Raw genomic sequence first — 54,846 nt, 5'->3', positions numbered from 1 at the left:
GAACATGGGCGTCGTGCCGCCCCAGCCCGGCTTCAACCGGGCGCTCGTCGACCTCGCGCACGCGAACGGCTCGCTCGTCATCTCCGACGAGGTGCTCACGGGCTTCCGCGTCTCGGAGGCCGGCTGGTGGGGCGTGGAGCGCGGCACCGAGGGCGAGTACACGCCCGACCTGCTCACCTTCGGCAAGGTGATCGGCGGCGGCATGCCCGTGGCCGCGCTCGGCGGTCGCGCCGAGATCATGCAGCGGCTCGCGCCCGTCGGTCCGGTGTACCAGGCCGGCACGCTCTCGGGGAACCCCGTCGCCGTCGCCGCCGGCGTCGCGACCCTGCGAGCAGCGGATGCCGCGGTCTACGCGCACCTCGACGAGATCGCCGCGACCGTCAGCTCCGCCGTCTCCGACGCGCTCGCCGCCGAGGGCGTCCCGCACGCCGTGCAGCGGGCGGGGAACCTCTTCAGCTTCGTCTTCGGCGCGGACGTGGCATCCGGCGTCAGCGACTACGCGGGTGTGCAGCGACAGGAGGGCTGGCGCTACGCGCCGTTCTTCCACGCGATGCTCGACGCGGGCGTCTCGCTGCCGCCGTCGGTGTACGAGGCGTGGTTCGTCACGGCCGCGCACGACGACGCGGCGATCGGTCGCATCGTGGATGCGCTGCCCGCGGCCGCGCGCGCCGCGGCATCCGCTCGACCCGGGTAACCGGCTTTCGGGGTCCTGGCCCGCGCGTGCCCGACCTTCACCGTTTCTCAGGAGTTCTCGGCGCTGCGACCGCGTCACCGCGCGATTCCTCCTGAGAAGCGCCGGGTTCACGCTCGCTGTTCCTGAGAAACGGTGAAGGTGTGCGGGTGCGTGCCGCGAATCGGGGTACGAAACCGTTACGCCTTTGTGGGGTGGCGACACGGCGCGCGTCGGCCGCCTCGGGCAGGATGGAAGCATGGCCCAGCTTCGCGTGCACAGCGACCGGATCGAGGTCCACCTCACTCCGGCCGAGAAGACGCTCGCGCTGCGCTCGGACGACCTGGTGGTGCAGCGCGACGACATCCGCTCGGCGACCATCACCGACGATCCCTGGGTGTGGATCCGCGGCATCCGTCGACGGGGGACCGAGATCCCGCTCGTCGTGGCGGTGGGCGTGTGGAAGTACCACGGCGGCACGGACTTCGTGATCATCAAGGGCAAGCGACAGGCGGTCGTGCTCGAGCTCGCCGCGGGCGAGTTCACCCGCATCATCCTGAGCACGAACCAGTCGGCGAACCTGATCGACAAGCTGAAGCTCTCCGAGCCCCCGACCGAGGCCGACTCGCCGCGCGACTGAGCCGCGATGCGCTCGCCTGCGCTGCGGCGCCGGCGCCGGCGCCGGTGTCAGGCGAAGACGAACAGCACGAAGCCGATGAGCGGCAGCGTGCCCTGGATGAGCGCCGGCCGGATGTAGCCCCGCCCCGTCGTCGTGAGCACGGCAGCGGCGAGCACCATGCAGGCCATCGTGAAGAGCACGAGCGTCTTGCCGGGTGCGATCGCCCCCGCCCAGTAGAGCACGAGGCCGAGCGTCGCGCCGATGCCGAGGAACAGGTTGTAGAAGCCCTGGTTGTAGGCCATCGGCTTGGTCGTGTCGGCGGCCGCCTGGTCGGCGACGCCGAAGCGCTTCCACGTCGAGGGGCGCGTCCACCACACGCTCTCCATGAGGAAGATGTAGCCGTGCAGCAGCGCGGCGAGGGCGACGAAGATGCTCGCGATGACGGCCATGGCGCGATCGTAGCGGGGTCCCGGCGCTGGTGCCGGTTTCGAGACGGCGCTGCGCGCCTCCTCAACCCGCGGGAGACGGCGCTGTGCGCCTCCTCAACCCGCGGGCGACGGGATCGGTTCGCGCTCGACCGTGACCGGCAGCCCGAGGAACCGCTCGACCTCGGCGACGGATGCCGCGAGCGCGCGCTCCTCGGCGCGCGAGAATTCGCGCCATGGCACGATCCGCACGCGGGCGCGCTTCGCCTCGACGACCGGGGCCCAGCGCCCGGCCATGGTGCCGTCGATCACGAGGGCGTGCAGCGGGAACTCGGGGTGCACGGGATCCGAGCGGCCGGACGGCAGCAGGTACGAGCGCGGCGGCGCGTAGCCCATGATGTACTCGTCGTACGCCTGCAGCAGGTCGACGACGGGCCCGCGCCCCGCGGCATCCGACACCGGTTCGACCGGTTCCAGTGAGGCCACGGATGCCGCGTCGACCACGTACACCGAACCGTCGACGTCGAGCTCCTCGACGCGTCCGCCGCCCCGGCCCTGCGGATCGGCCGCGTCGGCGAACGCTCGACGCGCGTCGCCGAGCGTGAAGCCCGACCACGCGGCGAAGTCGCGCTCGGTCACCGGGCCGCGCGACGCGATGAACCGCGCGGCGAGCTCGGCCAGCGCCTCCTCGCGCGGCCGCGGCGCCGACGCCGGCACCCGCTCGTCGAACGCGGCGTACGTGCGCTGCTTGCCGACGTTCGCACCGCTGATCGCGACGCGCTCCAGCTCGGCGAGCATGAGCAGGTACGTGAACGCGAGCCCGGTGAGGGGCATGCCGCCCGCCTCGAGGGCCGTGCTCAGCTCGGCACGGGTGCGATGCCCGCCGTCGAGCGAGGCGGCCACGATCGCGAGGCCGCGAGCGCCCGTCTCGCCCTCGAGTCCGGTGCGGCGGATGTAGGTGCGGCTGGCGCCGTAGACCCGCTCGGCCGAGACCTGCATGATCCAGCGCGCATCGTCGGGGTGCAGGAAGTGCCACGTGGGCCGGAGCACGTGCGTGCGGAGGATCTCGCCGTCGTCGAGCGACGCGGCGAGGGTCGCGGCATCCGGACGCCGTTCGTCGGGAACCCGAGCCGCGAGCCCCCACTGCGCGGGCAGGAACTCCTGCGCCTGCACGGCCGCGAACCGGCGCACGACCTCGGGGCCCGAGGCGTCGAACGGCGCCCGGAGTCCCTGGACGCGGAGCCGGAGCGTCCGCAGCTCGGCGAGGTCCACCGTCAGGTCACGTCCCGCCGCCACGTGGTCGCGCCGCCGATGATCGTCGCGACGGCGCCGATCGCGAGGAGCACGAGGCCGCCCTGCCACCAGTCGAGCGTCTCCGACGACCCGACCGACGCGATCGTGTAGAACGATGCGCCGACGAGCGCGTCGCTCGCCGCACCCGGCAGGTACTGCCCGATCTGCGCGGTCACGTCGTTGAGGGATGCCCCGAGCCGCAGGATCGGCTCGACGAACTGCGTGAACGCCAGCACGATCACGATCGCGGCGACCTGGTTGGGCACGAGCGCTCCGAGCCCGACGCCGATCGTGGCCCAGAGCGCCATCGCGAGCACGCCGCGGCCGATGAGCGCCCAGGTGTCGGAATCGTCGAGGCCCGTCTCGAGGCCGAACGCCGAGAGGGCCGCGGCCCCGCCGGCGACCGAGGTGGCGAACGCGATGACGCCGAAGCCGGCGCCCAGCACGAGCTCCGACACGTACTTCGAGCCGAGCACGACCGAGCGGTGCGGCACCGCGAGGAACGTCGGCGTCAGCGTCTTGTGGCGGAACTCGCCCGTGACGGCGAGCGCACCGAGGAGCACCGGGAAGACGTAGCCGATCGACGAGGCGAAGCTGTAGAGCAGCGGGCCGAGCTGGATGCCGGGCGGCAGCTGCGTGTTGCCCACGTTCTCCGCGGCATCGGGATTCTCGACGGCCCACCCGAGGAAGGCGCCGAAGCCGCCCGCGAGGAACAGGACGTACGCGACGAGCAGGATCGCGAGCAGCCACCACATGCGCGTGGTGAAGACCTTCTGGAACTCGGCGGCGATCGAACGGAACACGGTCATCGCTCCTCTCCGCCGACGCGCACGGGTTCGATGCCGGGCGTGCCCTCGCTGCCGCCGTCGCCGACGAGCGAGAGGAACGAGTCCTCCAGCCCCGCCGCCACCTGGTGCAGGGCGCTGAGCTCGACGCCGCCGACGAACGCGGCGTGCCCGACCCGGCCCGGATCCGGTTCCTCCACGAGGAAGCCCGCGCCCTCCTCCGCGTACTCGAGGCCGGCCTGGTCGAGCGCAGCGGCGAGCCGGAGCGGGTCGGGAGATTCCACGACGGTGCGCGGTGCGGCGCCGATCTGGAGCGTGGAAAGCGGCCCGCTGCGCACGAGTCGGCCGCGCGAGATGATCACGACGTCGTCGACGCTCTGCTGCACCTCGCTGAGCAGGTGCGAGCTCACGAGCACCGTGCGCCCCTCCTTCGCGAGGCTCTGCAGGAAGCCGCGGATCCACTTGATGCCCTCGGGGTCGAGCCCGTTGATCGGCTCGTCGAGCACGAGCACGCCCGGGTCGCCGAGCAGCGTGTAGGCGAGGGAGAGCCGCTGGCGCATGCCGAGCGAGAACCCGCCGACGCGTCGACCCGCGAACTCCGAGAGCCCGACCATCGTGAGCACGGCCGGCACGCGCGACTTCGGGATGCCGGCGGCGGTCGCGTAGACCGCGAGGTGCTGCTTCGCAGTGCGTCCAGGGTGGAAGTTCGCGTCGAGCGCGGCGCCCACCGTCTCGAGCGGGCGGGCCAGGTCGCGGTAGCGGGTACCGCCGAACGTCGCCGTGCCGGAGCTCGCACGCACCAGGCCGAGCAGCACCCGGAGGGTGGTGGTCTTGCCGGCCCCGTTGGGTCCGAGGAACCCGGTGACCCGGCCCGGTCGAACCGTGAAGCTGAGATCGTCGACCGCGGTCACCGGTCCGAATCGTTTGCTGAGCCCCGTGACCTCGATGGGGATACCCGCCGCCATGATCGCCACCCTAGCGAGGGTCGCGGGCGCGGGGCATCCGTCGCGCGGGGGAGACCCGAAGGTCACCTCCCCCGAGCGGGCGAGCGTGGCGCGAGCGAACGGTCGAACCGGGCCCGAACAGCGGGCGGATGCCGCCGGCCTCAGCCTCGCGGACGGGGTGCGAGCGGCAGGGTGCCGCCGTCGTAGAGGTAGCTCGCGAGGTCCTGCAGCTCGGCGAGCACGACACGCTGCGGGAGGGGTCCGTACGACACGCGTGCGACGCCGAGCTCCTGCAGGCGCGCGGGCGCGGGGATGTCGGGCAGCCCGATGAGGCTCACCCGCTGCTCGCCGAGTCCGGCGACCAACTCGACGACGACGTCCTCGCCGAAGTTGCCGGGCACGAACACCGTGGTCGCGCCCGCGTCGAGGTAGGCGCGCCCGCGCTCGATCGCGTCGGCGATCCACACGTCGCGTCCGCGATCCCGTCCGTGCACGAACGCGTCGGTGCGTGCGTTCAGCGCGAACGGCACGCCTTCCGCCTCCGCGGCGGCGATTGCGGCCTCGACCGCGGCGACCGACTCGGCGATCGGCTTGAGCTCGTCCTCGAGGTTGGCGCCGACGATGCCCTCCCCGACGGCGCGGCGGATGGTCTCGCCGGCGTCGCCGTAGCCCGCCTCGAGGTCGGCGGTCACGGGCACGTCGACCGCACGCGCGATGCGCCCGGCCATGTCGAGCATGAGGTCGACCGGGATCTGCTCGCCGTCGGGGTAGCCGAACGCGGCCGCGATCGAGTGGCTCGCGGTCGCGATCGCGCGCGTGCCCGGCAGCGCGGCGACGGCCCTGGCGGTCGCCACGTCCCAGACGTTGACGACCTGCAGCAGCTCGGGGTCGGCGTGCAGTCGGCGGAGTTCTCGGGCGGTGTCGGCGAGGGTCATCCGCACAGCCTAGGCGGCCCCTCCGACGGCGTCGGCGCCGTCAGCGCAACGCGCCGGCGAGCCCCTCGAGCAGCCGGTCGACGTCGGACTCGTCGGTGTAGGGGGCCAGGCCCATGCGCAGCCCGCCCTCGTCGCCGAGTCCGAGGTGCCGCGACACCTCGAGCGCGTAGAAGTTGCCGGAGGGTGCGAGCACCTTCCCCGCCGCGAGCGAGCTGGTGACCTCGGATGCCGCGCGGCCCTCGAACGTGACGAGCAGGGTGGGCGTCCGCCGTCCCGCGCGCGAGCGGATGTCGACGCCGGGCAGCTCGCGCAGGCCTGCCTCGAGCCGGGCCCGCAGGACCTCCTCGTGCTCGTGCAGCGACGCGTACGACGCCGCCAGGCGCTCGCGCCGCGACTCCGCCGCCTCGGCGGCCTCGGGGTCGAGGCCCGCGAGCACGTCGACCGCGGCGGTGACGCCCGCGAGCAGCTCGTACGGCAGCGTGCCGAACTCGAACCGCTCGGGCACGACGTTCGTGGCGGGCAGCAGCTTGTCGGGCATGATGCCCTCGAGCAGCTCGGGGCGCGCCGCGAGCACGCCGCAGTGCGGCCCGAGGAACTTGTACGGCGAGCACACGAAGAAGTCCGCGCCGAGCTCCTCCACGTCGGGCAGCTCGTGCGCGGTCAGGTGCACGCCGTCGACGAACACGAGCGCGCCCGCCTGATGTGCCGCCGCGGCGATCGCGGGGATGTCGGGCATCGTCCCGATCAGGTTCGAGGCGCCCGTGACGGCGACCGCGCGCGTCCGATCCGAGAGCAGGGAGGCGACGGCATCCGTCGGCAGCTCACCAGTGGCCGGGTCGAACTCCGCCCAGCGCACCGTGGCGCCGCGGTGCTCGGCGGCCTGCACCCAGGGGCGAACGTTCGCGTCGTGGTCGAGCCGGGTGACGATCACCTCGTCGCCCTCGCGCCAGTCGCGCGACAGGTTCCGCGAGAAGTCGTAGATCAGCTGGGTCGCGCTGCGACCGTGCACGATGCCGCGCGGGTGGGCGTCGAGCAGGTCGGCCATCGCGAGCCGGAAGCCGTGCACGGCGGCCTCGGCGCGCTCCTCGGACTCGCCCACGGTGCCGCGGTTCGAGAGCGGCCCGGTGAGCACGGATGCCACGGCGTCGCCCACTGGCCGCGGCGTCTGCGTGCCGCCCGGCCCGTCGAAGTGGGCCCAGCCGCTCTCGAGCGACGGGAACATGGATCGGATGCGCGCGACGTCGTAGGCCATGAGCGAGAGCCTACGACGACGCCCGGCTCATGCTCCGACTGGGGCTACGATGCAGGCATGGGCGGGGCGGGCGCCGAGCGGAACGGCGCGACGGTCGAACCGGCGCGGCGGCGTCGGTTCTCGTTCAACGCGATGCTCGACGGCTTCTTCTTCGTGTTCGCGGGGCTCGCGTCGCTCTGGCTCGCCTACCTGCTGCTCAGCGAGTCGTTCGCGTTCGGCTGGTGGGGCATCGTCGTCTTCCTCGCGTTCTGGCTCGTGCTCGCCTACCTCGTGCTGCCGCGCATCCACCGGATCCTCACGACCATCTACGTGCCCGACTACTTCATGGGCCGCACGCGCACGAGCGATGGACTGCTCGGCGATCCCGTGAACCTCGCCCTCCTCGGCGACGACGCGCAGCTGCTCGCGACGATGGACGCGGCGAAGTGGACGCGTGCCGACGACGTGACCCTGAGGTCGAGCTGGCGCATCGTCATGTCCACGATCACGCGGCGCAGCTACGACGAGGCGCCCGTCAGCCCGCTCTTCCTCTTCGGGCGCACGCAGGACTACGCGTTCCAGCAGGAGGTCGAGGGCAATCCCGCCAAGCGCCACCACGTGCGCTTCTGGCGGTGTCCCGACGGGTGGCTCCTGCCGGGCGGCGCACGGGTCGACTGGCTCGCCGCCGGCACGTTCGACCGGGCCGTCGGCCTCTCGCTGTTCACGTTGCAGATCACGCACAAGATCGACGCCGACACCGACGTCGAACGCGATCACATCATCGCCACGCTCGGTGCGGCGGATCCGGCGGTCGCGGTCACCGTGCTGAAGGACTTCTCGTCGGGCTACCACTCGCGCAACGGCGGCGGCGACACGATCCGCACCGACGGCGACCTGCCCGTCATCGACCTCCGCGAGGTCGGGGTGACGGATGCCGCGGGCGCGGGCGAGCCCGCCGAGGCATCCGTCACCGGGGGAGCGCCGACTGCGGCATCCGTCATCGGAGGCGCCCCGTGAGCCGCGACACGACCAAGCGGCCGGCCTTCGAGCCGGCGTCGGAGCTCGCGCAGGCCGGGCCTCGCGACCCGCGGATGCGTCGACCGGTCCCCACGACCATGGGCGCCGCGCTCGTGCTGCTGCGCGTGCTCGCGGGCATCGCCTGGCTGATCGCGCTCGCCGCGCAGTGGAACGACCTCATCGCCGAGCAGTTCGTCGAGGTGCCGATCGACCCCGACGACCCGGCCGTGAGCGCCGCGCTGTGGTTCGTCCTCGCGTTCGGCGGCGTGCTGCTGCTGTTCGACCTCGTCATGGCGGTGCTCATCTCCCTCGGCTTCAACTGGCCCCGGATCGTCGTGATGGTGTTCTCGACGCTGAGCATCAGCGGCACGTTCGCCGCGTGGTGGGCCGGCGACCAGAACATCGCGCTCGACCAGACGCTGTTCACCCTCGCGCTCGACATCCTCATCATGCTGGCGCTCTCGAGCCGAGCCGCACGCGACTACGCCCGGCGCAACGACCGGCGGCTGGCTCGGGCGAGGGCGTCGGCCTGACCATTTCCCGGGTTCGGTGCCCGATCGCGCGCGTTCTCGGCTGCGCGGGCGCGATTGATCGGATGTCTGGCAGACTCGACCTGGCGAAGGCCGGTGCTGCCCGACGTGGCCCGACGTGGCCCGATCCGACCCGACGAACGGAGACGACGATGACGACGCCCTCGACCACCGCGTGGCCGGTGGGAGCCGAGCTCCTGCCCGTCGACGGCGCCGCCGGCACGCTCGTGGGGCGTGCGTGGGTGCCGGATGCCGCGGGCCCGAGCGTCGTGGCCGTGCGCGAGTCGGGCGTGGTCGACGTGTCGGCGACGTTCCCGACCATGCGGAGTCTCACCGAGCACCCGGATCCGGCGGCCGCGGTGCGCGCGGCCGGCGGCCCGGTGCTCGGCTCGCTCGACGAGCTCGCGGCGAACACGCCGCCCGAGCTGCGGCGGCCCGACCGGCCCTGGCTCCTGTCGCCCATCGACCTGCACGTCGTGAAGGCGGCGGGCGTGACGTTCCCGGTCTCGATGCTCGAGCGCGTGATCGAGGAGCGCGCCCGCGGCGACCAGGATGCGGCGGCCGCGATCCGCGAGGAGATCGGTGCGACGATCGGCGGGTCGCTCGACGCGCTGCGACCCGGGTCGCCCGAGGCGGCCCAGCTGAAGGCGTTCCTCGTCGATCGCGGCTGGTGGAGCCAGTACCTCGAGGTCGGGATCGGCCCCGACGCGGAGGTGTTCACGAAGGCGCCCGTGCTCTCCACGGTGGGCGCGCTCGTCGACGTCGGCGTGCACTCGGTGTCGGAGTGGAACAATCCCGAGCCCGAGGTCGTGCTCGTCGTGGCATCCGACGGCCGCATCGTCGGCGCGACGCTCGGCAACGACGTGAACCTGCGCGACATCGAGGGGCGCAGCGCGCTGCTGCTCGGCCAGGCGAAGGACAACAACGCGTCCGCCGCCGTCGGGCCGTTCGTCCGGCTCTTCGACGAGTCCTACGACCTCGATGCGCTCCGCGGGTCCGTCGTGCGACTGGAGATCGAGGGGCATGACGGCTTCCGCCTCGAGGGGGTCAGCGAGCTCGCCCGGATCAGCCGCGATCCCTCCGACCTGGCGCGACACGTGATCGGTGCGCACCACCAGTACCCCGACGGGTTCGTGCTCTACCTCGGCACGATGTTCGCGCCCGTCGACGACCGCGACGCGCCCGGCCGCGGCTTCACCCACCACGACGGCGACCTCGTGCGCATCTCCGAGCCGAGGCTCGGCACGCTCGTCAACCGCGTCCGGTCGAGCGAGGCCGCAGCGCCGTGGACGTTCGGCATCGACGCGCTCTACCGGAACCTCGCCGCCAGGGGGCTGCTGACCTGAGCGGGCGGATGCCGCGAGCGCAATGCCGCGCTCATGCGAGCCCCACCGCGCGGCCGCCGATGTCCAGCCCGAGCCATCCGGCCAGCGAGTCGAGCTCCTCGAACACCGCCTCGACGAGGTCACGAGTGAACGGCTCGTCCTCGTGGATCGCGTCGACCCGCAGCATCCCGGCGGCCCGGTCGGCGGTCGCGTCGACCTTGCCGATGAGCCGGTCGCCGTGCAGGATCGGCATCGCCCAATACCCCCACCTGCGCTGGTCGCGCGGCTTGTACATCTCGAGCACGTACTCGTAGCCGAACAGCTCCTCGAGCCGCTTGCGGTCGAACACGAGCCGATCGAGCGGCGAGAGCAGCGCGGTGCGTCCGGCGAGCGGCTCGTCGAGGTGCTCGAGCGCGCCGGGGTCGACCCGCCAGGTGCCGCGGAGGCCCTCGACGCGCGCCGGCTCGCCGATGCCGCGCGTGTCGATGGGCTCGGCCGGAGACCCGCCCGCCTTGCGCTCGCGCAGGATGCCGAGGGACGCGAGCCGTCGCTCGTTCCGCTGCACGTACGCGTCGGATGCCTCGAGCTCGGGCACCTCGGGGTAGACGCGCTCGGCGAGATCCCACAACCGCTGCCCGTCGCGACGGGCCGACATCGCGATGTCCCCGCGCATCATGAGGCACTCGAGCATGATCGTGACGTTGCGGTCGTTCGTCCACCCCGTCGACGACCAGGGCACGGCCGCGGTGTCGGGGATCTCGGTCGCGGGCAGCGGGCCCGATCCGCTCAGCCGCACGACGATGTCGCGACGGAACGCGTCGTTCGCCTCGATCCAGTTGCGCGTGCGTTCGTGCTTCGGCCAGCGGCGCATCATCGGGCGGAAGAGGCGCAGGTCGTCCATCGGCCGGACCATGAGGTCGAGCTCGAACAGCGTGCGGTCGACCTCCAGTCGGGCGGTCACCTCGGCGGGGTCGTAGGCCTCGCCGAGCCGGCTCCAGAGCACGACGTCGGCGCTGGGTGCGACGGCCGACACGGGGTCGACCTTCACGAACGTGAGTCGATCGATGGCGTCGAGCACGCCCCCCGGGCGTTTCGCCTCGAGCGCCTGCGCGCGCACGGCGATGCGTCGCGCCTGCTCGACGGTCAGCTCGACGACCATGCGGGCGATGTTACCGACGACGACCGTCGCTCGTTCGCGGCCGGTCGCGCCGATCGCGCCGAACCGCGCCCCGCGAGGCGTGCCCCGTTCGCGTGCTGACGGGCGAACGGCGTCGGGAGTAGCATCCGGCGCATGGGCACGTCTCGTGCCGATCGGATCCGGCGCACCGCGGCAGCCGCGGTGCTGGTGGCGGGGGCGTTCGCGTTCACGGGCTGCATCACGTCGTCGGCCGAACCCGTCGCCCAGTCCTCGCCCCCGGCATCCGACGCCGAATCGGAGTTCGAGCGCGACGTCAGGACGACGTTCGACAGCTACGACTGGCAGCAGACGGCGGTCGCGATCATCCACGAGGACGGCGACGTCGAGCGCGTCTACGTCGGATCCGACGAGGAGACCGCGTTCGAGATCGGCTCCATCACGAAGACGATGACCGGTCACCTGTTGGCCGAGGCGATCGAGCGTGGTGAGGTGGCGCTCGACGACCCGCTCGGTCGGCACCTTCCGCTGGGCGAAGCCCCGACCGCCGCGGTCACGCTCCGGTCGCTGGCGACCCACTCGAGCGGGCTGCCCAGGGACCCGTCCGATCCCGCGACGACCGCCGCACTCGCGGAGGAGGAGATCAGCGGTGCGGATCCGTACGACTACACCCTCGACGAGTTGCTTGAGCTCGCGCGGACCGAGACCCTCACGCCGTCGGACGGGCCGGTCTACAGCAACTTCGCGGCAGCCCTGCTGGGGCAGGCGCTGGCCGCAGCGGCCGGCACCGACTACGGGACGCTGCTGCAGGACCGGCTGCTCGGGGCGATCGGGATGGACGACGCCGTACTCGTCGAGGAGCCGAGCGACGTGCCGGCGTCCCTCGCCGGCGGTCATCGTCCCGACGGGCAGCCGGTGGAGGCGTGGGCGAGCGGAGCCTACAGCCCGGCCGGCGGTGTCGACGCCACCCTCGACGACCTGGTCGCCTATGCGCAGGCCATGCTCGACGGGCCTCTGAGCGACAGTGCCGCGCTCGAGCCGATCGCGCCGGGCTGGAACAAGAACTGGGAGTTCGGCTACTTCTGGTGGGTGGAGGACGGACCGGCCCGGGTCCTCACCCTCCACGACGGCAGGTCGGGCGGATTCTCGAGCGCCCTGCTGATCGACCGCGATGCCGGCACCGCGTCGGTCGTGCTCTCGAACATGATCACGGATCCGGTCGAACCCGCCCTTCGCTATCTCGTCCGATTCGCCGGCGACTGAGCGGGATCAGGCGGTGGCGCCGACGATCGAGCCCGCGTGCTCGTCGCAGGCGACCGCGTCGCACGACGTGCACACGACGAACTGGCGGCGGCACGCGGCATCCGGGCAGTTGGCCGTGCGGTTCGTCGGCTCGTCGCAGCCCGCGCAGCGGCCGATCACCGCGGCGTCGTCGCTGAAGTCGACCGAGCCGCGGCCGTCGAACACGTAGAGCGAGCCCTCCCAGAGGCCGCGGTCGCCGAAGCGCTCGCCGTACGTCACGATGCCGCCCTCGAGCTGGTACACCTCGCCGAAGCCGCGGTTCGCCATGAGGCTCGAGAGCACTTCGCAGCGGACGCCGCCGGTGCAGTAGGTGACGACCGGCCGCCCCTTGAGGTGGTCGTACGCGCCGGCGTCGAGCAGGCCGACGAAGTCTCGCGTCGTGTCGGAGGGCGGCACGATCGCGTCGCGGAAGCGGCCGATCTGCGCCTCGAGTGCGTTGCGCCCGTCGAAGAACACGACCTCGTCACCGCGCGCCGCGACGAGCTCGTGCAGCTCGTCTGGCGACAGGCGTGCGCCGCCGCCGACCACGCCGTCGTCGTCGACCTGCAGTTCGCCGGGCGCGCCGAACGAGACGATCTCGTCGCGCACCTTCACGCTGAGCTTGGGGAAGTCGAGGCTCGCGCCCGACTCGTCGAAGCCCGTGCCCTCGCTCCACTTGAAGTCGACGTGCTTGAACGCGGGGTAGTCACGGGTCTTCCGGATGTATCGCTTGAGCGCGCCGAGTTCGCCGCCGAGCGTGCCGTTGAGGCCGTCCTTCGAGACGAGGATGCGCCCGCGCAGTCCGAGCGACTCGGCCAGGTCGCGCTGCCACAGCCGTACAGCCTCGGGGTCGGCGAGCGGCGTGAAGGCGTAGTACAGCAGGATCTTCGCGACGGGCATCCCGCGATCATACGAGCGGATGCCGCGAGTCGGCCGAGTGCGAGCGGGTGCGCGCGGGTGCGTGGGTGCGATCCCGCGGCGAATCCGCCGACCCGCGGCGCCCGCCTCCCGGTCCCGGAGCCTGCGACGTAGGCTGGCGACGACGGCACCCGCCCATCCGATGAGGAGGATCGCGATGCTCGACGTCCACCCCTACGAGGCACTCCAGCGACTGCGACCGGTCGAGTCCTTCACCGTGACGAGCACCGACGTCGCGGAGGGCGAACCCCTCGCCCGCCCGCAGTGGAGCACCGCCGCCGGCGGCGTCGACCGCGCGCCGCAGCTCTCGTGGTCGGGCTTCCCCGAGCGCACCCGCAGCTTCGCGATCACGTGCCTCGACCCCGATGCACCGAGCGGCTCGGGATGGTGGCACTGGGCGGTCGCGAACATCCCCGTGTCGGTCACCAGCCTCGAGTCGGGTGCCGGGTCCGCCGGCGGGCCGGCCCTCCCCGACGGCGTCATCGTGCTGCGGAACGAGGACGGCACGCGCGGCTTCATCGGGGCGGCCCCGCCGCGCGGCACGGGCGTCCACCGCTACCACTTCGTCGTGCACGCCCTCGACGTGCCGAGCCTCGACCTCGATCCGGATGCCACGTCGGCGGTGCTCGGCGCACGGTGCTTCTTCCATGCGCTGGCCCGCGGCATCCTCACGCCCACCGCCACGCGCGACTGACCCGCTAGCGTGGCAGCATCATGCGCCCGATGCCGCTCGAACCGAACACCCGCCGGGTGGCGATCGGATCGCGCCTGCGCGCGGCGCGGAAGGCGCAGCAGCTGACGATCGACGAGGTCGCCCGCATCACCGGGCTCACCAAGGGGTTCCTCTCGCGGGTCGAGCGCGACATGACCTCGCCGAGCGTCTCGTCGCTCATCACGCTGTGCGACGTGCTCTCGATCTCGGTCGGGTCGCTCTTCGAGGCGCCCGACGTGCAGTTCGTGCCGGCCGGCACGGGTCCACGTATCAACCTCGGCGGCGTCGACACGGAGGAGCGCCTGCTCTCGCCGCGCTCCGAGTCGCGCGTGCAGGTCATCCGCTCGGTGATCGAGCCCGGCGGGCACGGCGGCGAGGAGCTCTACGCGGTCGCCGCCGACGTCGACGTGCTGCACGTGCTCTCGGGCCGCATCGAGGTGCGCTTCTCGGACCAGGACTGGGAGCTGGGACCCGGCGACAGCCTCACGTTCAACGGGCACGAGCCGCACAGCTGGCGCGTCGCCGGCGGCGGCGGCGCCGAGGTCATCGGGGTGCTCGTGCCCGCGCTCTGGAGCTCATGACGGTCGTCGCTCCTCGACCACCGGTCTCGTTCAGCGCGTCGCGCGACGCTTGCGCCGCTGCGCGGCGCGATCGGGCAGCCGTCCGAAGATGAAGTAGGAGAGCGGCCCCACGAAGTTGATCGTGATGGCGAGCGCCCACAGGGGCTTCGGCCCGCGCACGTACTTCGCGGGCCGCCGCGCGAGGTCCGTCCACGCGATCGCCGCGAGCGTGAGCTGGATCAGCCCCGAGATGATGGAGCCGGTCCGCTCCTGCGGCGTGAGGTCCTTCCAGGTCCGCTTCGGCGGGCGTCCGAGCTTCTTCACGCCGGGTACCACGTCCTGCGGTTCGGTGTCGGTCATGACCGCTCCCTCCGGTGGTGGGTCATTGCTTGTTCCCGCTGAGGGCGAGCACGCCGCCGAGCCCGATCATCATGACGCCGCCGGTCGCGGCGAGGTGGGCGGCGCGCTTCGGCGACCGCGCGAACCAGTCGCGTGCGGCGCTCGCGGCGATCGCCCAGATCGAGTCGCAGAGCAGGGCGAGCACGACGAACACGACGCCGAGCTCGAACAACTGCAGCGGGATCGACCCTGCGGAGAAGTCCACGAACTGCGGCAGGACCGCGACGAAGAACGCGATGGTCTTCGGGTTGGTGATGCCCACGACGAATCCCTCGCCGAGCTGGCGCCAGTGCGAGCGGGTCGGGACCTCGCCGTTGACGGCGGCCGCGGCATCCGCTCGGTGCCGGATGGCCTGGATGCCGAGGTAGACGAGGTAGAGCGCGCCGGCGAACTTGATGACCGTGAAGATCACGACCGACTGCGCGACGATGGCGCCCACGCCGAGGGCCACGGCCGCCACGAGGGGCAGCATGCCGAGGGCGTTGCCGAGCACGCTGAGCAGGCCGCCGAGGCGCCCGAGCGCGAGGGAGCGCCCGATCACGAACAGCACGCTCGGACCGGGGATGACGATGAGCACGATCGACGCGAGGACGAACGCACCCAGGTTCTCGAGGGGGACCACCGAAGCATGGTATCTCCGCGCCCTTGCATTCACATAACAGGTTATATAACGTGTTATGCAGTAACCGGCCGAGCAGGGAGACGAGATGGTCGACGACGTCGTGGAGCAGCTGGGCCACCTCGCGCTGGGAACCCGCCTCAAGCGCATCGGCGAGCGGCTGCAGGGCGAGACCACGCGGTTCATCGCCGCCGACGGCCTCGCGGTGCCCGCGAGCGCGTTCCCGCTCCTCGCCGCGCTCGATCGTCCCGGCGGCCTCACCGTGGGGGAGCTCGCCGACGCCATCGGCGTGAGCCAGCCCGCCGTCACCCGCACGGTGACGCGGCTCGCGCACGACGGGCTCGTGACCGTGGCGAGCGAGGCTTCCGACCGCCGGCGCCGGTCGGTGCAGCTCACCGAGGCCGGTGAGGACGTGGTGTCCCGGGCCCGCACGGCCGTGTGGCCGCACGTCGAGGCAGCGGTCGCCGAGGCCTGCGCCGGGCTCGAGGGTCCGCTGCTCGCGCAGCTCGCCGAGCTCGAGGCCCGGCTCGATGCCGAGCCCGTCGACCGCCGCGCGGCACGGCTCGCGGAGGAGGCGGCACGGTGACGCGGCATCCGCTCGATCGGCCGATCTGGAGCGCGCTCACGACGCGACAGCGCGGCTTCTCCATCGGCGACGGCCTCGCCCGCCGCTTCGTCGCCGAGGTCGGTCCGTTCGCCGCGATCGGCGACGACGACGCGCCGCACCTCGACGCGCTGTCGGCGCTGATCGACGCGCATGGGCCGGTCGTGCTCCTCCAACGCGGCGAGATCTCGCGTCCGCCCGGGACGCGCACCACGCTCGACGCCGCCGGCGTGCAGCTCGTGCTCGACCGCCTGGCGCCCGTCGCGGCATCCGTCGACCTCGTGCCGCTGGGCGCGGCCGACGCGCCCGAGATGCTCGCGCTCGCGACGCTCACCGAGCCCGGGCCGTTCGGCCCGCGCACGCACGAGCTCGGCGGCTTCCTCGGCGTGAAGCTCGACGGGCGACTCGTCGCCATGGCCGGCGAGCGCATGAAGCCCGAGGGCTTCACCGAGGTGAGCGGCGTCTGCACGCACCCCGACCATCGCGGGCACGGCTACGCGGCCATGCTCTCGACGGCGGTCGCCGAGCGCGTCCTCGCCCGCGGCGAGACGCCGTTCCTGCACGCGTATGCGTCGAACACCGCCGCCATCGGGCTGTACGAGCGGCTCGGCTTCCGCCTGCGCACCGACGTCGGCGTCGTCCGGTTGGTCCCCGGCGGGGACGCCCGGGCCTGATCGCGTCGGCCGCCCGCTACTCCTCCTCGGGCGGCGGGGCGATCGCCGCGCCGAGCCGGATGCGCGTGCCGAACGGGTCGGTCACGAGCGAGGTGCGCTCGCCCCACGGCTGGTCGACGGGCTCCTCGACGACGGATGCCCCGGCCGCGGCGAGCTCGCGCGTCATCCGGTCGACATCGTCGACGTAGAACCAGAGCAGCACGTTGCCCGGCGGGGGCGGCTGCTCGGCGAGGCCGATCCCCAGCGACGAGGACCCCACCGCCAGCGAGACGTAGACCGGTGTGCCGTCGTCGCCCGGGAACTCGTAGGTCACCACGCCGCCGAACGTGTCGCGGTAGAACGCGAGGGCCGCCGGAAGGTCGGACACCTCGAGGATCGGGAACGCCGATTCGATCATGACTCCTCCTCCAGAACTGGAGGCTACGCGACCGGCGGGGATGCGGCTACGGTGGCACCGTGAGCGACCAGATCTCGGTGACGGTGGCCGACGGGGTCGGGCACGTCACCCTCGACCGCCCCCAGGCGCTCAACGCCCTGAGCTACGAGATGATCCGCGAGCTCACCGACGTGTTCGAGTCGTGGATCGACGACTCCGAGGTCGGGATCGTGGTGCTCGACGGCGCGGGGGAGCGGGGCTTCTCGGCCGGCGGCGACATCCGCGAGCTCTACGGCTTCGCCGTCGACGGCAACGCGGGCGAGGCGCGCGACTTCTTCCGCTCGGAGTACCGCCTCGATGCGCTCATCGCGCGGTACCCGAAACCCGTCGTCGCGATCATGGACGGCATCACCATGGGCGGCGGCATCGGCCTCGCCGGGCACGCCGCGATCCGCATCGTGACCGAGCGCTCCCGCGTGGCGATGCCCGAGACCCGCATCGGCTTCACGCCCGATGTCGGCGGCTCGTGGCTCCTGGCCAGGGCGCCCGGCGAGCTCGGGGTGCACCTCGCGCTCAACTCGCGCACCATGGACGCCGCCGACGCGCTGCACGCCGGCTTCGCCGACGCGTTCGTGCCGTCGGAGCGGCTGCCGCACCTGCTGCAGGCGCTCGCCGAGCGTGCCGACCCCGGCAGCCCCGCCGAGATCGTGATGCTCTTCGACGAGACGCCCGGCCCGTCGGCGCTCGCGCTCGCGCGCGACTGGGTCGACGCCTGCTACTCCGCGCCCACCGTGCGCGAGATCATCACGCGGCTGCGCGCGTTCGCCGAGGGGACGCCGGATGCTGCGTCGAGCTCGTTCCCGGCGCATCCGCTCGACCCCGCGGCATCCGCCTACGCCGGCGCGGCCGCCGACGAGCTCGAGACCCTGTCGCCGACGGCGCTGACCGTCACGCTCGAGTCGGTGCGCCGCGCCCGCACGCTGCCGCGCCTCGAGGACGCGCTCGAGCAGGAGTTCCGCCTCGTCTCGTGGTTCATCGAGCAGCACGACCTGCGCGAGGGCATCCGCGCGCAGGTGATCGACAAGGACCGCTCGCCCAAGTGGAGCCCGTCCTCGCTCGAGGGCGTCGACCCGCACCTCGCGGCCGACGTCATCACGGCGCAGGTGCACGAGCCCGTCTGGCCCGATCGCGCCGTCGGGTGACCGAGGGCGCACGATGCGCAAGCCCCCGTGGCTCCGGGGCATCCGCACCCGCCATTCGATACGGTTGTGGGCGTGAAGAACCATCACCTGCGCACCCACCGGAGTGACGAGCACCTCGCCCGCGAGGGCCAGCTCGCCTGGCAGCTCGCCGGGGTCGCCACCGATCCCGTCGAACTCGACGACGAGGTCGTCGACATGGTCGTCAACCGGGTGATCGACAACGCGGCCGTCGCGGCCGCCTCGCTCGCCCGCAAGCCCGTGGTCTCGGCCCGCAGCCAGGCGCTCGCGCACCCGGTCTCGATCGGCGGCGACGGCGCCACGGTCTTCGGTGCGGATGCCGCGCGCCGCACGTCGCCCGAGTGGGCCGCCTGGGCGAACGGCGTCGCCGTGCGCGAGCTCGACTTCCACGACACGTTCCTCGCCGCGGACTACTCGCACCCGGGCGACAACATCCCGCCGATCCTGGCCGTCGCGCAGCACCTCGCCGCCGGGCGCGGCCTCACCGGCCGCGACGTCGTGCGCGCCATCGCCACGGGCTACGAGGTGCAGATCGACCTCGTGAAGGCGATCTCGCTGCACAAGCACAAGATCGACCACGTGGCACACCTCGGCCCGTCGGCCGCGGCCGGCATCGGCACGCTCCTCGGCCTCGACCAGGAGACGATCTTCCAGGCCATCGGCCAGGCGCTGCACACCACGACCGCGACGCGGCAGTCGCGCAAGGGCGAGATCTCGACGTGGAAGGCGCACGCCCCGGCGTTCGCGGGCAAGATGGCCGTCGAGGCGGTCGACCGCGCGATGCGCGGCGAGACGAGCCCCGTGCCGATCTACGAGGGCGAGGACGGCGTGATCGCCTGGCTCCTCGGCGGGCCCGAGGCGACCTACGAGGTGCCGCTGCCCGAGTCCGGCGAAGCCAAACGCGCCATCCTCGACTCGTACACGAAGGAGCACTCGGCCGAGTACCAGGCCCAGGCGTGGATCGACCTCGCGCGCAAGCTGCACGAGGAGTACCCGCTCATCCTCGACGACCCCGATCGCATCGAGTCGATCACGCTGCACACGTCGCACCACACGCACCACGTGATCGGCTCGGGCGCGAACGACCCGCAGAAGTACGACCCCGACGCGTCGCGCGAGACGCTCGACCACTCGATCCCGTACATCTTCGCGGTCGCCCTGCAGGACGGCACCTGGCACCACCACGACTCGTACACGCCCGAGCGGGCGCACCGGGCCGACACCGTCGACCTGTGGAAGAAGGTGTCGACCGTCGAGGACCCCGAGTGGACGCGTCGCTACCACTCGAACGACATCGAGGAGAAGGCGTTCGGCGGCAAGGTCGTCATCAAGCTCGCCGACGGCGGCGAGATCGTCGACGAGATCGCCGTCGCCGACGCGCATCCGCTCGGAGCCCGTCCGTTCGCGCGCGAGCAGTACGTGCAGAAGTTCCGCTCGCTCGCGGAGTGGGTGCTCGAGGAGGCCGAGATCGAGCGCTTCCTCGACCTGGCGCAGCGCCTGCCCGAGCTGGGCCCCGACGAGGTCGGCGGCCTCACCTTCACCGCGGCGCCCGGCGCCCTCGTCGGCGTCGACATCCCGACCGGCCTGTTCTAGCCATGACCGAGGGCCGCGTCGCGCTGATCACCGGGGCATCCTCTGGCATCGGCGAGGCGACGGCGCTCGAGCTCGCCGCGCGCGGCTTCACCGTCTACGGGGTCGCGCGGCGGATCGACCGCATGGCCGGCCTGACCGCGCACGGCGTGCACGTGTTCGAGATGGACGTCACGGATGACGCGTCGATGACGTCGGGCGTCGAGCGGATCCTGCGCGAGGAGGGCCGCATCGACGTGCTCGTCAACAACGCAGGGTACGGATCGTACGGCGCACTGGAGGACGTGCCGATCGAGGAGGCGCGCCGCCAGTTCGAGGTGAACGTGTTCGGGCTCGCGCGGCTCACCCAGCTCGTCCTGCCGCACCTGCGCGCGCAGCGGAGCGGCAGGATCATCAACGTCTCGTCGATCGGCGGCAAGTTCTACGAGCCGCTCGGCGCCTGGTACCACGCCACGAAGTTCGCGGTCGAGGGGCTGAGCGACTCGCTCCGGCTCGAGCTGCGCCCGTTCGGCGTGCATGTCGTGATCATCGAGCCCGGCACGATCCGCACCGAGTGGGGCGGGATCGCAGCCGACAGCGCGACCGCCAGGTCGGGCGGCACCGCCTACGCGCGCCAGGCGAAGCGGCTCGCGCAGGTGTACGAGCTCGCCGACCGCCCGGGCGTCGGCGCCTCGCCGCGGGTCGTCGCCCTGGCGATCGCGCGGGCCGCGACCGACCGCCGACCGCGGATCCGCTACGCGGTGCCGTTCGGCGCGAAGGCGCTCCTCGCGCTGCGCCGGCTCATGACCGACCGGGCGTTCGACTGGGCGATCATGCGGGCCTACGGTCCACGCTGAGTCGCAGCATCCGGATGTCGCGGACGCCGTCCTCGACCTGCACGGTGCCGTCGGCGACGAACCCGTGCTTGCGGTAGAACGCCTGCGCGCGCGGGTTCGGGTCGGCCACCCAGAGCGCGACGTCCTCGTCGGGACGGACGACGGCGTCGAGCAGCGCGAGTCCCGCACCCGACCCGTGCTCCGCCGCCACGACGTAGAGCACGTAGAGGTGGTGATCCCACTCGAGCGCGGGGTCGTCGACGGGGCCCGACATGGCGACGCCGATCACCTCGCGGCCGCGCTCGGCCACCGCGATGCGGTTCCGGCGGTAGCGCTCGTCGGTGAGCGCCGCGGTCCAGAACCGCTCGCGCGCGGACTCGAAGCCGGGGTCGTCGAGCACGTGGTCGGGGACGACTCCACGGTAGGTCTCGCGCCAGGAGCGCACGATCACCCGCGCCATCTCCGTCGCGTCCTCGGGGCGCGCGCGGCGTACCGTCACCGGAGGCCTCATGTGCGAACCCTACCGAGCCGGCCGGTCGTCGCTCGCACGCGATTAGGGTGGATCGGAGGAGGCCCAACCATGCTCTACGCCCAGAAGTCCCCTTCCGAGAAGCGCCGCCTCTTCCGAGAGCGGCTGGATACGGGGCGGATCATGCGCTTCCCCGGCGCGTTCAACCCGCTGTCGGCTCGGCTCATCGAGCAGAAGGGCTTCGAGGGCGTCTACATCTCGGGCGCCGTGCTCTCGGCCGACCTCGGCCTGCCCGACATCGGCCTCACGACCCTCACCGAGGTCGCCGGCCGCGCCAAGCAGATCACGCGCATGACCGAGCTGCCGGCCATCGTCGACGCCGACACGGGCTTCGGCGAGCCGATGAACGTCGCCCGCACCGTGCAGGAGATGGAGGATGCCGGGCTCGTCGGCCTGCACATCGAGGACCAGGTCAACCCGAAGCGCTGCGGGCACCTCGACGGCAAGCAGGTCGTCGACGAGCACACCGCGCTGCAGCGCGTGCGCGCCGCGGTCGACGCTCGCCGGGATCCGAACTTCCTCATCATGGCGCGCACCGACGTGCGCGCCGTCGACGGGCTGCAGGCCGCGGTCGACCGGGCGAAGCGGCTCGCCGACGCGGGCGCCGATGCGATCTTCCCCGAGGCGATGGCCTCGCTCGAGGAGTTCGCCGCGATCCGCGCGGCCGTCGACGTGCCGCTGCTCGCCAACATGACCGAGTTCGGCAAGAGCGACCTCTTCACGGTGCAGCAGCTCGCCGACATCGGCATGAACATCGTGATCTGGCCGGTGTCGTTGCTCCGGCTCGCGATGGGCGCCGCCGTGCGTGCCCTCGACGAGCTCCAGGCGACGGGTTCGCTCGACGCGAAGCTCGAGGAGATGCAGCACCGGGCCGACCTCTACGAGCTCATCGACTACGAGGGCTACAACCGGTTCGACACCTCGATCTTCAACTTCGACGTCGCCCGCTGACCCCGACATGACCGGCGCCGCTCCGCTCCCGCAGACCGCCGGTTCGCTCGCGTCGGCGTACGCGACGGGTTCGACGAGTCCGGTCGAGGTCGCCGAGGAGGTGCTCGCCCGCGTCGCCGCCCGCGAGCACGAGGTGAAGGCGTTCGCCGACTTCGACGCGGCATCCGTGCGCGCCGGTGCACGCGCCAGCGCCGCCCGGTGGCGTCGGGGCGAGACGCTCGGCCCGCTCGACGGCGTGCCGGTCACGGTGAAGGAGAACATGCACCGGGTCGGCGTCCCGGCGCGCGGCGGCACCGCGGGCTCGAGCCCGGTGGTGCCCGAGGAGGACTCGCCGATCGTCGCGCGCCTGCTCGAGGGCGGCGCCGTGATCGTCGGGTCGACGACGATGCCCGACTGGGGCATGCTGTCGTCGGGCGTCTCGAGCCTGCACGGCATCACGAGGAGCCCGCTCGACCTCGCCCTCACCGTCGGCGGATCGTCGAGCGGCGCCGGTGCGGCCGCGGCGGCCGGGTTCGGCGTGGTGAACATGGGCACCGACATCGGCGGGTCCGTGCGGTTCCCGGCGGCCTGGCTCGGGCTCGCGGCGCTGAAGCCGAGCGCCGGACGCATCCCGATCGACACGCCGTACCTCGGCCGCGCGGCCGGGCCGATCGCGCGCACGGTCGCCGACCTCGCCGCCGGGATGGCGGTGGTCTCGCGACCCGACATGCGCGACTACACCTCGCTTCCGCCCGCCGACATCGACTGGGACGACCTCGCGATCGACCCGGCCGGCCTGCGGATCGCCCTGCACCTCGACGCCGGGGCCGGAATGCCCGTCGACCCCGCGATCCGCTCCGCCGTGGTCGCGGCCGCCGACCGGTTCGCCGACGCGGGCGCCGAGATCGTCGAGCTGCCCGGCTTCATCGACGACGGCGTGCTCGACGACGTCGACACGTTCTGGCGGGTGCGGTTCTGGCGCACCTACGACGAGCTCGGCGCCGCGCGGCGGGCACTCGTGCTTCCGTACATCGTGGAGTGGGTGGCGAAGGGCGCCGATGTGAGCGGCACCCGCGCGCTCCAGGCGTACGAGGCGATCGGCGAGCTGCGGCGCCGCACGGTGCTCGCGACGGCGCCGTTCGACGCGGTGCTCTCGCCGGTCGCGCCGATGCTCGCCTTCCCCGCCGATTGGCCGATGCCGTGGGGCCACGACGACCGCGGCATGGCGCACATCGCGTTCACCATGCCGTACAACATGTCGGGCCAGCCGGCCTCGAGCATCAACGCGGGGTTCGCCGCGGACGGCCGGGCGATCGCGCTGCAGGTCGCGGGTCCACGGTTCGCCGACCGGCGGGTGCTCGCCCTCTCGTCGTGGTGGGAGCAGGCGCGACCCGAGTCGGCCGTGCCGTCGTTTCCGTGAACCGAGCCGGCGTCGAGGCGCACGTCCGTCGTTGACGCTGCCCGCGCCCGCGCCGATCATGAACCCATGAGCGACGCGAACGTGACGACGTACCTGCTCGACCGCCTCGCCGCCGCCGGGGTCGATCGCATCTTCGGCGTCCCGGGAGACTTCACGCTCGCGATGCTCGACGACATCGACGCGCACGCGACGGTTGCCTGGGTCGGCTGCGCGAACGAGCTCGGCGCCGGATACGCCGCCGACGGCTACGCGCGCATCCGCGGCCTCGGCGTGGTCTGCACCACGTTCGGCGTCGGGGAGCTCAGCGCGATCAACGCCATCGCCGGGGCGTACGCCGAGCACGTGCCCGTCCTCCACGTGGTCGGTTCGCCGGCCACGGCGACTCAGGCCGCCGCCCGGGCGACCCACCACACGCTCGGCGACGGCGATTTCGGCCACTTCGCGCGGATGGCCGCCGAGGTCACGCAGGTCCAGGCGGTCCTGACCGTCGAGAACGCCTCCGAGGAAATCGACCGGGTCATCCGGGAGACCCTGGCCGCTCGCCGCCCCGGCTACCTCCTCATCCCGGCCGACGTCGCGGCGGCGCCGCTCGCCGCGCCGTCGGCGGACCTTGCCGCCGTCGAGGCGGAGGCCGCCGACGCCGAGGTGCTCGCCGACCTCCGCGACGCCGTCGCGGCTGCGCTCGAGGGCGCGTCGTCGGTGGCCGTGCTCGCCGACATCCTCGTGCAGCGCATGGGTGCCGAGCGCGCCCTGCACGACCTGCTCGCGCTCGGGGTGCCGCACGCGGTCTCCCTCTGGGGCCGGCGGGTCGTCGACGAGAGCGTGCCGCACTACGCCGGCCCCTACGTCGGAGCGGTGAGCGAACCGGCCGCGAGGTCCGTCGTCGAGGACGCCGACGTGCTCGTCTTGGCCGGCGTGCAGTTCACCGACCTCATGTCCGGGTTCTTCTCCCAGCACCTGCCCGAGACCACGATCGACATCGGCCCGCGGCGCACCCGGATCGGCGACCGCGAGTTCGGACCCGTCCCGATGGCCGAGGCGCTCGGCGTCGTCGCCGACGCGATCGACGACGCGCGGGCAGCCGGGCGGCTCGTGCTGCCGGGCGTGGCAGCTTCGGTATCGGCAACATCAGCGACGGCGGCAGCGGATGCCGCGACAGCCGCAGTCGCTCCGGTCACTGCAGGCACCGGCCCCGCGGCATCCGACGACCCGGATGCCCAGCTCACCCAGGCCGCGCTCTGGGACGTGGTCTCGGCGCAGCTGCGGAGCGGCGACGTGGTGATCGCCGACCAGGGCACTGCGTTCTACGGCATGGGCACGCACCGGATGCCGGCGGGCGTCACGTTCATCGGGCAGCCGCTCTGGGCGTCGATCGGGTACACGCTGCCCGCCCTGCTCGGCGCGGCGCTCGCCGACCGCTCGCGCCGCCCGATCGTGCTCATCGGCGACGGCGCCGCCCAGCTCACGGTCGCGGAGCTCGGGACGCTCGCCCGCGACCGGGTGCCGGCCGTCGTCCTCGTCGTGGACAACGGCGGCTACACGGTGGAGCGGGCCATCCACGGGCGCACCGCGGCCTACAACGACATCGCCGGCTGGGACTGGGCTGCGCTCGCCGCTGCCTTCGACCCGACCGGATTCGCGCTCGGCGCGCGTGCCACGACCGCCGCCGAGGTCGCCGACGCGTTCGCGCGGCACGACGCCCGGGGCGACGGGCTCACCGTCATCCAGGCCGTGGTGCCGCCGCTCGACGTGCCCCCGCTGCTCAGCGCGCTGGCCGAGGCGGCCGCCCGCGCCAACCGCGCCGCGTCGCAGGGCTGACGGCGGCGGTGGCGGCACGATCGGCGGTCGCGCCGTAGGCTGGTCAGGCGGACGCGCTGGGGCGAACCGCAGATCCCATGAGGAGCACGATGAGCGACGTCCAGACGCAGGCCGCGCAACCGCAGCAGCCGGTCATCTACAAGGGCCTGGCGGGAGTCCCCGTCGACTACACCGCGATCTCGAAGGTCAACCCCGAGACGAACTCGCTGCTCTACCGCGGCTACCCCGTGCAGGAGCTCGCGGCATCCGTCACCTTCGAGGAGGTCGCGTACCTGCTCTGGTACGGCGAACTGCCCGACGACGACCAGCTCGCCGCGTTCGAGGAGCGCGAGCGGTCGCTGCGCGGCCTCGACCACGTGACCAAGCGCATCGTCGACGAGATCCCGGTGACGGCGCATCCGATGGACGTGCTCCGCACCGCCGTGAGCGTCATCGGCGCGAGCGACCCGATGACGCCCGACGACTCGCCCGAGGCGAACCTCGACAAGGCGATCCGACTGTTCGCGAAGCTGCCCTCGATCGTGACGTACGACCAGCGCCGACGCCACGAGCTCGAGTTCGTCGAGCCGCGCGACGACCTCGGCTACTCCGCCAACTTCCTCTGGCAGGCCTTCGGCGAGGTGCAGGAACTGCCCGTCGTGAACGCCTTCGACGTGTCGATGATCCTGTACGCCGAGCACTCGTTCAACGCGTCGACGTTCACGGCGCGCGTGATCGCGTCGACACTGTCCGACCTGTACTCGGCCGTCACGGGCGCGATCGGCGCGCTCAAGGGCCCGCTGCACGGCGGCGCCAACGAGGCCGTCATGCACGCGTTCGAGGAGATCGGCCCGGGCGAGGGCGGCGCCGACCGTGCGGTCGCCTGGCTCGACACCGCGCTCGCGGAGAAGCGCAAGATCATGGGCTTCGGACACCGCGTCTACAAGCACGGCGACTCGCGCGTGCCCACGATGCGCGACTCGCTCGAGCGCATGGTGGAGTACTACGACCGGCCCGACCTGCTCGAGCTCTACGTCGCGCTCGAGGACGCCATGGCGGAGCGCAAGAACATCAAGCCGAACCTCGACTACCCGGCAGGCCCCACGTACCACCTGATGGGCTTCGACACCGAGATGTTCACGCCGCTCTTCGTGGCGAGCCGCGTGACGGGGTGGACCGCCCACGTCATGGAGCAGCTCGCGGCCAACGCGCTCATCCGCCCGCTGTCGGTGTACAACGGTCCCGACGAACGGCACGTCCCCGTCAAGGGCTGAGCGGATGTCGCACGTCTTCCTCGAGATGACGATGACGCTCGACGGGTTCACCGCCGCACCGGGCGTCAGCATCGAGCATCCGCTCGGCATCGGCGGGGAGCGCGTGCACGACTGGCTGCGCGGGAGCGACGGCCCCGCGGAAGTGGGCCTCGGCCCCGAGGGCGCCGCCGACGCGACGCCCGACGAGATCGACCTCAGCGTGGCCGCCCGCATGTTCGACACCACCGGTGCGTTCGTGATCGGACGCCGCACGTTCGATGTCGGCGAAGTGCCGTGGGGCGACGACGAGGCGTTCGAGGGCCGTCCGGTCTTCGTGGTCACGAGCCGCGGCCGCGAGCCCATCGAGCGCGGCGGCTCCCGGTTCGAGTTCGTCACGGGTGGCGTGGGCGAGGCGGTCGACCGCGCGATGACCGTCGCGCACGCGGCATCCGTCTGCATCATGGGTGGGGCGGATGTCGCGCGCCAGTCGCTCACCGCGGGCCTCGTCGACGAGGTGCGCCTGCACCTCGTGCCCATCCTGCTCGGCGGCGGCACGCGCCTGTTCCCCGACGCGACCGGACGCCGCATCGAGCTCGAACCGCTCGACGCCGAGCAGGGCGCGCTGGCGATGCACCTCCGCTACCGCGTCGAACGCGGCGCCTGACGCACGCCGCTGCGCGCGGCCGGCGCCGTTGCGCCCCGATCTGGGGAGCGCTGCCCGACCGCGTGGAGAGTAACGTCTGCGCCATCGGTCGGCGCCGGCCCGACGTCCGGCCGGGACCTCGGGGGGAGGTCGCGTCATGCCCGCACGTCGATCCACAGGGAGGAACGGCGGGTCGCGTCGGCTCCTCGCCGCCATCGGTGCCACGGGGATCGCGATCGCGGTCGTGGGCATCTCGTCGCCGGCGCAGGCCGCCGACGGCAACGTAGGGGTGTCGGTGATGCCCGCCTCGTCGGACTTCTTCGGCGGCGCGGGCAAGCCCGACTGGGTGGCGCCGGCGGCGACCATCGAGGTCTACGACGCCGACGGCGACGGATCGAGCCCGGTCATGACGACGCCTGCCGAAACCCAGGGGCTGTTCGGCGAGACGCAATGGCTCACGCTGCCCGACGGCCGTTACAAGGTCCGCACGGTCGTGGACGGCTACCTCCCGGCCTGGGCCGGCCTCGTGCAGGACGGCGGGCCGGACGCCCTCGACCAGTTCGCCGGCATCGTTCCGGCGTTCTACGACCTCCACCCGACCGTGACGTTCGCCACGGCGCCCGTGCTCGAGGTCGAGGCCGACGACGAGTCGACGGACCGACCCGCGCATGTCGTGTCCCTCGCCAGTCGGTCCGCCGCCTTCATCGGCGGGATCGTGATCACCGCCGACGACAGCCTGGACGGCGGCGCCCAGGTCGACCTCTTCCGGGTCGGGTCCGCGACGCCGCTCATGTCGCAGGCCACCGTCGAGGGCACGTACGTGTTCGACGACGTCCCGAACGGGAAGTTCCAGCTCCGATTCACGCAGGACGGCGTGGAGCAGTGGTGGCCGTTCGAGGACGACCGCAGCCGGGCCGCCGTGCTCGCGATGGACGGCACGGGTGGACGCGCCGCCCTCGACGCCCACTTCGGCGTGCCGGACCCGGAGGCGACGCCCGGCGAGTTCCTCACGATCTCGGGCGACCCGGTCGAGGGCGGCGTGCTGTCCCTCGTGCTCGACGCGCCACTCCCGTTCGACTCGGCCGACCTCCTCGGGAGCGAGGTGCTGAGCGGCATCCAGTGGTGGCGTGACGGCGTCGCGCTGCCGGGAGAGCACGGGAGGAGCCTGACCGTTCCGCAGGGCGCCGCGGGAGGAACGATCACGGCCACCGCACGGTTCACCCAGCTCCTCGGGTACTTCGACCGGTCGGTCTCCACACCGCCGGTCGGCCCGGTCGCCGCCTCGACGCTCCTGCCGCTGGCGCCGACGCCGGTGCCCACCATCAGCGGCACGTCGCAGGTCGGCGTGCCGCTGCGGGCGACGGTCGGCACGTGGGGCCCGGGGGCCACGACGAAGGCGATCCAGTGGAACGCCGACGGGGCGCCGATCGCGGGGGCCACGGCGGCGAGCTACACGCCGAAGGGCGCCGATGCGGGCTCGCAGCTCACGGTGACCGTGACCGCGTCGAAGCCCGGCTTCCAGGTCACCAGCCGAACGAGCGCGCCCACGGCTCCGATCGCCGAGGCCGCCTTCGCGAAGGCACCCGTGCCGGCCGTCAAGGGCACCTTGCGGCTCGGGAGCCCGCCGCTGACCGTCGCCACGGGAACGTGGGGTCCCGCCCCGGTGGTCCTGACGTACCAGTGGTTGCGGAACGGGCAGCCGATCGACGATGCGACCGCGGCCACGTACTCGCTGACCGCCGACGACCTGGGTGCGTCCCTCGCCGTCCGCGTCACGGGTCAGAAGCTCGGGTACCTCACGGCCATGCGCGAGAGCGCCCCGACAGCGTCGATCCTCGCGGGCAGGATCACGAACACGGTGCTCCCGTCGATCAGCGGCACGCCGCGCGTCGGCCAGGAACTCGCGGCCGCGCCGGGGTTGTGGACGCCGCCGGAGGTCGACCTCCAGTACGAGTGGCTGCGGGCCGGGGTGCCGATCCCGGGTGCCGTCGGAGCGACGTACACGCCGGTCGCGGCCGACGTGAACGCCGCGATCAAGGTCCGCGTCACCGCCTCGCTGCCGGGGTACACCTCGGTCGTGAAGACGAGCGCGGCGACGGCGAAGGTGCGCCCGTAGCGGCTTCACGCTTCGCACAACGCGGCGCGCGGCATCCGCGGCCGACCTGTGGCGACCCCCCAACGATGGAGGATCGACCATGTATCGGGCATACAGTCGTGCGTTATGCACATGTTGTTCCGCACGCTGCTGCACGTGCTCTTCCTCGCGCGACGCAAGCCCGACCTGAACCACTACGACGTCGCGCGCACGAACTTCATCACCCTGCCGACCGACCTCGACATCAACCGGCACATGAACAACGGCGTGTACTTCTCGATCATGGACGTCGCACGGTTCGACATGCTCGTGCGGAACGGCGTGTGGCGGGCGTTCCGCGACAAGGGCTGGTACCCGGTGGTCGCGAGCGAGACCATCACGTTCCGGAAGTCGCTGAGCCTCTGGCAGCGCTTCACGATCGAGTCGAAGCTCGTCGGCTACGACGACAAGGCGGTCTACGTCGAGCAGCGCTTCGTGCGCCCCGGCCCCGACGGCATCCCCGAGGTGTACGCGCAGGGGTTCATCCGGGCGCGCTTCCTGCGGAAGTCGGGCGGCACGGTGCCCGTCTCCGAGCTCATGGCCGAGTTCGGCGCGCTCGAGGGGGAGCGGATCCCCGAGTGGATCGAGCGGTGGGGCGAGGATGTCGCGCTGCCGGCCACGCGAGCCGAGGCGCCGTCCGTCTGGCACTAGCCGCGAGGCATCCGCTCGCTACGAGCGCGCCTTGGCCGGGACCACGACCTCCTTGATGATGAGGAGGATGCCGGCCGCGACCGGGATCGCGACGAGTGCGCCCGGGAGGCCCGCGAGCGTGCCGCCGGCGAGGGCCGCGATGAGCACGATCGAGCCGGGCACCTGCACGGCCTTCGACATGACGCGGGGCGTGAGGATGTACGCCTCGACCTGCATGTAGACGAGCATCGCGCCGAGCACGATGATGCCCGACAGCGGCGAGACGAAGAGCGCGAGCACCGTCATCACGATGGTCGTGAGCACCGTTCCGATGAGCGGGATGAGCGTGATGAAGAACGCGGAGACTGCGATCACGAGCGCGAACGGCACCTGCGCGATGAGCAGGATGATGAAGCTGAACGTCGCGTTGAAGAAGGCGAGGATGACCATGCCGCTCAGGTAGCGGCCCACGTTCTGCATGATCCGCTCGGCGTAGTCGACGACCCGCGCCCGGTGCGAGGCGGAGATGAGCGTGTAGATGGCGGCCTTGGAGGCGTCGAGCGTGGCGATGAAGTAGATCGTCAGGATGAAGATGAAGAATGCGGACGAGATCCCGCCGACGATCGCGAGGCCCACGTTGAGCGCGCCACCTCCGATGGTGGCCCAGGTGTTGGGATCGCTGATGACGCCGACCACCCAGTTGTAGATCGTCGTGAGGACGCCGCCCGAGCCCGAGGAGGCGTCGATGAACCACTGCTGCTGCTGGAGGTTGGCGTACATCTGGGGGAGCGACTGCACGAGGCTGACCGCCTGGGTGATCACGAGCGGGAGGACGATCCAGAGCAGGCCCGCGATCACGAGGATGAACAGGATGATCACGGTGAGGATCGCGACGCCGCGCTTCATGCCGCGGCGCTGGAACCAGCGCACGAGCGGGTCGAGGCCGAGCGTGATGAACATCGCGGCGAACACCGAGAAGAGCACGCCCGAGAGGCTGAGCAGCGTCCAGGCGAGCGCGAGGCCCAGGAGCACGCCGAGGGTCGCGATGAACGACCAGACGAGGGGCCGTTCCGACATGAAGTTCCTGCCCCGCCCGCGCCCGCCGTCGGGGCCGCCGCCCGTGCCCGTGGCGTGCTCGCGGGCGCGCCGCTCGATGCTCTTCACGGGCGCCAGCCTAGGGCTGAGGATGCCTCGTACCCGGGAAGCGCGCCGGGGCGACCCGCGCCATGGCGGGCCGCGCTCCACTGGCCCGCGCCGACGCGAGCCGGCCCGGAGACGTCGTCAGTCGCGCGCACCCTCTGGGACGTGCAGCTCCTTGTAGTGGTCGGCGAGGGCGGGGTAGTAGGCCTCCCACTCGGGGAGCGGACGGCTCAGCCGAACGGCGGCGAGCCGGTCGAGGTAGTAGTCCCAGCCGGGGCCCATCGTCGCGGCATCCGCCGGGTTCGCGAGTCGCTGGCCGAACGTGAGCGTCGTCATGCCGCCGGCCTCGCGCAGGTGCGCGAACACCCGCATGGCCGTCGCGCCCTCACCCGAATGGGCGAGGAAGCGGTGCGGCGGATCGCACTCGAGGATGCCCACGTTCATCCACTCGGAGCCCTCGCCCTCGAACGTCATGCGGAAGCGCACGGCGCCGGTCTCGGGGCGTCCGGTGTACGTGCCGATCCATGCCTGCATGGCCGTCGGATTGGTCAGGCTGAACCAGACCTCCTCGATCGGGGAATGGAACAGGCGGTCGTACTGCAGGTAGAGCCCGTCGGGCTTCAACGTGTAGTGGCCAGTCGCTTTCGCGGTCATCTTCTACCCCCGCTCGTCGTGAAATCAGGCTAAACCCGGTCTACGCCAAACCACTAGAGTTGGCGCCATGGGATCGAGTGGGGGCGCGAAGCGCAAGCCGAATCATCCGTCCGGCGGACAGGTGCACGAGGAGACGATGAACGTCACCGAGGGCAAGTCGGGCCTCTGGGGGGCGCTTGCGGGCCTCTTCACCTTCGCGCTCATCGCAGTGCCGTTGTCGGCGGCGTTCGCGTTCGCGACGAACCCGCGCACGCAGCAGCTGTTCGGCGGCCGGCTCTCCGAGGCGACGCAGGGCGGCTACCAGGCGTTCTGGTGGATCGTGACGATCTTCCTCTTCGTGCTGCCGTTCCTCGTCGGCTACGCGGTCGCGCGCCTCTCGGGCCGTTCGCTCGCGATCTTCGGTGCGGTGGTCGCGCTGTTCGTGATCGCCGTCCTGGTGCTCGGGCAGCTGTTCGTCTTCTGATCCGGTCCTGATCCGGTCGGGCCGGTCCTGATCCGGGAGGTGGTGCCATGCAGGTGCCCAAGGCCTCGGATGCCGCGAAGGCGCGGTTCACGTCGGTGGTGCCCGTCGACCCGCGGGTCGTCGTCAAGCCCATGTTCGGCAACCTCGGCGCGTTCGTGAACGGCAACATGTTCGCCGGGCTCTTCGGGGATCGCATCGGCGTGCGCGTGCTCGACGAGTCGGCGCGTGCCGAGCTCGCGGCGGTCGACGGCGCCGGGCCGTTCGGACCCGACGAGCGGCCGATGGGCGGCTACGTCTCCGTGCCCGTCGCGTGGGACGACGAGCCCGACCGCATCGCCGAGCAGGTCGCGCGCGCGTTCGAGGAGGTCGCCGCGCTGCCGCCGAAGGCGCCCAAGGCGCGGAAGCCGCCGAGGACCCGCAGCTGACGGATGCCGCGGGGCGTCAGTCCTCCGCGGCCTCGAGCACGGCCATCGCCGCGTTGTGCCCGCCGATGCCGCTCACCGCGCCGCCGCGCACGGCCCCCGAGCCGCAGAGCAGGATCCGGGGATGCGCCGTGGCGACGCCCCAGCGCTCGGCGGGGGTCGCGAGCGGGGCGTCGTCCTCGGCCCACGGCCATGAGAGCGGCCCGTGGAAGATGTTGCCGCCCGGCATGCGCAGGGCGTGCTCGAGGTCGAGCGTGGTCTTGACCTCGATGCATGGGCGACCCGCGGCATCCGTCGCCAGCACGTCGGCGATGGGCTCGGCGAGCACCGAGTCGAGGGAGGCGAGCACCGCCTCCTGCAGTCGTGCGCGCAGCTCGTCGTTGCCGAAGCGCTCGACGAGGCGGTGCGGCACGTGCAGGCCGAAGACCGTGAGCGTGTGAGCTCCAGTGGCGGCGAGTTCGGGGTCGAGGATCGTCGGGTCGCTGAGCGTGTGGCAGTAGATCTCGCACGGGAGCGGCGAGGGGATGCCGCCGCGCGCGGCCGTCGCGAAGGCGGCGTCGAGCTGGGTCTGCAGCTCGTTGATGTGGAAGGTGCCCGCGAACGCCGCCTCGGGCGCGACCTCGGTGTCGCGCAGCCGGGGGAGGCGCGTGAGCATGAGGTTCACCTTGACCTGGGCGCCCTCGGGCTCCGCGAGCCGCCGCAGGCGCTCGCGAACGACCGGCGGCACGGCGAGGGGTCCGTCGTGCGAGAAGGGGCGCTCGTCGCGCGGCGCGACGGGCTGCGCGGCGGCGCGCGCCGCGGCCCCTTCGACCGGCTCGGGGAACGCCGTCGCCCCGGCCGCGAGCAGGCGATCGAGCACGACCGGTGCGACGTTCGCGAGCACGGTGCCGGCCTCGACGACCTGGTCCTCGCCGCCGCGCGTGTAGCGCACGCGGCCGTCGGGCCCGACGGCGGCGACCTCCGCGTCGACGAGGAGCTCCGCGCCCGCCTCGCGCGCGGCGCGCTCGAGCTCGCCGCTGACGGCGCCCATGCCGCCGATCGGCACGTCCCAGTCGCCCGTGCCGCCGCCGATCACGTGGTACAGGAAGCACCGGTTCGCGTCGAGCGCGGGATCGCCGAGGTCGGTGAACGTGCCGATGAGGCCGTCGGTCGCGACGACGCCGCGCACGAGGTCGCTCGCGAAGCGCTCGTCGATGACCTCGCCCAGCGGGCGCTCGACGAGGTCGGTCCAGACGCGGTCGTCGCCGACGAGCTCGCGCGCCTCCGAGCGGGTGAGCAGCGGCTCGGTGAGGGTCGGGAAGAGCCGCTCGGCGATGCGCGAGGTCTCGCCGTAGAACGCGTCCCACGCGGCGGCGTCGCCCTCGGCGTCGACCCGGGCGAAGGCGGCGGCGGATGCCTCGGCGTCGGCCTCGCGGTCGACGAGCAGGCCGCGCGACGGGTCGGCCGGGTCGGGCGTGTACGACGAGTAGCGGCGGCGGACGAGCCGGATGTCGAGCCCGAGGTCGTCGATGATGCGCTGCGGGAGCAGGCTCACGAGGTAGGAGTAGCGCGAGAGACGCGCCTCGACGCCGTCGAACGCCTGCGCCGAGACCGCCGCGCCGCCGAGGTGGTCGTCGCGCTCGAGGAGGAGCACCGATCGTCCGGCGCGGGCGAGGTAGGCGGCGGCGGTGAGGCCGTTGTGGCCGCCGCCGATGATCACGACGTCGTGGGGCATCCCACGAGCGTACGTGATGGGCGGGGTGCGCCCTGGCGCGCGCAGGGCCGCCCCGTGCCCGGTTCGCGAGTCACCCCGAATCGCGGGCGGGGTCGGGCGATCGCGCGATTCGGGGTGACTCGGCGCGCGGAGGGTGCAGTCCCAGAAAGTTACTGACATGTAAGTAAGCGTTCGCTATGCTGGCGCTCGCGACCACGCCGATGACGGCGTCGGGCGTGCACCATCCGCACTGATCCGGTCACCGGCCGGAGGCGTGATGCGCCCCGGCCGGCCACGTTCGAAGGAGAACCCGTGACCCACCGCACCAGGGCGCAGCATCCGCCCGCCCGACCCGTCGCGAGCATCGTCGCGAGACCCGACCGCCGCGCCCGCCGCCTCGGCGCCGGCGCCGCCATCGCCGCACTCGCCCTCGGAGGAGCCGCCATCACCGCGACCCCGGCCGTCGCCGCCGACGAGCCCGACTTCGGCCCGAACGTGGTCGTGCTCGACCCCTCGATGCCGACCGACGAGATCAACGCGATCTTCGCCGCCATCGACGACGAGCCGGAGTTCAGCCAGAACCGCCACGCCGTGCTGTTCAAGCCGGGCGTCTACGGCAGCGCGGAGGGCGCCGCCGACCCGGCCACCGCGCCCGACATCGTGAACGGCCAGGTCGGCTACTACACGCAGGTCTCGGGTCTCGGCGCGTCGCCCGACGACGTCGTGATCAACGGCGCGATCCACGCCGAGGGTCGTCCGCCTGCCACTTCCTGCCCGTGGGACGGCGGCGGCGAGGCCGACACTGCGCTCACGAACTTCTGGCGCTCGCTGTCGAACGTCTCGATCAACCCGATCCAGCGGCCCGTCGAGGGCGACACCGGCGTCTACGGCGTCTGCTTCCCGTCGGCCGAGAATCCCGCCGGCATCATGCTCCCCGAGGGCGTCGCCGACCCCGGCCAGCTGCGGTGGGCGGTCTCGCAGGCGGCGCCCATGCGCCGTGTGCACATCCAGGGGAACCTGACGCTCATGCCGCGCTTCGGCGGCTACTCGTCGGGCGGCTACCTCGCCGACTCGGTGATCGACGGCCAGGTCGTGTCGGGCTCGCAGCAGCAGTGGTACACCCGCGACTCGAGCGTCGGCTCGTGGAACGGCGGCGTCTGGAACATGGTGTTCTCGGGCGTGCAGGGCGCACCCGCGACCGACTTCGGCCCGCACGCCGACGGCACGGTGGGCAACACGACCACCCTCGCGACCACCCCGCTCAGCCGGCCGGCGCCGTTCCTCTACCTCGACGGCGACGCCTACGAGGTGTTCGTGCCGAACGCCCGCACCGAGAGCGCGGGCGTCGACTGGTCGACGGATGCCTCGGTCGGCACGTCCATCCCGATCGGCGACTTCTACATCGCCCACGCCGACCGCGACACCGCGACGTCGATCAACCGCGCGATCTCGCAGAAGCAGCACGTGCTGCTCACGCCGGGCGTGTACCGCCTCGACAAGCCGATCAACGTGAAGCGCGCCGACACGGTCGTGCTCGGCCTCGGCTACGCGTCGCTCACGCCGACGAAGGGCAACGCGGCCATCGAGGTCGCCGACGTCCCGGGCGTGAAGATCGCGGGCATCACGGTCGACGCCGGGCTCGTCGAGTCCGACGTGCTCGTGAAGGTCGGGCCCAAGGGCGCGAAGAAGTCCGACCCGTCCGACCCGACGACGCTCTCCGACGTGTTCATCCGCGTCGGCGGACCGTGGGCGGGCGACGCGGTCACCTCGATCGAGGTCAACAGCGACGACGTGCTGCTCGACCACATCTGGGCCTGGCGCGGCGACCACGGCCTCGACGGCAGCGGCACCTGGACCGGTTCGACCGGCGCGCACGGCCTCATCGTGAACGGCGACGACGTCACCGCGACCGGCCTGTTCGTGGAGCACTACCAGCAGAACCAGGTGATCTGGAACGGCGAGCGCGGGCGCACCGTGTTCTACCAGTCCGAGATCCCCTACGAGGTGCCGAGCCAGGCCGAGTGGATGGACGGCGACCGGCTCGGGTACTCGTCGTACCGCGTGGCCGACGGCGTCACCGAGCACCACGCCACGGGCATGGGCGTGTACTCGTTCTTCAACCAGGGCCAGGACATCCGCGCCGCGAGCGGCATCCAGACCCCGGTCGGCCCGGGCATTCGGTTCGAGTCGCTCATCTCGGTGTTCCTCAGCGGCTCGGGCGGCATCGAGCACACCATCAACGACACCGGCGCGCCGGTGGTCGGCGGCTTCGGCACGTCGCCGGTGGTGAGCTACCCGACGCCGTAGGGCAGGGCACGACGGATGCCGCGGCCCCCGCCTCGTGCGGTGGGTCGCGGCATCCGCCGTCTGGGTCAGCTCGCCCGGCGCATCGCCCGCACGCCGACGAACACGCCGACGGCGCAGGTCGCGATCGCGGCGATCGCGCCCCCGATCACTGCCGGGCTGCCGAGGTCGCCGGCGAGCAGGGCCCGCTCGGCCGCGACGAGGTAGCTCAGCGGGTTCACCGCGGCGGCGACCTTCATCCAGTCGGGGCCGTCCTCGAGGGGCAGCAGCATGCCCGACAGGATCATGAGCGGGAACAGCAGCGTCTGGTGCACCATCCAGAACATCCAGTCGCGGTTGCGGCACGCGAGCGCGAGCGTGTAGCTCAGGGCGCCGAACCCGATGCCGAACACCGCGAGCACCGCGAGGCCGACGACGAGGCCCGGAACGTCGAGCCGGAACCCGAACGGCACGGCCACGAGCACGACGATCGTGCCCTGGATGACGAGCGGCACGACCTCCTTCAGCGCGCGTCCGACGAGCAGCGCGCTGCGCGAGAGCGGCGCGACGAGGGTGCGCTCGTGCGATCCGGTCTGCATCTCGAACAGGAGGTTCGCGCCCGTCGACGCGGTGCCGAAAAGCGCGACCATGACGAGGATGCCCGGGACGAACCACTGCAGGGTCGACGCGACGTCGCCGCCGGCCGCGCCGACGAGCAGGGGTCCGAACAGGCCGAGGAAGACGAGCGGCTGCACGAGCGAGAAGACCACGCTGAAAGGGTCGCGCACGAGCGGGCGCGACTCGCGCGCGAAGACGGTCGCGGTGTCGCGCACGAAGCTGGTGGGGCGGGCGGATGCCGCGGGCCGCTCGATCGCGGCGGCCTGGGTGGCGGCGGGGCTGATGGTGTTCATGAGGTGTGCTCCTTCGATTCGGTGGTCACGCGGCGGCGGGCTCGGGGGTGGCGGCGGGCTCGGGCGAGGCTGCCTCCTCGCGGAGGCTGCGACCGGTGAGGGCGAGGAAGACGTCGTCGAGCGTGGGCTGGCGGTGCGTCGCCGCCACGACGTCGAGTCCGGCGTCGGCGAGCTCGCGGATCCAGCGGGGGAGGGCGCGATCGCCGCCCGGCGCGGTGAGGGTGACGACGGCCCCGTCGACCGATCCGCCGATGCTGGCCGCGGCGGCCGCGGCATCCGTCTCGCTCTCGAAGGCGAGCGTGACCCGGTCGCCCGCGAGCGACTCCTTGAGCGACCACGCCGTGTCGTCGGCGATGACCGCGCCGTGGTCCATCACCATGACCCGCTCGGCGAGCTGGTCGGCCTCGTCGAGGTAGTGCGTGGTGAGGAAGATCGTGGTGCCGGTGCTGCGGCGCAGGTCGACGATGTGCTCCCACAGGTTCGCGCGGCTGTGCGGGTCGAGGCCGGTCGACGGCTCGTCGAGGAACAGCAGCTCGGGCCGGTGGATGAGGCCGAGCGCGATGTCGAGCCGGCGCTTCTGGCCGCCCGACAGCGACTGCACCTGGCGGCTCGCGACCTGCCCGAGCTCGAGCGAGTCGATGAGCTCGGCAGCCCTCGCACGGGTCTCGCGACGGCCGAGGCCGTAGAACGCGCCCTGCGCGTGCAGCTCGTCGCGCACCCGCTGGGTGTGGCCGCCCGAGCTGCCCTGGCCGACGTACCCGATGCGGCGGCGCACGCCGGCGGGGTCGTGGCGGATGTCGCAGCCGGCCACCGTCGCCTCGCCGGCCGTCGGCGCCAGGAGCGTGGTCAGCATGCGGAGCGTCGTCGACTTGCCGGCGCCGTTCGGGCCCAGGAAGGCGACGAGCTCGCCGTCGGCCACGTCGAGGTCGACGGCTCGGACGGCCTCGACGACCTGCCCCTTGGAGCGGAACGTCTTCGTGAGGCCTCGGGCGGTGATCATCTGGTTCGTTCGTTCGGTCATAGCGCCAGTCTTCCGAGGCATCCGGTCACTTCCTGACCGGATGCGCGAGATACTCGGAGCATGGCCGCCACCACCTCGAGGACCCTCGAACTTCTCTCCCTCCTGCAGAGCCATCGGCACTGGTCGGCTCGTGAGCTCGTCGACCGGCTCGACGTCTCGGAGCGCACGCTGCGCCGCGACGTCGAGCGCCTGCGCGAGCTCGGCTACGGCATCGAGTCGATGCGGGGGAGCGCGGGCGGATACCGGCTCGAGGCCGGCACCGGGCTCCCGCCGCTGCTGCTCACCGACGACGAGGGCGTCGCGATCGCCGTCGGACTTCGCTCGCAGGCCACCGCCGGACTCCGCGGCGCCGAGCACACGACCCTGAGCGCGCTCGCGAAGATCGAGCAGGTGCTGCCGCCCGCGCTGCGCCGGCGCATCGACGCGCTGCAGTCGCACGCGACGGTCGCGGTCGGCCGGGCACCGGGCGGCGATGGCGGCGGGGCCCGCCCGGCCCCCGAGATCGAGACCGAGCTCCTCGGCCTCCTCGCGCTCGGGTGCCGCGACTCCGAGCGGCTGCGCTTCAACTACACGGATGCCGCGGGCGAGCCGAGCTCGCGGGTCGTCGAGCCGTACCGCCTCGTGCCGGTCGCCCGGCGCTGGTACCTCCTCGCCTGGGACCGCCAGCGCGAGGACTGGCGCACGTTCCGGCTCGACCGCATCAGCGACGTGTTCCAGACCCGCGTTCACTTCGAGCCGCGGCCGATGACCGACGAGGCGGCGCGCGCCCGGGTGGAGTCCGCGATCCGGTACCGCGACCGCACCGTGCGCGCCCGGGTCGTGGTGGAGCTGTCGCGGGCGGAGCTCGTCGACCGCCTCGGGTGGTACGGCCGCGACGTCGTGGAGGACGGGCCCGACCGCTGCGTCTGGCCGCTCGAGGCCGACGCGGTCGAGAACCTCGTGATGGCGCTCATGTGGCTGCCGCGCGGTGCGGCCTACAGCGTGGAGGGGCCGCCGGAGGTGCTGGCGTTCCTCGCGGAGCAGGCCGGGCGGTTCGCGGCGGCCGCGGCATCCGACTGAGCTCGCTCGTCAGTCGACATGTCTTGCGGATGTCGGCGGCTGGGCGTTGGCTGGCCGCATGGACATCGCATTCGTGGCGGGCTTCGGCCCCATCGGCAGTGCCGACTCGTCATCGGCCGACTTCTGGCGCGGCGCTTTCGGGATCCCGTTCAGCGAGGACGGCGGGTACTTCCACACCGAAGAACTCGGGGGCGTCAATGCGTTCGCGATCTGGCCGCTGAGCCAGGCCGCCGAGGCGACCTTCGGCGCCACCGAGTGGCCGGCCGACCGCCCGGTGCCGCAGGCGTGGATCGAGTTCGACGTCGACTCGCCGGCGGCCGTGGTCGAGGCGGTCGAGGAGCTCCGGGCGGGCGGGCACGAGATCCTCGTCGGCGCGCACGAGGAGCCGTGGGGGCAGACGACGTCCCGCCTGATGAGTCCGGAGGGGCTGCTCGTCGGGGTGAGCTACACGCCGTGGATGCACGACGTGGAGCCCGCCGGGAACGTGATGATCGGGTACGACCCCGAGCTCGACGACGGCGGCGCGGGCCTGGGGCACGCCTAGTTGCTCATCGGCTCGTCCGACGTGCGCTCGAGCTGCCCGATCTCCGAGCCGTCCTGCCCGAGGACCGTCATGGTCGTGTCGGCGATGGTTGCGACAGTGAGGCCCGAGAGCCAGTCGTCCACCCCCTCGCAGAACATCCGCGTCATGGCGACGTCCTCGAAGAGCACCTGCTCGCCCTCGTCGACCGACCACGAGCCCGACAGGGTGTTGCAGCCGTCGCTGCCGCTGAGCTTTCCACCGTCGGCGAGCGAGAGGAACGGCTCCGACGGCTTCGACGGGTCGCCCCAGGTGCCGACCGGGTCGATGTCGCCGCCCTTGGCGGATCCCTGGGCGCCGAGGCAGCCGGTGAGCGCGAGCAGGGCGATCGCCGCGCCGGCCCCGATGATGACGTTGCGCATCCTGGTCATGGCCGCAGCGTAGTCCGGCGGGCACGGCGCACCGCGAGCACCCGCCGGGTCGCGACGAGGGTGTGGACGGCCTCGGCCGGACTAGGTGGCGGGCGTGTCCGAGGTGCGCTCGAGCTGCCCGATCTCCGAGCCGTCCTGCCCGAGCACCGTCATGGTGTCGCCCGAGACGGTCGCGGCGTCCAGGTGGGCGAGCCAGTCGTCGACGTCCTCGCACGCCTTCATGGTCGACGCGACGTCCTCGAACAGCACCTGCTCGCCCTCGTCGACCGACCAGGTGCCGGTCAGATTGTTGCACCCGTCGCTGCCGCTGAAGCTGCCGCCGTCCTCGAGCTCGAGGTACGGCGACGCGTCCTTCGACGGATCCCCCCACGTACCGGTCGCATCGACCGAGCCACCACGGGCCGAACCCTGCTCCCCCAGGCAGCCCGCGAGCGCGAGCACGGCGAGCACGGCGACGCCGGCTCCGATCAACTTCCGCTTGCTGGCCATGCTCGCAGCGTAGACCCGCACAGCCCGCACGTCACGCGCCGTCGTCGGCGGCGTCGAGGCCGTTCCGGGGCGGGCCCGTGCGGGCCGCGGCGCGGGCGAGGGCGTCGCGCACGGCGACCACGGCGGGTCGGCCGGCCGCCGCGTGACGCGCGGAGGAGAAGACCTCGCGGTGCGGGTCGCCGGGCAGGGGCGCGAGCAGCACGCTCGGCCCCTCGTCGGCCCACAGCAGGTCGGGCAGCAGCCCGACGGCGTTGCCCGAGCTGATGAGGCGGATGTGCGCCATCAGGTCGGCGGTCTCGAAGCGGACGTCGGGCTCGAACCCGGCCGCGCGGCAGAGCTGCTCGGCCCAGACCCGCGACGCGGTGCCGGCGGGCTCCATGACCCACGGGCGCCCGGCGGTCGCCGCGAGAGTCAGCGTCGGGTCTCGAGACGCGTCCGATTCGGCCGGGCGCTCCTTGACCCGGGTGTTCGCGGGCACGGCGAGCCGGATCGCGTCGGATGCGAGGGGCACGCGGTCGAGCTCGGGATGCCGCGGACGTGCGTACCCCGGGTACTGCTCGGCCACGACCAGGTCGAAGTCGCGTGCGGCCACCTCGAACAGCCCGGCCTCGGGCTCGCGTTCGGTGACCTCGACGCGCAGGCCGGGATGGGCGTCGGCGAGGAGCGTGAGCGCTTGCGGCATGACCGCGTGCGCCGCGGACTGGAACACCGCGATGCGCACCGTGCCGGCCACCGAGGTGAGCGACCGCGCGACCTCCGCCTCGGCCTCCTCGAGCCGGTCGAGCACCGCCTTGCCGTGCTCGACGAGCACGAGCGCCTGCGGCGTGAGCTGTACCCGCCGGCCGACCTGCACGAGGAGCGGAACGCCCGCCTCGCGCTCGAGCAGGCTCAGCTGCTGCGACACCGATGACGGGCTGTAGGAGAGGGCCTCCGCGACCGCCGCGAGCGTGCCGCGACGACTGAGCTCGACGAGCAGTCGCAGCCGTCGCACGTCGAGCATCGCGACCTCCTGGAGCCTCATCGGATCATTCGACTATACCGAACAGTATGCGTCGGATTCGTTCGCTGTACCGAACAGACATCGCATCGCACACTGGTAGGCGACAAGGCGCGCGAACCTCGGCGCGCCCGGAGCAACGGAGACTAGCCTCGTGACCATGACCAACGCCGCCACGGGACTCGCGCCGGCCACCGACCACGTCGTCGCACTGGTGCGACGCTGGCTCGCCGAGAGCGCAGAGCACCCCGTCGACCCCGCTGCGGAGCGCCTCGCCGGTGTCCTGAAGGACCCGAACGGACTCGCCTTCACCGTCGGCTTCGTCGACGGCGTGATGCGCCCCGAAGACCTCGGGGTCGCCGGCCGCAACCTCGAGCAGGTCGCGAAGCTGACGCCGAAGTTCCTGCCCTGGTACCTGCGCGCGGCCATCCGCGTCGGCGGCGTCGTCGCCCCGGTGCTCCCGTGGGCCGTCATCCCCATCGCGCGCCGCGTGCTGCGGCAGATGGTCGGCCACCTCGTGCTCGACGCCACCCCGGCGAAGCTCGGCCCCTCGATCGCGATGCTGCGCGAGTCCGGCAACCGCCTCAACCTCAACCTGCTCGGCGAGGCCGTCCTCGGCGAGGACGAGGCCGACCGCCGGCTGCGCGGCACCTACGAGTTCCTCGCGCGCGACGACGTCGATTACGTCTCGATCAAGGTGTCGAGCGTCGTGAGCCAGCTCTCGATGTGGTCGTTCGACGAGGCCGTCGCGAAGGTGGTCTCGAAGCTGACGCCGCTCTACGAGCTCGCGGCGAAGAGCCCGACGCCGAAGTTCATCAACCTCGACATGGAGGAGTACCGCGACCTCGACCTCACCATCGCGGTCTTCACGACGCTGCTCGACCAGCCGCAGCTGCGCGGCCTCGAGGCCGGCATCGTGCTGCAGACCTACCTGCCCGACGCGCTCGGCGCGATGCAGGAGCTCACCGCGTGGGCGATCGCACGACGCCAGGCCGGCGGCGCTCCCATCAAGGTGCGCGTCGTGAAGGGCGCGAACCTCGCCATGGAGCACGTCGACGCCGCGATCCACGGCTGGCCCGCCGCGACCTACGGCACCAAGCAGGACTCGGACACCAACTACAAGCGCGTGCTGCACTGGTCGATGACGCCCGAGCGCACCGACGCCGTGAAGCTCGGCGTCGCAGGCCACAACCTCTTCGACGTCGCGCACGCCTGGCTGACCGCGCGCGAGCGCGGCGTCGAGTCGCGCGTCGAGTTCGAGATGCTCCTCGGCATGGCCACCGGGCAGGCCGAGGCGGTCCGTCGCGACGTCGGCAACCTGCTCCTCTACACGCCCGTCGTGAATCCGACCGAGTTCGACGTGGCGATCGCCTACCTCATCCGCCGGCTCGAGGAGAACGCGAGCCAGGACAACTTCATGTCGGCCGTGTTCGAGCTCGACAGCGACCAGGGCCTGTTCGAGCGGGAGCGGCTCCGCTACGAGCGCTCGCTCGCCGCGCTCGAGGGCGACTCCGGTCGGGTGCCCGCGCCGAACCGCACGCAGAACCGTCGCACCGAGTGGTCGCAGGAGTCGCTCGCGGCCGCCATCGCCGTGCCCGACGCCCCGGCGCCCGGCACCGAGCACGAGGACGACGCATCGCTCACGAGCACCGTTCTCGAGCTCACCCGCGGCTCCCGCGGCGAGCCGGGCCTGTTCGGCGACACGGGCGAGATCGAGGGCGACCTCGAGGCTCCGAGCGCGGCCGGCTCCGGCGCGACCCCCGGCTTCCGGAACGAGCCCGACACCGATCCGGCCCTGGCCGCGAACCGCGAGTGGGGCCGGCGCATCCTCGCCCGCGTTCCCGAGACGCGCCTCGGCCTCGAGACCATCGCCCGGGCCCGCGTCGACGACGAGGCCACCCTCGAGTCGATCATCGCCACCGTCGCCGCGAACGGTCGGGCGTGGGGCGAGCTGCCCGGCGCCGAACGCGCCGCGGTGCTGCACCGTGCGGGCCTCGCGCTCGCCGCGAACCGCGACCGCCTCATCGAGGTCATGGCCGCCGAGACCGGCAAGACCATCGCCGAGGCCGACCCCGAGATCTCGGAGGCGATCGACTTCGCGCACTACTACGCCGAGCGCGCCCGCGAGCTCGACCACGTGCAGGGCGCCGTCTTCGTGCCGCCCAAGCTCACCGTCGTGACGCCGCCGTGGAACTTCCCCGTCGCGATCCCGGCCGGCGGCGTGCTCGCCGCGCTCGCCGCGGGCTCGGGCGTCATCATCAAGCCCGCGAAGCTGGCGCAGCGCTCGGGCGCCGTCATGGTCGAGGCGCTCTGGGAGGCCGGCGTGCCGCGCGAGCTCCTCGCCCTCGTCGACATCGGCGAGCGCGAGCTCGGCCGCGAGCTCGTGTCGCACCCCGCGGTCGACCGCGTCATCCTCACCGGTGCGTACGAGACGGCGCAGCTGTTCCGCTCGTTCCGCCCCGACCTTCCGCTGCTGGCGGAGACGAGCGGCAAGAACGCGATCATCGTGACGCCGTCGGCCGACCTCGACCTCGCGGCATCCGACGTCGTGAAGAGCGCCTTCGGCCACGCCGGCCAGAAGTGCTCGGCCGCGTCGCTCGTGATCCTGGTCGGCTCGGTCGCGAAGTCGGAGCGGTTCCGCCGCCAGCTCGTCGACGCCGCGACGTCGCTGCGCGTCGGCTACCCCGAGCACCCGCAGAGCGTCATGGGCCCGATCATCGAGCCCGCCAACGGCAAGCTGCTGCACGCGCTCACCCAGCTCGGCATCGGCGAGGAGTGGCTCGTGGAGCCCAAGCAGCTCGACGGCACCGGGCGCCTCTGGTCGCCCGGCATCCGCGACGGCGTCGCGCCCGGGTCGTACTTCCACCTCACCGAGTTCTTCGGCCCGGTGCTCGGCGTCATGCACGCGAAGGACCTCGACGAGGCGATCCGCCTGCAGAACGCCGTCGACTACGGCCTCACCGCCGGCCTGCACTCGCTCGACTCCGAGGAGGTCGCGCACTGGCTCGACCGCGTCGAGGCGGGCAACCTCTACGTGAACCGCGGCATCACGGGCGCCATCGTGCAGCGCCAGCCGTTCGGCGGCTGGAAGCGCTCTGCCGTCGGCGCCGGCGCGAAGGCGGGCGGCCCGAACTACCTGTTCGGCCTCGGCGAGTGGATGCCGCAGCACGGCCCCATGTCGAGCACGCTGCACCTGCGCGGGCTCGAGAAGCGCGTGTCCGAGCTCATCGAGGCGTCGCAGCCGGCGCTCGAGTACGAGGCGTTCGAGGTGCTGCGCAGGTCGGCGCTGTCCGACGAGGTCGCCTGGGCCGAGGAGTACGGCACGGTCAAGGACGTCTCGGGCGTCGACGTGGAGCGGAACGTGTTCCGCTACCGGTCGCTGCCCGTCACCGTTCGCATCGGCGAGGCGTCGACGCTCGCGGAGGGCCTGCGCGTCATCGCCGCCGGCCTGCTCGCGAAGTCGCACCTCACCGTGTCGACGGCGATCGAGCTGCCGAAGGGCGTGCGCACGCTCCTCCAGGCCCGCGACATGCGGCTCATCCGCGAGGGGGATGCCGCATGGCTCGCGCGCGTCGCGAAGGAGGGCGTCGGCTCGACCCGCGTGCGCCTGGTCGGCGGCGGGGCGTCCCAGCTCGCGACGGCGCTCGGCGGCACCCCGGATGTCGCGGTGTGGTCGCACCCCGTGACGCCCTCGGGCCGCGTCGAGCTGCTGCCGTTCCTGCACGAGCAGGCCGTGTCGATCACGAACCACCGGTTCGGCAACCCGACGACGCTGAGCGACGGGGTGATCTAGGGTCAGCGACCGCGGTTCTGGCGGCGGACGCGTCGAGGGGCGCGTCCGCCGAGGAACGACTCGCCGGCAGCGACGAGGAACCCGTCGCGCAGCGCCTCACGGCCGATGAGCATGCGGAAGCCCATCTCGTCGCGGTTGCTGAGCGTCATCTCGACGGTCCGCGTGCGTCCGTGCAGCGTCACGTCCATGAGCACGACGATGCGCTCCTCGGAGTGGCCCGAGGAGCTGCGCACCGTGCGGCGGTCGTGCACGGGGATCTCGACGACGACCGCGTCCTCGTCGCTGTCCTGCCAAGGGCGCACGCCGAACCGCACCGAATCGGTGCCGTCGTCGGCGCGGAACTCCTCGACGTCGAACGCGTGGAGCGACGACGTGCGCGCTCCCGTGTCGATCTTCGCCTTGATCCATGGGACTCCCGCACCGGGCAGGGTCACCCATTCGCGCCATCCGACGATGGTGGTTGAATAGGGGGGCTCTGTCACCCGAACATCTTCGCAGGGACTCAAGGATGAAACTGGCGATCCTCTCGCGCGCCCCGCAGGCGTACTCCACGCAGCGACTCCGGGCGGCGGCGCAGCAACGAGGGCATGAGGTGAAGGTCCTCAACACGCTGCGCTTCGCGATCGACCTCACGGGCCCCGAGCCCGACCTGCAGTACCGCGGCCGTCCGCTGTCCGACTACGACGCGATCCTGCCGCGCATCGGCAACTCGATCACGTACTTCGGCACCGCCGTGGTGCGCCAGTTCGAGCAGATGGACGTCTACACGCCGAACACCGCGAACGGCATCACGAACGCCCGCGACAAGCTCCGCGCGAACCAGATCCTGAGCCGCCACAACATCGGCATGCCCGCCACGGCGTTCGTGCGCAACCGCGCCGACGTGCGCCCGGCGATCGAGCTCGTCGGCGGGGCGCCCGTCGTCATCAAGCTGCTCGAGGGCACGCAGGGCATCGGCGTGATCCTCGCGCCCGAGGTGAAGATCGCCGAGGCGATCATCGAGACACTGCACTCGACGAAGCAGAACGTCCTCATCCAGCGCTTCGTGAAGGAGAGCCGCGGCCGTGACATCCGTGCGCTCGTCATCGGCGACCGAGTCGTCGCGGCCATGCGCCGCGTCGCGAGCGGCGACGAGTTCCGCTCGAACGTGCACCGCGGCGGCACCGTCGAGCCCGTGGAGCTCACGCCCGACTACGAGCAGGCCGCCGTGCGCTCGGCGCAGATCATGGGCCTCAAGGTCGCCGGCGTCGACATGCTCGAGGGCAACGACGGCCCGCTCGTCATGGAGGTGAACTCGTCGCCCGGCCTCCAGGGCATCGAGACGGCGACCAAGCTCGACGTGGCCGGCGCGATCATCGACTACATCGCGAACCAGGTCGCGTTCCCCGAGATCGACGTGCGCCAGCGGCTCACTGTCTCGACCGGGTACGGCGTGGCCGAGCTGCTCGTGCACGGCGCGGCCGACCTCGTCGGCAAGACGCTCGGCGAGTCGGGGCTGTGGGACCGCGACATCACGGTGCTCACGCTGCACCGCGGCACGACGGTCATCCCGAACCCGCGCAAGGGCGTCGTGCTCGAGTCCGAGGACCGCCTGCTCTGCTTCGGCAAGCTCGAGGAGATGCGTTCGATGATCCCCGAGCGGCGCCGCCGCCGCGCCAAGGTGCGCAGGCTCCCGAAGGAGCCGATCCCCGAGGCGAGCTGAGCGGATGCCGCGGCGGCCCGCTCTCGCGCGCCGTGCACAACTCCGGAACACTCCACGTGCTCCTGGCGTGTCGGGCATCCGCGCGCAGCGTGTCTCACGCGCGATCCGGAGTTGCGCACGCATGCGCTGACCGCGAACGCTGGGCGACGAAACAGGCGATGTCAGCGTGGGGCGTCGAGCGCTGACGCGACGAGGGCCAGGGCCGTCGCCCGGTCGACGCCGAGGTGGTGCACCCGGTCGGCGTAGGCGAGCGCGGCGAGCTGCGCCTCCTGCGTGGTCGGGTCGCCGGTCGCGGCGATGAACGTGCCGGCACGTCCGCGGGTCTCGATGACGTGGTCGGCCTCGAGGGCGCGGTAGGCCTTCGCGACGGTGTTCACGGCGAGGTCGAGCTCGGCCGCGAGGGCGCGCACGGTCGGCATCCGCGTGCCGGGGGCGAGGGCTCCGGATGCCACGCCGTCGACGACCTGGCGACGCAGCTGCTCGAACGGCGGCACGTCGTCGTCGTGGCGGATCGTGAACGAGGCCGTACCGCCCGCGGCATCCGCCATCGTCAGTCCCGGTTGCGGTTCACGAGTCGCGAGAGCACGATCGCGCTGCGGGTGTGGTCGACGTTGGGGGCGATGCGCACGCGTTCGAGCGCATCCTCGAGCGAGGTGATGTCGCGGGCCCGCATGTGCACGATCGCGTCGGCGCTCCCGGTGACCGTGCCGGCGTACACGACCTCGGGCACGCCCTGCAGGATGCGCTGCAGCTCGTCGGGCGCGACAGTGCCGCGGCAGAACAGCTCGACGTACGCCTCGGTGCTCATGCCGTCGACGGTCGGGTCGACCTGGATGGTGAACGAGCGGATGACGCCGTCGGCGACGAGGCGGTCGACGCGACGCTTCACGGCCGACGCCGAGAGGCCCACGGACGACCCGATGTCGCCGTACCCCGCTCGCGCGTTCTGTCGGAGCAGGTCGAGGATGGCGCGGTCGAGGTTGTCCATGCTTCGGAGTGTACGCCGATTCGTTGCGCTCACCCAGGGGTTGACGCCGGATTCCTGCGTGGCGCGTCGGAAAGCGGCTGCCGACCGATATCGACCCTGGTCAGGCGTGGAGACCCGCGCCGGCGGCGTGGCGCACCCGCAGCCCGGCGAGCAACGCCGAGAGTCCGATCTCGAACGCGCGGCGGGCGCCGAACGCGTCGCCGAGCGACGGGTCGAGCGCCGCCCGGAACGCCGCGTGCTCCGACGGCACCGAGCCCTGCTCGAGCAGGTCGCCGGGCGCCACGATGTCGATCGCCGAGCCGAGCACGTGCGCCTCGACCGTGCGCATGACGGCGACGGCGTCGCCGACCGGCCAGCCGGCCTCGACGAGCGAGGCGATGACGCGGTCGTACATGCCGAGCGTGGACACGTCGCGGATCGGGGTCGTCGCGAGCAGCAGGATGACGTTCGGATGCGCCGCGAACGCGGCGAGGTACGACCGGGCCCAGGCCTCGAGCGCGGCATCCCACGGCTCGGCTGCGAAGGCCCTCGTGTCGATCTCCTCGACGATGCGGGCGCGCACGGCCTCGATGAGGTCGCCCCGACTCGCGACGTGGTTGTAGAGCGAGGAGACCTGGCGGTCGACGCGCTTCGCGAGCGCGCGCATCGAGAGCGCCTCGCCGCCCTCCTCGTCGATGAGCTCGAGCGCCGTGGTGACGAGCTGGTCGCGGTTGACACGTGTCACGATTTCCATCCTCGGTCTTCCCTCGCTTGAGGCGAGAGTGTACAGTCACCTTCACTCGAATACGAACACTGTTCGTATGAACACGAAGGACCCGGTGCAGTGACCTCGACCCTCTTCCACGGCGGCACGATCTGGCGCGGAGCCGACGAACCGACGGCCGGCGCGGTGTTCGTGCACGAGGGCGTCGTCGAGGCGCTCGACGTCGTCGCCCGTCGCCTCGCCGCCGAGGCGGAGTCCGCGGGTGAGCACGTCGAGCAGGTCGACCTCGACGGCGGCTTCCTCATGCCGGCCTTCGGCGACGGGCACGCGCACCCGCTGTTCGGCGGACTGGAGGCCGAGGGGCCCGACGTGCGCTCGTGCACCTCCATCCCGGCGGTGGTCGACGAGGTGCGGCGCTACGCCGAGGCCCACCCCGAGGTCGCGTGGATCCAGGGCGCCTCGTACGACGGCAGCCTCGCCGAGGGCGGCCTCTTCGACGCGCGCTGGCTCGACGAGGCCGTGCCCGACCGTCCGGTCGTGCTGCGCGCCTGGGACTACCACACGGTGTGGTGCAACTCGCGGGCGCTCGAGCTCGCCGGCATCGATGCCGACACCCCCGAGCCCGTGCTCGGCGAGATCCCGCGTCGCGACGACGGCTCGCCGCTCGGCACGCTGCGCGAGTGGGGAGCCGTCGAGCTCGTCACCGACGTGGCGTCGGCGCGTCCCCTCGAGGAGCGTCTTCGGGCGCTCGAGCGCGCCGCCGACTACTACCTCGCTCGTGGCGTGACCTGGGTGCAGGACGCCTGGGTCGAGCCGGCCGAGCTCGACACCTACCTCGAGGCCGCGGCGCGCGACCGGCTGGGCATCCGCTTCAACCTCGCCCTGTACGCCGACCCGCGCCGCTTCGCGACCCAGCTGCCCGCGTTCGTCGAGTCGCGACGCCGGGTGACGGATGCCGCGTCGCCCCTGCTCACTGCGAACACCGTGAAGTTCTTCGCCGACGGCGTCGTCGAGAACGAGACGGGCGCCCTGCTCGAGCCGTACTGCTCGGCGCTGCACAAGCACGGGATGTCGGTCTGGGGCGCCGAGGACCTCGCCGAGGCCGTGCGCGCCGTCGACGCGGCCGGCTTCCAGGTGCACATCCACGCGATCGGCGACGCCGCGGTGCGGCAGGCGCTCGACGCGATCGAGCACGCCGTCGCCGCGAACGGGCCGCGCGACCGTCGTCCGGTCATCGCGCACGCGCAGCTCGTCGACGACGCCGACCTCGACCGGTTCGCACGCCTCGGGGTCATCCCGAACATGCAGCCGCTGTGGGCGCAGCTCGACGCGCTCATGACCGTGCTGACGGTGCCGCGGCTCGGTTCGGAGCGCGCCGACAGGCAGTACCGCATGCGCTCGATCGAGGCATCCGGTGCCCGTCTCGCGTTCGGCTCGGACTGGCCGGTCTCGTCGGGTGACCCGCGCGAGGGCATCGCCGTGGCCGTGAGCCGCCGAACGCCCGAGGGCGACCCGGCCGGCGGGTGGACGCCGCAGGAGATCCTGCCCGTGGCGCTCGCTCTCGACGCGTACAGCACCGCCGTCGCGCACCAGGCGTTCGCCGACGCGACGGATGCCCCGTGGGGCCGCATCGAGCCCGGCGCCGCCGCCGACCTCGTGCACCTCGCGGCCGACCCGCGGGAGCTCGATCCCGCAGATCTCCCCGACCTCCCCGTGCGCGCGACCTGGCTCGCGGGGATCCCCCGATACCGAGGCGAACGCCTCCCGACCCCCTGAAAGGTCACCACCCATGTCCCAGGCCGCGATCCCCGCCACCGACGTCGAAACGGATGCCGCGCCCAAGCTGAAGCGAGTACTCGGCGTCCCTTCGCTGGTGCTCTTCGGCCTCGTCTACATGGTGCCGCTCACGGTGTTCACCACCTACGGCATCGTCACCGAGATGACCGGCGGCCGCGTGGCCGTCTCGTACGTCATCACGCTCGTCGCCATGCTGTTCACGGCGCGCTCGTACGCCCGCATGTCGGTCGCGTACCCCTACGCCGGCTCGGCCTACGTCTACACGCAGCGCAGCTTCGGCGGCGCAGTCGGCTTCCTCGCGGGCTGGTCGCTCATGCTCGACTACCTGTTCCTGCCGATGATCAACTACCTCGTGATCGGCATCTACCTCGAGGCGGCCTTCCCGGCGGTGCCGGCGTGGGTGTTCATCCTCGCGTCGATCGTGATCGTCACCGTGCTGAACGTCATCGGCATCGTCTCGGTCGCGCGGGCGAACGTCGTGATCATCGCCGTGCAGGCCGTGTTCATCGGCGCGTTCGTCGTGTTCGGACTCGCCTCGCTGTCCGGTCAGCAGGTCGACCCGCTCGCGCCGTTCATCGGCGACGGGACGGTCGAGGGGCCGGGCGTGCTCTTCGCGGGCGCGGCTGTGCTGTGCCTCTCGTTCCTCGGCTTCGACTCGGTGTCGACGCTCGCCGAGGAGGCGAAGGAGCCGATCCGCTCCGTGCCGCGCGCGATCATGATCACCACCGTCGCGGCGGGCGTGATCTTCATCGGGCTGTCGTACCTCGCGCAGCTGGTGTTCCCGTCGAACGCCTTCACCGACGTGGACTCCGCCGCGCTCGACGTGATGCAGACCGCGGGCGGCGAGTTCCTCGCGGTGTTCTTCACGGCGGCGTACGTGGCCGGCGCGGCCGGCTCCGCGCTCACGTCGCAGGCGTCGGTGTCGCGCATCATCTACGCGATGGGCCGCGACGGCGTGCTGCCCACGCGGGTCTTCGGCCGCCTCTCGGCGCGGTTCAAGACCCCGGTCGTCGCCGTGCTCTGCGTGTCGGCGGTGTCGCTGCTCGCGGTCTGGATCGACCTCGGCCTGCTCGCCGGCATGATCAGCTTCGGCGCCCTGGTCGCGTTCTCGGTCGTGAACCTCTCGGTCATCAAGCACTACTACATCGACCGCAGGGAGCGCGCCGGCGTCCAGGTGCTGCGCAACCTCGTGCTCCCGCTCATCGGCTTCGCGCTCACTGTGTGGCTGTGGACGAGCCTCTCGGTCGAGACCTTCATCGTGGGCCTGTCGTGGCTCGCGATCGGCGTGCTGCTCCTCGCGATCGTGACGCGCGGGTTCCGGCGTCCGACGCCGATGCTCGACCTGAAGGAGTAGGGCCTGGGGAAGCGGTGAACGGATGCCGCGGGCCGACGTGGGCCCGCGGCATCCGTGTGCTCGCGGCATCCGTCTGCCAGCGGCATCCGTGTGCTCGCGGCATCCGTCTGCCAGCGGCATCCGTCTGCCAGCGGCATCCGTGAGCTCGGGGCATCCGTGTGCTCGGGGCATCCGTGTGCAGGAAGAATCGGACGACATGCCGGTGACGCCCACCGCTCGGGCGGCGTGTCGATCGGTTCTTCCTGCATTGCGTTCGATGGCAACCCCGGCAGCCGCTTTCCGGAACGCGCCTAGGCTGGATGGCATGCCCGTCGACTCCCGCGTGCGCCTCGGAATCCAGGTGCAGCCGCAGCACGCCCACTACCCGGCCATCCGCGACACCGTCCTGCGCCTCGAAGACCTCGGCGTCGACATCGTCTTCAACTGGGACCACTTCTTCCCGCTCTCGGGCGACCGCGAGGGCCTGCACTTCGAGGCGTGGACCATGCTCGGCGCCTGGGCCGAGCAGACCGAGCGCGTCGAGTTCGGCACGCTCGTGAGCTGCAACTCGTACCGCAATGCCGACCTGCAGGCCGACATGGCCCGCACGCTCGACCACATCTCGGCGAAGGACGGCGTCGGCCGGTTCATCTTCGGCACCGGGTCGGGCTGGTTCGAACGCGACTACGACGAGTACGGCTACGAGTTCGGCACGCCGGGCACCCGCCTGAACGCGCTCGCGAACGCGCTGCCCCGGGTCGAGGCCCGGTGGGCGAAGCTGAACCCGGCGCCGACCCGCAAGATCCCGGTGATGATCGGCGGCAAGGGCGAGCAGAAGACGCTGAAGATCGTCGCGCGGCACGCCGACATCTGGCACTCGTTCGTCTCGCCCGACGAGCTCGGCCGCAAGCTCGACGTGCTGAAGCGCTGGGGCGACGAGGTCGGCCGCGACGTCTCCGAGATCACGGTGTCGAACGAGCTCACCCGCCGCCACGTCGACCTCGACTACGCCGATGCGCTCTACGATGCCGGCGTGCGCCTGTTCACGCTCGGCGTCTCGGGCCCCGGCTACGACCTGTCCGCGGTGCCCGAGTGGCTCGCGTGGCGCGACGCGAAGAACGGCTGACCCGGGCGGTCGGCGGCGTCACCGCGGTGTCAGCTCGGCGCTGCCGTCGGGCCGGATGATCCCGCGGACGAGGCCGCTGCCTGGCACGGATGCCTCGACCTCGAGCCCACCGACGGGGAACAGTCCGTCGTGCGTGCAGCTCGAGGTGGTGAACCGCCCGGGCCGGGAGATGACGGCACAGACGGCGGAGCCGCCGCGCAGCCGCGCGATGTAGAGCGCCACGCCGTCGGGGCGCGTGCGGAGCAGTCGGTAGTCCGTCGGCGCGACGGGGTCGCGGGGGTAGGCGTCGCGTGGCGCGTCCGCCGAAGTCGGCGCTGCGTCGTACGGGCTCAGCACGGCCGTCTCGGCGATCGGCACGACCGCGGCCTCACCGCGCGACGGTGTCGACTGGGACGTCGTCCAGCCCACGAGCGCCCCGAGCAGCAGCGCGGTCGCCAACACGGCGATCGCCCACCCCGGCGGCCTCGGCCCTCTGGTGCCGCTCCGGTCGTCCCGACCGGTGAGGGGACCGGCCATGCGATCAGGATGCCTCGCGCGCCGCGCGGCGGCAAGGGGGTTCGTCGTGACCGCTCAGTCGGCCGGCACGGTCACCAGCACGGCGCCGTCGGCGTGCCATTCGGCGCGCACCGGGCGGTGGCCGGGGATGCCCATCTCCGTCCAGAGCACTCCGTCGCGGAAGACGCCCTGCTGCGTGCAGGTCCCGCCCGCACCGCTCTCGCGCACGATCACGAGGCACAGGTCGTCCGGACCGCCGCCGGACGATCCGCCCGGCACCGGCTTCGCGCCGTAGACGCCGACACCGTCGGCGGTGGTCGCGAGCAGCCGCAGGGTCGACGTGTCGAGCCAGCCATCGGCCCAGCCCTCCTCCCCAGTCGGGGGAGGCGTGTCCGCGGGCTCCGCGGCCCGGTCGAACACCCGGTACGCGGGCGTCTCGATCACCGACAGCGTGGACCCGTCGGGCGTGCCCGTGCCGATCGATGCTGCCGCTCCGACGGGCTCGCCGACGGCTGCGGGCTCGGATGGCGCCGTGCGAGTGCCGAGCTGCCAGCCGACCGCGATGCCGACGAGCAGGGCTGCCGTGCCCGCCGCGACCGCCCAGCGGAACCGGCGCACGGATGCCGCGTCGGACGCCGCGATCCACTCGGACACGGCACGCGTCGAGCCGGTCGGCGTCTTCTCCCGCACCGGGGCCGGCTCGGGCGCCTCGGATGCTGCGCCGTCCCGCTCGTCCGCCGCTGCTGCGGCCGCCGCGGCCTGCCGCAGCGCGTCGAGCTCGGCCAGCGCGGCTGCCCGCTCCCCGCTGCTCGC

The 54,846-nt window shown here is 72.3% G+C and carries 56 protein-coding genes (2 of these 56 cut by a window edge); 30 read left to right on the top strand and 26 right to left on the bottom strand.

Annotated features, from left to right (window positions below):
• Both hemL and ACWGO8_RS07190 read left to right on the top strand, forming a co-directional pair.
• Positions 1-694, top strand: the 3' portion of a protein-coding gene (gene hemL, locus ACWGO8_RS07195) for a glutamate-1-semialdehyde 2,1-aminomutase (RefSeq protein WP_452042405.1). It extends 623 nt beyond the left edge of the window; the window shows 694 of its 1,317 coding nt (coding positions 624-1,317); its start codon lies off the left edge, out of view; the stop codon is at positions 692-694.
• A gap of 235 nt (positions 695-929) precedes the next feature.
• Positions 930-1,310, top strand: a complete 381-nt coding sequence (locus tag ACWGO8_RS07190) for a hypothetical protein (protein ID WP_376952788.1) — start codon at positions 930-932, stop codon at positions 1,308-1,310.
• 47 nt (positions 1,311-1,357) lie between these two features.
• Here the strand turns inward: ACWGO8_RS07190 and ACWGO8_RS07185 are convergent, their stop codons facing one another.
• The 6 genes from ACWGO8_RS07185 to ACWGO8_RS07160 form a co-directional block, all read right to left on the bottom strand.
• Positions 1,358-1,738 (bottom strand): DUF1304 domain-containing protein, encoded by a 381-nt coding sequence (locus ACWGO8_RS07185; protein ID WP_376952787.1) that lies wholly within the window; start codon positions 1,736-1,738, stop codon positions 1,358-1,360.
• 93 nt (positions 1,739-1,831) lie between these two features.
• Positions 1,832-3,010: a winged helix DNA-binding domain-containing protein gene (locus ACWGO8_RS07180; RefSeq protein WP_452042404.1), complete on the bottom strand. Its 1,179-nt coding sequence runs from the start codon at positions 3,008-3,010 to the stop codon at positions 1,832-1,834.
• The gene (locus ACWGO8_RS07175) at positions 2,989-3,816 is read right to left on the bottom strand and encodes an ABC transporter permease (protein WP_452042403.1); all 828 of its coding nucleotides are present in this window, start codon (positions 3,814-3,816) and stop codon (positions 2,989-2,991) included. The genes ACWGO8_RS07180 and ACWGO8_RS07175 overlap by 22 nt, the downstream gene beginning before the upstream one ends.
• The gene (locus ACWGO8_RS07170; protein ID WP_452042402.1) at positions 3,813-4,757 is read right to left on the bottom strand and encodes an ATP-binding cassette domain-containing protein; all 945 of its coding nucleotides are present in this window, start codon (positions 4,755-4,757) and stop codon (positions 3,813-3,815) included. The genes ACWGO8_RS07175 and ACWGO8_RS07170 overlap by 4 nt, the downstream gene beginning before the upstream one ends.
• 140 nt (positions 4,758-4,897) lie before the next feature.
• On the bottom strand, positions 4,898-5,671 hold the full coding sequence (locus tag ACWGO8_RS07165) for an isocitrate lyase/PEP mutase family protein (RefSeq protein ID WP_452042401.1): 774 nt from the start codon (positions 5,669-5,671) through the stop codon (positions 4,898-4,900).
• Positions 5,672-5,711: 40 nt separating this feature from the next.
• On the bottom strand, positions 5,712-6,923 hold the full coding sequence (locus ACWGO8_RS07160; RefSeq protein WP_452042400.1) for a cysteine desulfurase-like protein: 1,212 nt from the start codon (positions 6,921-6,923) through the stop codon (positions 5,712-5,714).
• Between the two features lie 57 nt (positions 6,924-6,980).
• Here ACWGO8_RS07160 and ACWGO8_RS07155 point away from each other — a divergent pair, with 57 nt between their 5' ends.
• From ACWGO8_RS07155 to ACWGO8_RS07145, 3 genes are all read left to right on the top strand, one after another.
• Positions 6,981-7,919, top strand: a complete 939-nt coding sequence (locus tag ACWGO8_RS07155) for an LssY C-terminal domain-containing protein (RefSeq protein WP_452042399.1) — start codon at positions 6,981-6,983, stop codon at positions 7,917-7,919.
• Positions 7,916-8,452, top strand: a complete 537-nt coding sequence (locus tag ACWGO8_RS07150) for a hypothetical protein (RefSeq protein ID WP_452042398.1) — start codon at positions 7,916-7,918, stop codon at positions 8,450-8,452. Before ACWGO8_RS07155 ends, ACWGO8_RS07150 begins: the two co-directional genes overlap by 4 nt.
• A 149-nt stretch (positions 8,453-8,601) precedes the next feature.
• Positions 8,602-9,795 carry a fumarylacetoacetate hydrolase family protein gene (locus ACWGO8_RS07145; RefSeq protein WP_452042397.1) on the top strand — a complete coding sequence of 398 codons (1,194 nt, stop codon included), beginning with the start codon at positions 8,602-8,604 and terminating at the stop codon, positions 9,793-9,795.
• Positions 9,796-9,826: 31 nt separating this feature from the next.
• Here the strand turns inward: ACWGO8_RS07145 and ACWGO8_RS07140 are convergent, their stop codons facing one another.
• Positions 9,827-10,933 (bottom strand): DNA glycosylase AlkZ-like family protein, encoded by a 1,107-nt coding sequence (locus tag ACWGO8_RS07140; protein ID WP_452042396.1) that lies wholly within the window; start codon positions 10,931-10,933, stop codon positions 9,827-9,829.
• A gap of 132 nt (positions 10,934-11,065) precedes the next feature.
• Between ACWGO8_RS07140 and ACWGO8_RS07135 the strand changes: the two genes are divergently transcribed.
• Positions 11,066-12,172, top strand: a complete 1,107-nt coding sequence (locus ACWGO8_RS07135) for a serine hydrolase domain-containing protein (protein WP_452042395.1) — start codon at positions 11,066-11,068, stop codon at positions 12,170-12,172.
• Positions 12,173-12,178: 6 nt separating this feature from the next.
• On the opposite strand, the gene trhO is transcribed toward ACWGO8_RS07135, so the two are convergent.
• Positions 12,179-13,090, bottom strand: coding sequence for an oxygen-dependent tRNA uridine(34) hydroxylase TrhO (gene trhO / locus ACWGO8_RS07130; protein ID WP_452042394.1), 912 nt, complete (start codon positions 13,088-13,090; stop codon positions 12,179-12,181).
• Between the two features lie 175 nt (positions 13,091-13,265).
• Here trhO and ACWGO8_RS07125 point away from each other — a divergent pair, with 175 nt between their 5' ends.
• Both ACWGO8_RS07125 and ACWGO8_RS07120 read left to right on the top strand, forming a co-directional pair.
• Complete coding sequence (locus ACWGO8_RS07125) at positions 13,266-13,802, top strand: YbhB/YbcL family Raf kinase inhibitor-like protein (protein ID WP_452042393.1); 537 nt, start codon at positions 13,266-13,268, stop codon at positions 13,800-13,802.
• Positions 13,803-13,822: 20 nt separating this feature from the next.
• On the top strand, positions 13,823-14,401 hold the full coding sequence (locus ACWGO8_RS07120; RefSeq protein ID WP_452042392.1) for a helix-turn-helix domain-containing protein: 579 nt from the start codon (positions 13,823-13,825) through the stop codon (positions 14,399-14,401).
• A 30-nt stretch (positions 14,402-14,431) separates the two neighbouring features.
• Here the strand turns inward: ACWGO8_RS07120 and ACWGO8_RS07115 are convergent, their stop codons facing one another.
• Together ACWGO8_RS07115 and ACWGO8_RS07110 are read right to left on the bottom strand one after the other, a co-directional pair.
• Positions 14,432-14,740 carry a PLD nuclease N-terminal domain-containing protein gene (locus ACWGO8_RS07115; RefSeq protein WP_452042391.1) on the bottom strand — a complete coding sequence of 103 codons (309 nt, stop codon included), beginning with the start codon at positions 14,738-14,740 and terminating at the stop codon, positions 14,432-14,434.
• A gap of 22 nt (positions 14,741-14,762) precedes the next feature.
• The gene (locus ACWGO8_RS07110; protein ID WP_452042390.1) at positions 14,763-15,401 is read right to left on the bottom strand and encodes a LysE family translocator; all 639 of its coding nucleotides are present in this window, start codon (positions 15,399-15,401) and stop codon (positions 14,763-14,765) included.
• 85 nt (positions 15,402-15,486) lie between these two features.
• Here ACWGO8_RS07110 and ACWGO8_RS07105 point away from each other — a divergent pair, with 85 nt between their 5' ends.
• A complete protein-coding gene (locus ACWGO8_RS07105; protein ID WP_452042389.1) occupies positions 15,487-15,984 on the top strand; it encodes a MarR family winged helix-turn-helix transcriptional regulator in 498 nt (165 codons plus the stop codon).
• A complete protein-coding gene (locus tag ACWGO8_RS07100) occupies positions 15,981-16,676 on the top strand; it encodes a GNAT family N-acetyltransferase (RefSeq protein WP_452042388.1) in 696 nt (231 codons plus the stop codon). The genes ACWGO8_RS07105 and ACWGO8_RS07100 overlap by 4 nt, the downstream gene beginning before the upstream one ends.
• A gap of 16 nt (positions 16,677-16,692) precedes the next feature.
• Here the strand turns inward: ACWGO8_RS07100 and ACWGO8_RS07095 are convergent, their stop codons facing one another.
• Complete coding sequence (locus ACWGO8_RS07095; RefSeq protein WP_452042387.1) at positions 16,693-17,073, bottom strand: VOC family protein; 381 nt, start codon at positions 17,071-17,073, stop codon at positions 16,693-16,695.
• 59 nt (positions 17,074-17,132) lie between these two features.
• Between ACWGO8_RS07095 and ACWGO8_RS07090 the strand changes: the two genes are divergently transcribed.
• The 3 genes from ACWGO8_RS07090 (at position 17,133) to ACWGO8_RS07080 (ending at position 20,698) form a co-directional block, all read left to right on the top strand.
• Entirely contained in the window at positions 17,133-18,254 is a 1,122-nt protein-coding gene (locus tag ACWGO8_RS07090) for an enoyl-CoA hydratase/isomerase family protein (RefSeq protein WP_452042386.1), read from the top strand.
• 72 nt (positions 18,255-18,326) lie between these two features.
• Positions 18,327-19,865, top strand: coding sequence for an MmgE/PrpD family protein (locus ACWGO8_RS07085; RefSeq protein ID WP_452042385.1), 1,539 nt, complete (start codon positions 18,327-18,329; stop codon positions 19,863-19,865).
• Between the two features lie 2 nt (positions 19,866-19,867).
• Positions 19,868-20,698 carry an oxidoreductase gene (locus ACWGO8_RS07080; RefSeq protein WP_452042384.1) on the top strand — a complete coding sequence of 277 codons (831 nt, stop codon included), beginning with the start codon at positions 19,868-19,870 and terminating at the stop codon, positions 20,696-20,698.
• Here ACWGO8_RS07080 and ACWGO8_RS07075 read toward each other — a convergent pair.
• Positions 20,673-21,188, bottom strand: coding sequence for an N-acetyltransferase family protein (locus tag ACWGO8_RS07075; protein WP_452042383.1), 516 nt, complete (start codon positions 21,186-21,188; stop codon positions 20,673-20,675). The genes ACWGO8_RS07080 and ACWGO8_RS07075 overlap by 26 nt on opposite strands.
• Positions 21,189-21,257: 69 nt before the next feature.
• On the opposite strand from ACWGO8_RS07075, the gene prpB reads away from it, so the two are divergent.
• The 7 genes from prpB to ACWGO8_RS07040 all read left to right on the top strand — a co-directional run bounded on the left by prpB (position 21,258) and on the right by ACWGO8_RS07040 (position 30,034).
• On the top strand, positions 21,258-22,157 hold the full coding sequence (gene prpB, locus ACWGO8_RS07070) for a methylisocitrate lyase (RefSeq protein WP_452042382.1): 900 nt from the start codon (positions 21,258-21,260) through the stop codon (positions 22,155-22,157).
• Positions 22,158-22,164: 7 nt separating this feature from the next.
• The gene (locus tag ACWGO8_RS07065; RefSeq protein WP_452042381.1) at positions 22,165-23,556 is read left to right on the top strand and encodes an amidase; all 1,392 of its coding nucleotides are present in this window, start codon (positions 22,165-22,167) and stop codon (positions 23,554-23,556) included.
• Positions 23,557-23,622: 66 nt separating this feature from the next.
• A complete protein-coding gene (locus ACWGO8_RS07060; protein ID WP_452042380.1) occupies positions 23,623-25,374 on the top strand; it encodes an alpha-keto acid decarboxylase family protein in 1,752 nt (583 codons plus the stop codon).
• A gap of 89 nt (positions 25,375-25,463) precedes the next feature.
• Positions 25,464-26,627 carry a bifunctional 2-methylcitrate synthase/citrate synthase gene (locus tag ACWGO8_RS07055; protein WP_376952760.1) on the top strand — a complete coding sequence of 388 codons (1,164 nt, stop codon included), beginning with the start codon at positions 25,464-25,466 and terminating at the stop codon, positions 26,625-26,627.
• A 4-nt stretch (positions 26,628-26,631) separates the two neighbouring features.
• The gene (locus ACWGO8_RS07050) at positions 26,632-27,270 is read left to right on the top strand and encodes a dihydrofolate reductase family protein (protein WP_452042379.1); all 639 of its coding nucleotides are present in this window, start codon (positions 26,632-26,634) and stop codon (positions 27,268-27,270) included.
• A gap of 136 nt (positions 27,271-27,406) precedes the next feature.
• Positions 27,407-29,365 (top strand): hypothetical protein, encoded by a 1,959-nt coding sequence (locus ACWGO8_RS07045; protein WP_452042378.1) that lies wholly within the window; start codon positions 27,407-27,409, stop codon positions 29,363-29,365.
• Positions 29,366-29,470: 105 nt separating this feature from the next.
• Positions 29,471-30,034, top strand: a complete 564-nt coding sequence (locus tag ACWGO8_RS07040) for a thioesterase family protein (protein ID WP_452042377.1) — start codon at positions 29,471-29,473, stop codon at positions 30,032-30,034.
• An 18-nt stretch (positions 30,035-30,052) separates the two neighbouring features.
• Here ACWGO8_RS07040 and ACWGO8_RS07035 read toward each other — a convergent pair whose 3' ends face one another.
• Together ACWGO8_RS07035 and ACWGO8_RS07030 are read right to left on the bottom strand one after the other, a co-directional pair.
• The gene (locus ACWGO8_RS07035) at positions 30,053-31,177 is read right to left on the bottom strand and encodes an AI-2E family transporter (protein WP_452042376.1); all 1,125 of its coding nucleotides are present in this window, start codon (positions 31,175-31,177) and stop codon (positions 30,053-30,055) included.
• A gap of 117 nt (positions 31,178-31,294) precedes the next feature.
• Complete coding sequence (locus tag ACWGO8_RS07030; RefSeq protein WP_452042375.1) at positions 31,295-31,807, bottom strand: SRPBCC domain-containing protein; 513 nt, start codon at positions 31,805-31,807, stop codon at positions 31,295-31,297.
• A gap of 67 nt (positions 31,808-31,874) precedes the next feature.
• Here ACWGO8_RS07030 and ACWGO8_RS07025 point away from each other — a divergent pair, with 67 nt between their 5' ends.
• Positions 31,875-32,270 carry a hypothetical protein gene (locus ACWGO8_RS07025; protein ID WP_452042374.1) on the top strand — a complete coding sequence of 132 codons (396 nt, stop codon included), beginning with the start codon at positions 31,875-31,877 and terminating at the stop codon, positions 32,268-32,270.
• Between the two features lie 47 nt (positions 32,271-32,317).
• Positions 32,318-32,695 (top strand): TfoX/Sxy family protein, encoded by a 378-nt coding sequence (locus tag ACWGO8_RS07020; protein WP_452042373.1) that lies wholly within the window; start codon positions 32,318-32,320, stop codon positions 32,693-32,695.
• Positions 32,696-32,711: 16 nt separating this feature from the next.
• On the opposite strand, the gene ACWGO8_RS07015 is transcribed toward ACWGO8_RS07020, so the two are convergent.
• Positions 32,712-34,406, bottom strand: a complete 1,695-nt coding sequence (locus ACWGO8_RS07015) for a phytoene desaturase family protein (protein ID WP_452042372.1) — start codon at positions 34,404-34,406, stop codon at positions 32,712-32,714.
• 291 nt (positions 34,407-34,697) lie between these two features.
• Between ACWGO8_RS07015 and ACWGO8_RS07010 the strand changes: the two genes are divergently transcribed.
• Positions 34,698-36,692: an adenylyl cyclase gene (locus ACWGO8_RS07010; protein ID WP_452042371.1), complete on the top strand. Its 1,995-nt coding sequence runs from the start codon at positions 34,698-34,700 to the stop codon at positions 36,690-36,692.
• 65 nt (positions 36,693-36,757) lie between these two features.
• Here the strand turns inward: ACWGO8_RS07010 and ACWGO8_RS07005 are convergent, their stop codons facing one another.
• Together ACWGO8_RS07005 and ACWGO8_RS07000 are read right to left on the bottom strand one after the other, a co-directional pair.
• Complete coding sequence (locus ACWGO8_RS07005) at positions 36,758-37,579, bottom strand: ABC transporter permease (RefSeq protein ID WP_452042370.1); 822 nt, start codon at positions 37,577-37,579, stop codon at positions 36,758-36,760.
• Positions 37,580-37,604: 25 nt separating this feature from the next.
• The gene (locus ACWGO8_RS07000) at positions 37,605-38,600 is read right to left on the bottom strand and encodes an ATP-binding cassette domain-containing protein (RefSeq protein WP_452042369.1); all 996 of its coding nucleotides are present in this window, start codon (positions 38,598-38,600) and stop codon (positions 37,605-37,607) included.
• Positions 38,601-38,660: 60 nt separating this feature from the next.
• Here ACWGO8_RS07000 and ACWGO8_RS06995 point away from each other — a divergent pair, with 60 nt between their 5' ends.
• Both ACWGO8_RS06995 and ACWGO8_RS06990 read left to right on the top strand, forming a co-directional pair.
• Positions 38,661-39,659: a helix-turn-helix transcriptional regulator gene (locus ACWGO8_RS06995; RefSeq protein WP_452042368.1), complete on the top strand. Its 999-nt coding sequence runs from the start codon at positions 38,661-38,663 to the stop codon at positions 39,657-39,659.
• A gap of 58 nt (positions 39,660-39,717) precedes the next feature.
• Entirely contained in the window at positions 39,718-40,203 is a 486-nt protein-coding gene (locus ACWGO8_RS06990; protein ID WP_452042367.1) for a VOC family protein, read from the top strand.
• Here the strand turns inward: ACWGO8_RS06990 and ACWGO8_RS06985 are convergent.
• The 3 genes from ACWGO8_RS06985 to ACWGO8_RS06975 form a co-directional block, all read right to left on the bottom strand.
• Positions 40,200-40,610 carry an META domain-containing protein gene (locus ACWGO8_RS06985; RefSeq protein ID WP_452042366.1) on the bottom strand — a complete coding sequence of 137 codons (411 nt, stop codon included), beginning with the start codon at positions 40,608-40,610 and terminating at the stop codon, positions 40,200-40,202. The genes ACWGO8_RS06990 and ACWGO8_RS06985 overlap by 4 nt on opposite strands.
• 81 nt (positions 40,611-40,691) lie before the next feature.
• Positions 40,692-41,099, bottom strand: coding sequence for an META domain-containing protein (locus ACWGO8_RS06980; protein WP_452042365.1), 408 nt, complete (start codon positions 41,097-41,099; stop codon positions 40,692-40,694).
• Between the two features lie 31 nt (positions 41,100-41,130).
• Positions 41,131-42,099 carry a LysR family transcriptional regulator gene (locus tag ACWGO8_RS06975; protein WP_452043528.1) on the bottom strand — a complete coding sequence of 323 codons (969 nt, stop codon included), beginning with the start codon at positions 42,097-42,099 and terminating at the stop codon, positions 41,131-41,133.
• A gap of 157 nt (positions 42,100-42,256) precedes the next feature.
• Between ACWGO8_RS06975 and ACWGO8_RS06970 the strand changes: the two genes are divergently transcribed.
• Positions 42,257-45,889 carry a proline dehydrogenase family protein gene (locus ACWGO8_RS06970; RefSeq protein WP_452042364.1) on the top strand — a complete coding sequence of 1,211 codons (3,633 nt, stop codon included), beginning with the start codon at positions 42,257-42,259 and terminating at the stop codon, positions 45,887-45,889.
• A gap of 2 nt (positions 45,890-45,891) precedes the next feature.
• On the opposite strand, the gene ACWGO8_RS06965 is transcribed toward ACWGO8_RS06970, so the two are convergent.
• The gene (locus ACWGO8_RS06965) at positions 45,892-46,371 is read right to left on the bottom strand and encodes an ATP-dependent zinc protease family protein (RefSeq protein ID WP_452042363.1); all 480 of its coding nucleotides are present in this window, start codon (positions 46,369-46,371) and stop codon (positions 45,892-45,894) included.
• A gap of 26 nt (positions 46,372-46,397) precedes the next feature.
• Between ACWGO8_RS06965 and ACWGO8_RS06960 the strand changes: the two genes are divergently transcribed.
• Positions 46,398-47,591, top strand: a complete 1,194-nt coding sequence (locus tag ACWGO8_RS06960) for a RimK family alpha-L-glutamate ligase (RefSeq protein ID WP_452042362.1) — start codon at positions 46,398-46,400, stop codon at positions 47,589-47,591.
• A 161-nt stretch (positions 47,592-47,752) separates the two neighbouring features.
• Here ACWGO8_RS06960 and ACWGO8_RS06955 read toward each other — a convergent pair whose 3' ends face one another.
• From ACWGO8_RS06955 to ACWGO8_RS06945, 3 genes are all read right to left on the bottom strand, one after another.
• Positions 47,753-48,139, bottom strand: coding sequence for a GntR family transcriptional regulator (locus ACWGO8_RS06955; protein ID WP_452042361.1), 387 nt, complete (start codon positions 48,137-48,139; stop codon positions 47,753-47,755).
• A gap of 2 nt (positions 48,140-48,141) precedes the next feature.
• Positions 48,142-48,579 carry an Lrp/AsnC family transcriptional regulator gene (locus ACWGO8_RS06950; RefSeq protein ID WP_148732865.1) on the bottom strand — a complete coding sequence of 146 codons (438 nt, stop codon included), beginning with the start codon at positions 48,577-48,579 and terminating at the stop codon, positions 48,142-48,144.
• Between the two features lie 100 nt (positions 48,580-48,679).
• On the bottom strand, positions 48,680-49,312 hold the full coding sequence (locus ACWGO8_RS06945; protein ID WP_452042360.1) for a TetR/AcrR family transcriptional regulator: 633 nt from the start codon (positions 49,310-49,312) through the stop codon (positions 48,680-48,682).
• A 90-nt stretch (positions 49,313-49,402) separates the two neighbouring features.
• On the opposite strand from ACWGO8_RS06945, the gene ACWGO8_RS06940 reads away from it, so the two are divergent.
• The 3 genes from ACWGO8_RS06940 to ACWGO8_RS06930 all read left to right on the top strand — a co-directional run bounded on the left by ACWGO8_RS06940 (position 49,403) and on the right by ACWGO8_RS06930 (position 53,538).
• Positions 49,403-51,058, top strand: a complete 1,656-nt coding sequence (locus ACWGO8_RS06940; RefSeq protein WP_452042359.1) for an amidohydrolase — start codon at positions 49,403-49,405, stop codon at positions 51,056-51,058.
• Between the two features lie 13 nt (positions 51,059-51,071).
• The gene (locus ACWGO8_RS06935) at positions 51,072-52,433 is read left to right on the top strand and encodes an APC family permease (protein ID WP_452042358.1); all 1,362 of its coding nucleotides are present in this window, start codon (positions 51,072-51,074) and stop codon (positions 52,431-52,433) included.
• Positions 52,434-52,737: 304 nt separating this feature from the next.
• Positions 52,738-53,538, top strand: coding sequence for an LLM class F420-dependent oxidoreductase (locus ACWGO8_RS06930; RefSeq protein ID WP_452042357.1), 801 nt, complete (start codon positions 52,738-52,740; stop codon positions 53,536-53,538).
• An 18-nt stretch (positions 53,539-53,556) separates the two neighbouring features.
• Here the strand turns inward: ACWGO8_RS06930 and ACWGO8_RS06925 are convergent, their stop codons facing one another.
• Both ACWGO8_RS06925 and ACWGO8_RS06920 read right to left on the bottom strand, forming a co-directional pair.
• Positions 53,557-54,054, bottom strand: a complete 498-nt coding sequence (locus tag ACWGO8_RS06925) for a hypothetical protein (protein ID WP_452042356.1) — start codon at positions 54,052-54,054, stop codon at positions 53,557-53,559.
• A gap of 54 nt (positions 54,055-54,108) precedes the next feature.
• Positions 54,109-54,846: the 3' portion of a hypothetical protein gene (locus ACWGO8_RS06920; RefSeq protein WP_452042355.1), read on the bottom strand. Its footprint extends 63 nt past the window's final position; the window shows 738 of its 801 coding nt (coding positions 64-801); its start codon lies off the right edge, out of view; it ends in the stop codon at positions 54,109-54,111.

This window comes from Agromyces sp. NPDC055661, from assembly GCF_053618135.1.
This window is presented reverse-complemented; position numbering and strand designations above follow the sequence as displayed.

Coding starts and splice junctions, on each gene's coding strand:
- ACWGO8_RS07190 (WP_376952788.1), top strand. CDS start 930: ATGGCCCAGCTTCGCGTGCACAGCGACCGGATCGAGGTCCACCTCACT.
- ACWGO8_RS07185 (WP_376952787.1), bottom strand. CDS start 1,738: ATGGCCGTCATCGCGAGCATCTTCGTCGCCCTCGCCGCGCTGCTGCAC.
- ACWGO8_RS07175 (WP_452042403.1), bottom strand. CDS start 3,816: ATGACCGTGTTCCGTTCGATCGCCGCCGAGTTCCAGAAGGTCTTCACC.
- ACWGO8_RS07170 (WP_452042402.1), bottom strand. CDS start 4,757: ATGGCGGCGGGTATCCCCATCGAGGTCACGGGGCTCAGCAAACGATTC.
- ACWGO8_RS07165 (WP_452042401.1), bottom strand. CDS start 5,671: ATGACCCTCGCCGACACCGCCCGAGAACTCCGCCGACTGCACGCCGAC.
- ACWGO8_RS07160 (WP_452042400.1), bottom strand. CDS start 6,923: ATGGCCTACGACGTCGCGCGCATCCGATCCATGTTCCCGTCGCTCGAG.
- ACWGO8_RS07155 (WP_452042399.1), top strand. CDS start 6,981: ATGGGCGGGGCGGGCGCCGAGCGGAACGGCGCGACGGTCGAACCGGCG.
- ACWGO8_RS07145 (WP_452042397.1), top strand. CDS start 8,602: ATGACGACGCCCTCGACCACCGCGTGGCCGGTGGGAGCCGAGCTCCTG.
- ACWGO8_RS07140 (WP_452042396.1), bottom strand. CDS start 10,933: ATGGTCGTCGAGCTGACCGTCGAGCAGGCGCGACGCATCGCCGTGCGC.
- ACWGO8_RS07135 (WP_452042395.1), top strand. CDS start 11,066: ATGGGCACGTCTCGTGCCGATCGGATCCGGCGCACCGCGGCAGCCGCG.
- trhO (WP_452042394.1), bottom strand. CDS start 13,090: ATGCCCGTCGCGAAGATCCTGCTGTACTACGCCTTCACGCCGCTCGCC.
- ACWGO8_RS07125 (WP_452042393.1), top strand. CDS start 13,266: ATGCTCGACGTCCACCCCTACGAGGCACTCCAGCGACTGCGACCGGTC.
- ACWGO8_RS07120 (WP_452042392.1), top strand. CDS start 13,823: ATGCGCCCGATGCCGCTCGAACCGAACACCCGCCGGGTGGCGATCGGA.
- ACWGO8_RS07115 (WP_452042391.1), bottom strand. CDS start 14,740: ATGACCGACACCGAACCGCAGGACGTGGTACCCGGCGTGAAGAAGCTC.
- ACWGO8_RS07105 (WP_452042389.1), top strand. CDS start 15,487: ATGGTCGACGACGTCGTGGAGCAGCTGGGCCACCTCGCGCTGGGAACC.
- ACWGO8_RS07095 (WP_452042387.1), bottom strand. CDS start 17,073: ATGATCGAATCGGCGTTCCCGATCCTCGAGGTGTCCGACCTTCCGGCG.
- ACWGO8_RS07080 (WP_452042384.1), top strand. CDS start 19,868: ATGACCGAGGGCCGCGTCGCGCTGATCACCGGGGCATCCTCTGGCATC.
- ACWGO8_RS07075 (WP_452042383.1), bottom strand. CDS start 21,188: ATGAGGCCTCCGGTGACGGTACGCCGCGCGCGCCCCGAGGACGCGACG.
- prpB (WP_452042382.1), top strand. CDS start 21,258: ATGCTCTACGCCCAGAAGTCCCCTTCCGAGAAGCGCCGCCTCTTCCGA.
- ACWGO8_RS07065 (WP_452042381.1), top strand. CDS start 22,165: ATGACCGGCGCCGCTCCGCTCCCGCAGACCGCCGGTTCGCTCGCGTCG.
- ACWGO8_RS07060 (WP_452042380.1), top strand. CDS start 23,623: ATGAGCGACGCGAACGTGACGACGTACCTGCTCGACCGCCTCGCCGCC.
- ACWGO8_RS07055 (WP_376952760.1), top strand. CDS start 25,464: ATGAGCGACGTCCAGACGCAGGCCGCGCAACCGCAGCAGCCGGTCATC.
- ACWGO8_RS07050 (WP_452042379.1), top strand. CDS start 26,632: ATGTCGCACGTCTTCCTCGAGATGACGATGACGCTCGACGGGTTCACC.
- ACWGO8_RS07045 (WP_452042378.1), top strand. CDS start 27,407: ATGCCCGCACGTCGATCCACAGGGAGGAACGGCGGGTCGCGTCGGCTC.
- ACWGO8_RS07040 (WP_452042377.1), top strand. CDS start 29,471: ATGCACATGTTGTTCCGCACGCTGCTGCACGTGCTCTTCCTCGCGCGA.
- ACWGO8_RS07030 (WP_452042375.1), bottom strand. CDS start 31,807: ATGACCGCGAAAGCGACTGGCCACTACACGTTGAAGCCCGACGGGCTC.
- ACWGO8_RS07025 (WP_452042374.1), top strand. CDS start 31,875: ATGGGATCGAGTGGGGGCGCGAAGCGCAAGCCGAATCATCCGTCCGGC.
- ACWGO8_RS07020 (WP_452042373.1), top strand. CDS start 32,318: ATGCAGGTGCCCAAGGCCTCGGATGCCGCGAAGGCGCGGTTCACGTCG.
- ACWGO8_RS07015 (WP_452042372.1), bottom strand. CDS start 34,406: ATGCCCCACGACGTCGTGATCATCGGCGGCGGCCACAACGGCCTCACC.
- ACWGO8_RS07005 (WP_452042370.1), bottom strand. CDS start 37,579: ATGAACACCATCAGCCCCGCCGCCACCCAGGCCGCCGCGATCGAGCGG.
- ACWGO8_RS07000 (WP_452042369.1), bottom strand. CDS start 38,600: ATGACCGAACGAACGAACCAGATGATCACCGCCCGAGGCCTCACGAAG.
- ACWGO8_RS06995 (WP_452042368.1), top strand. CDS start 38,661: ATGGCCGCCACCACCTCGAGGACCCTCGAACTTCTCTCCCTCCTGCAG.
- ACWGO8_RS06990 (WP_452042367.1), top strand. CDS start 39,718: ATGGACATCGCATTCGTGGCGGGCTTCGGCCCCATCGGCAGTGCCGAC.
- ACWGO8_RS06985 (WP_452042366.1), bottom strand. CDS start 40,610: ATGACCAGGATGCGCAACGTCATCATCGGGGCCGGCGCGGCGATCGCC.
- ACWGO8_RS06980 (WP_452042365.1), bottom strand. CDS start 41,099: ATGGCCAGCAAGCGGAAGTTGATCGGAGCCGGCGTCGCCGTGCTCGCC.
- ACWGO8_RS06975 (WP_452043528.1), bottom strand. CDS start 42,099: ATGCTCGACGTGCGACGGCTGCGACTGCTCGTCGAGCTCAGTCGTCGC.
- ACWGO8_RS06970 (WP_452042364.1), top strand. CDS start 42,257: ATGACCAACGCCGCCACGGGACTCGCGCCGGCCACCGACCACGTCGTC.
- ACWGO8_RS06960 (WP_452042362.1), top strand. CDS start 46,398: ATGAAACTGGCGATCCTCTCGCGCGCCCCGCAGGCGTACTCCACGCAG.
- ACWGO8_RS06955 (WP_452042361.1), bottom strand. CDS start 48,139: ATGGCGGATGCCGCGGGCGGTACGGCCTCGTTCACGATCCGCCACGAC.
- ACWGO8_RS06950 (WP_148732865.1), bottom strand. CDS start 48,579: ATGGACAACCTCGACCGCGCCATCCTCGACCTGCTCCGACAGAACGCG.
- ACWGO8_RS06945 (WP_452042360.1), bottom strand. CDS start 49,312: ATGGAAATCGTGACACGTGTCAACCGCGACCAGCTCGTCACCACGGCG.
- ACWGO8_RS06935 (WP_452042358.1), top strand. CDS start 51,072: ATGTCCCAGGCCGCGATCCCCGCCACCGACGTCGAAACGGATGCCGCG.
- ACWGO8_RS06930 (WP_452042357.1), top strand. CDS start 52,738: ATGCCCGTCGACTCCCGCGTGCGCCTCGGAATCCAGGTGCAGCCGCAG.
- ACWGO8_RS06925 (WP_452042356.1), bottom strand. CDS start 54,054: ATGGCCGGTCCCCTCACCGGTCGGGACGACCGGAGCGGCACCAGAGGG.